The organism is Curtobacterium sp. MCLR17_059 (genome assembly GCF_003234665.1).
In the GTDB taxonomy this organism is placed as follows: domain Bacteria; phylum Actinomycetota; class Actinomycetes; order Actinomycetales; family Microbacteriaceae; genus Curtobacterium; species Curtobacterium flaccumfaciens.
Genome location: NZ_QKSU01000012.1, coordinates 56,527 through 112,064, shown reverse-complemented (window position 1 = coordinate 112,064; position 55,538 = coordinate 56,527). Strand labels below are relative to the sequence as shown.

General features: G+C 68.7%; 60 protein-coding genes (2 of these 60 only partly in view). 27 read left to right on the top strand and 33 right to left on the bottom strand.

What is annotated here, in order from left to right; all coding sequences use genetic code 11:
- The 8 genes from DEJ12_RS18125 to DEJ12_RS15425 form a co-directional block, all read left to right on the top strand.
- On the top strand, nt 1–64 hold the end of the coding sequence (locus DEJ12_RS18125; protein ID WP_164941184.1) for a hypothetical protein. 104 nt of this gene lie to the left of the window's left edge; 64 of the gene's 168 nt are visible here — the last part of the coding sequence; the start codon falls outside the window, past its left edge; it ends in the stop codon at nt 62–64.
- A gap of 13 nt (nt 65–77) precedes the next feature.
- Nucleotides 78–890: a TlyA family RNA methyltransferase gene (locus DEJ12_RS15455; protein WP_111030663.1), complete on the top strand. Its 813-nt coding sequence runs from the start codon at nt 78–80 to the stop codon at nt 888–890.
- Nucleotides 887–1,810 (top strand): NAD kinase, encoded by a 924-nt coding sequence (locus DEJ12_RS15450; protein ID WP_071245131.1) that lies wholly within the window; start codon nt 887–889, stop codon nt 1,808–1,810. The genes DEJ12_RS15455 and DEJ12_RS15450 overlap by 4 nt, the downstream gene beginning before the upstream one ends.
- Nucleotides 1,811–1,846: 36 nt before the next feature.
- Nucleotides 1,847–3,541: a DNA repair protein RecN gene (recN, locus tag DEJ12_RS15445; protein ID WP_111030662.1), complete on the top strand. Its 1,695-nt coding sequence runs from the start codon at nt 1,847–1,849 to the stop codon at nt 3,539–3,541.
- Between the two features lie 126 nt (nt 3,542–3,667).
- Nucleotides 3,668–5,383: a CTP synthase gene (locus DEJ12_RS15440; protein ID WP_110864214.1), complete on the top strand. Its 1,716-nt coding sequence runs from the start codon at nt 3,668–3,670 to the stop codon at nt 5,381–5,383.
- A 179-nt stretch (nt 5,384–5,562) separates the two neighbouring features.
- Nucleotides 5,563–6,138, top strand: coding sequence for an NUDIX hydrolase (locus DEJ12_RS15435; RefSeq protein WP_071245128.1), 576 nt, complete (start codon nt 5,563–5,565; stop codon nt 6,136–6,138).
- The gene (locus DEJ12_RS15430; RefSeq protein ID WP_111030661.1) at nt 6,135–6,734 is read left to right on the top strand and encodes a DUF1349 domain-containing protein; all 600 of its coding nucleotides are present in this window, start codon (nt 6,135–6,137) and stop codon (nt 6,732–6,734) included. Before DEJ12_RS15435 ends, DEJ12_RS15430 begins: the two co-directional genes overlap by 4 nt.
- A 36-nt stretch (nt 6,735–6,770) precedes the next feature.
- Complete coding sequence (locus DEJ12_RS15425) at nt 6,771–7,751, top strand: site-specific tyrosine recombinase XerD (RefSeq protein ID WP_111030660.1); 981 nt, start codon at nt 6,771–6,773, stop codon at nt 7,749–7,751.
- 12 nt (nt 7,752–7,763) lie between these two features.
- Here DEJ12_RS15425 and DEJ12_RS15420 read toward each other — a convergent pair whose 3' ends face one another.
- Nucleotides 7,764–8,210, bottom strand: coding sequence for a DUF2510 domain-containing protein (locus tag DEJ12_RS15420; RefSeq protein WP_111030659.1), 447 nt, complete (start codon nt 8,208–8,210; stop codon nt 7,764–7,766).
- 124 nt (nt 8,211–8,334) lie between these two features.
- On the opposite strand from DEJ12_RS15420, the gene DEJ12_RS15415 reads away from it, so the two are divergent.
- A complete protein-coding gene (locus DEJ12_RS15415; protein WP_220034801.1) occupies nt 8,335–8,793 on the top strand; it encodes an ASCH domain-containing protein in 459 nt (152 codons plus the stop codon).
- Between the two features lie 39 nt (nt 8,794–8,832).
- On the opposite strand, the gene DEJ12_RS15410 is transcribed toward DEJ12_RS15415, so the two are convergent.
- A complete protein-coding gene (locus DEJ12_RS15410) occupies nt 8,833–9,870 on the bottom strand; it encodes an LLM class flavin-dependent oxidoreductase (protein WP_111030657.1) in 1,038 nt (345 codons plus the stop codon).
- A gap of 50 nt (nt 9,871–9,920) precedes the next feature.
- Between DEJ12_RS15410 and DEJ12_RS15405 the strand changes: the two genes are divergently transcribed.
- The gene (locus DEJ12_RS15405; RefSeq protein ID WP_111030656.1) at nt 9,921–10,253 is read left to right on the top strand and encodes a TraR/DksA C4-type zinc finger protein; all 333 of its coding nucleotides are present in this window, start codon (nt 9,921–9,923) and stop codon (nt 10,251–10,253) included.
- Between the two features lie 130 nt (nt 10,254–10,383).
- Entirely contained in the window at nt 10,384–10,833 is a 450-nt protein-coding gene (locus tag DEJ12_RS15400) for a TIGR02611 family protein (protein ID WP_111030655.1), read from the top strand.
- A 132-nt stretch (nt 10,834–10,965) separates the two neighbouring features.
- On the opposite strand, the gene DEJ12_RS15395 is transcribed toward DEJ12_RS15400, so the two are convergent.
- Complete coding sequence (locus DEJ12_RS15395) at nt 10,966–12,219, bottom strand: MFS transporter (RefSeq protein ID WP_111030654.1); 1,254 nt, start codon at nt 12,217–12,219, stop codon at nt 10,966–10,968.
- Between the two features lie 103 nt (nt 12,220–12,322).
- Between DEJ12_RS15395 and DEJ12_RS15390 the strand changes: the two genes are divergently transcribed.
- Both DEJ12_RS15390 and DEJ12_RS15385 read left to right on the top strand, forming a co-directional pair.
- The gene (locus DEJ12_RS15390; protein WP_071245119.1) at nt 12,323–12,688 is read left to right on the top strand and encodes a helix-turn-helix transcriptional regulator; all 366 of its coding nucleotides are present in this window, start codon (nt 12,323–12,325) and stop codon (nt 12,686–12,688) included.
- The gene (locus DEJ12_RS15385) at nt 12,685–14,289 is read left to right on the top strand and encodes a methyltransferase (protein WP_258370567.1); all 1,605 of its coding nucleotides are present in this window, start codon (nt 12,685–12,687) and stop codon (nt 14,287–14,289) included. The genes DEJ12_RS15390 and DEJ12_RS15385 overlap by 4 nt, the downstream gene beginning before the upstream one ends.
- A gap of 3 nt (nt 14,290–14,292) precedes the next feature.
- Here DEJ12_RS15385 and DEJ12_RS15380 read toward each other — a convergent pair whose 3' ends face one another.
- Nucleotides 14,293–15,156, bottom strand: coding sequence for an NAD(P)-dependent oxidoreductase (locus DEJ12_RS15380; protein ID WP_071245140.1), 864 nt, complete (start codon nt 15,154–15,156; stop codon nt 14,293–14,295).
- A 119-nt stretch (nt 15,157–15,275) separates the two neighbouring features.
- Complete coding sequence (locus DEJ12_RS15375; protein WP_110864205.1) at nt 15,276–15,866, bottom strand: TetR/AcrR family transcriptional regulator; 591 nt, start codon at nt 15,864–15,866, stop codon at nt 15,276–15,278.
- 176 nt (nt 15,867–16,042) lie between these two features.
- Here DEJ12_RS15375 and DEJ12_RS15370 point away from each other — a divergent pair, with 176 nt between their 5' ends.
- On the top strand, nt 16,043–18,523 hold the full coding sequence (locus tag DEJ12_RS15370) for a glycoside hydrolase family 3 protein (protein ID WP_111030653.1): 2,481 nt from the start codon (nt 16,043–16,045) through the stop codon (nt 18,521–18,523).
- Between the two features lie 613 nt (nt 18,524–19,136).
- On the opposite strand, the gene DEJ12_RS15365 is transcribed toward DEJ12_RS15370, so the two are convergent.
- Nucleotides 19,137–20,150, bottom strand: a complete 1,014-nt coding sequence (locus tag DEJ12_RS15365) for an LLM class flavin-dependent oxidoreductase (protein WP_111030652.1) — start codon at nt 20,148–20,150, stop codon at nt 19,137–19,139.
- A 182-nt stretch (nt 20,151–20,332) separates the two neighbouring features.
- Here DEJ12_RS15365 and DEJ12_RS15360 point away from each other — a divergent pair, with 182 nt between their 5' ends.
- Together DEJ12_RS15360 and DEJ12_RS15355 are read left to right on the top strand one after the other, a co-directional pair.
- Nucleotides 20,333–22,903 (top strand): RNA helicase, encoded by a 2,571-nt coding sequence (locus DEJ12_RS15360; RefSeq protein WP_111030651.1) that lies wholly within the window; start codon nt 20,333–20,335, stop codon nt 22,901–22,903.
- Between the two features lie 64 nt (nt 22,904–22,967).
- Nucleotides 22,968–23,219 carry a DUF6458 family protein gene (locus DEJ12_RS15355; protein WP_027465939.1) on the top strand — a complete coding sequence of 84 codons (252 nt, stop codon included), beginning with the start codon at nt 22,968–22,970 and terminating at the stop codon, nt 23,217–23,219.
- A 13-nt stretch (nt 23,220–23,232) separates the two neighbouring features.
- Here DEJ12_RS15355 and DEJ12_RS15350 read toward each other — a convergent pair whose 3' ends face one another.
- The gene (locus tag DEJ12_RS15350) at nt 23,233–23,754 is read right to left on the bottom strand and encodes a ribonuclease H (RefSeq protein ID WP_111030650.1); all 522 of its coding nucleotides are present in this window, start codon (nt 23,752–23,754) and stop codon (nt 23,233–23,235) included.
- A gap of 94 nt (nt 23,755–23,848) precedes the next feature.
- A complete protein-coding gene (locus DEJ12_RS15345) occupies nt 23,849–24,679 on the bottom strand; it encodes a hypothetical protein (protein WP_146245572.1) in 831 nt (276 codons plus the stop codon).
- A gap of 118 nt (nt 24,680–24,797) precedes the next feature.
- Here DEJ12_RS15345 and DEJ12_RS15340 point away from each other — a divergent pair, with 118 nt between their 5' ends.
- Nucleotides 24,798–25,136 carry a hypothetical protein gene (locus DEJ12_RS15340; protein ID WP_111030648.1) on the top strand — a complete coding sequence of 113 codons (339 nt, stop codon included), beginning with the start codon at nt 24,798–24,800 and terminating at the stop codon, nt 25,134–25,136.
- On the opposite strand, the gene DEJ12_RS15335 is transcribed toward DEJ12_RS15340, so the two are convergent.
- From DEJ12_RS15335 to DEJ12_RS15325, 3 genes are all read right to left on the bottom strand, one after another.
- A complete protein-coding gene (locus DEJ12_RS15335) occupies nt 25,133–25,705 on the bottom strand; it encodes a hypothetical protein (RefSeq protein ID WP_111030647.1) in 573 nt (190 codons plus the stop codon). The genes DEJ12_RS15340 and DEJ12_RS15335 overlap by 4 nt on opposite strands.
- Nucleotides 25,706–25,761: 56 nt before the next feature.
- A complete protein-coding gene (locus tag DEJ12_RS15330; protein ID WP_111030646.1) occupies nt 25,762–26,580 on the bottom strand; it encodes an aldo/keto reductase in 819 nt (272 codons plus the stop codon).
- A 227-nt stretch (nt 26,581–26,807) separates the two neighbouring features.
- Nucleotides 26,808–28,013 carry an MFS transporter gene (locus tag DEJ12_RS15325; RefSeq protein WP_071405882.1) on the bottom strand — a complete coding sequence of 402 codons (1,206 nt, stop codon included), beginning with the start codon at nt 28,011–28,013 and terminating at the stop codon, nt 26,808–26,810.
- Nucleotides 28,014–28,368: 355 nt separating this feature from the next.
- On the opposite strand from DEJ12_RS15325, the gene nrdH reads away from it, so the two are divergent.
- From nrdH to DEJ12_RS15300, 5 genes are all read left to right on the top strand, one after another.
- Nucleotides 28,369–28,602: a glutaredoxin-like protein NrdH gene (gene nrdH / locus DEJ12_RS15320; protein WP_017886897.1), complete on the top strand. Its 234-nt coding sequence runs from the start codon at nt 28,369–28,371 to the stop codon at nt 28,600–28,602.
- Between the two features lie 111 nt (nt 28,603–28,713).
- On the top strand, nt 28,714–29,130 hold the full coding sequence (nrdI, locus tag DEJ12_RS15315) for a class Ib ribonucleoside-diphosphate reductase assembly flavoprotein NrdI (RefSeq protein ID WP_027465945.1): 417 nt from the start codon (nt 28,714–28,716) through the stop codon (nt 29,128–29,130).
- A 17-nt stretch (nt 29,131–29,147) separates the two neighbouring features.
- The gene (gene nrdE, locus DEJ12_RS15310; protein ID WP_111030645.1) at nt 29,148–31,253 is read left to right on the top strand and encodes a class 1b ribonucleoside-diphosphate reductase subunit alpha; all 2,106 of its coding nucleotides are present in this window, start codon (nt 29,148–29,150) and stop codon (nt 31,251–31,253) included.
- 90 nt (nt 31,254–31,343) lie between these two features.
- On the top strand, nt 31,344–32,318 hold the full coding sequence (gene nrdF, locus DEJ12_RS15305; RefSeq protein WP_017886894.1) for a class 1b ribonucleoside-diphosphate reductase subunit beta: 975 nt from the start codon (nt 31,344–31,346) through the stop codon (nt 32,316–32,318).
- A 399-nt stretch (nt 32,319–32,717) separates the two neighbouring features.
- Nucleotides 32,718–33,131 (top strand): hypothetical protein, encoded by a 414-nt coding sequence (locus tag DEJ12_RS15300; RefSeq protein WP_111030644.1) that lies wholly within the window; start codon nt 32,718–32,720, stop codon nt 33,129–33,131.
- A 774-nt stretch (nt 33,132–33,905) separates the two neighbouring features.
- On the opposite strand, the gene DEJ12_RS18120 is transcribed toward DEJ12_RS15300, so the two are convergent.
- The 6 genes from DEJ12_RS18120 to DEJ12_RS18115 form a co-directional block, all read right to left on the bottom strand.
- Nucleotides 33,906–34,061 (bottom strand): hypothetical protein, encoded by a 156-nt coding sequence (locus DEJ12_RS18120; RefSeq protein WP_173208362.1) that lies wholly within the window; start codon nt 34,059–34,061, stop codon nt 33,906–33,908.
- Nucleotides 34,062–34,258: 197 nt separating this feature from the next.
- On the bottom strand, nt 34,259–35,272 hold the full coding sequence (locus DEJ12_RS15295; protein WP_111030643.1) for an ImmA/IrrE family metallo-endopeptidase: 1,014 nt from the start codon (nt 35,270–35,272) through the stop codon (nt 34,259–34,261).
- On the bottom strand, nt 35,269–35,937 hold the full coding sequence (locus tag DEJ12_RS15290) for a hypothetical protein (RefSeq protein WP_111030642.1): 669 nt from the start codon (nt 35,935–35,937) through the stop codon (nt 35,269–35,271). Before DEJ12_RS15290 ends, DEJ12_RS15295 begins: the two co-directional genes overlap by 4 nt.
- Nucleotides 35,934–36,461, bottom strand: coding sequence for a sigma-70 family RNA polymerase sigma factor (locus DEJ12_RS15285; protein WP_181433103.1), 528 nt, complete (start codon nt 36,459–36,461; stop codon nt 35,934–35,936). The genes DEJ12_RS15290 and DEJ12_RS15285 overlap by 4 nt, the downstream gene beginning before the upstream one ends.
- A 441-nt stretch (nt 36,462–36,902) precedes the next feature.
- Entirely contained in the window at nt 36,903–37,328 is a 426-nt protein-coding gene (locus tag DEJ12_RS15280) for a hypothetical protein (RefSeq protein ID WP_111030640.1), read from the bottom strand.
- 30 nt (nt 37,329–37,358) lie between these two features.
- Nucleotides 37,359–37,520 (bottom strand): hypothetical protein, encoded by a 162-nt coding sequence (locus DEJ12_RS18115; RefSeq protein WP_181433102.1) that lies wholly within the window; start codon nt 37,518–37,520, stop codon nt 37,359–37,361.
- Nucleotides 37,521–37,806: 286 nt separating this feature from the next.
- Here DEJ12_RS18115 and DEJ12_RS15275 point away from each other — a divergent pair, with 286 nt between their 5' ends.
- The 3 genes from DEJ12_RS15275 to DEJ12_RS15265 are packed head-to-tail and all read left to right on the top strand — an operon-like array spanning nt 37,807 to nt 38,943.
- The gene (locus DEJ12_RS15275; protein ID WP_111030639.1) at nt 37,807–38,229 is read left to right on the top strand and encodes a hypothetical protein; all 423 of its coding nucleotides are present in this window, start codon (nt 37,807–37,809) and stop codon (nt 38,227–38,229) included.
- A gap of 43 nt (nt 38,230–38,272) precedes the next feature.
- Entirely contained in the window at nt 38,273–38,482 is a 210-nt protein-coding gene (locus DEJ12_RS15270; protein WP_111030638.1) for a hypothetical protein, read from the top strand.
- Nucleotides 38,479–38,943: a hypothetical protein gene (locus tag DEJ12_RS15265; RefSeq protein ID WP_111030637.1), complete on the top strand. Its 465-nt coding sequence runs from the start codon at nt 38,479–38,481 to the stop codon at nt 38,941–38,943. The genes DEJ12_RS15270 and DEJ12_RS15265 overlap by 4 nt, the downstream gene beginning before the upstream one ends.
- A 165-nt stretch (nt 38,944–39,108) precedes the next feature.
- On the opposite strand, the gene DEJ12_RS15260 is transcribed toward DEJ12_RS15265, so the two are convergent.
- The 11 genes from DEJ12_RS15260 to DEJ12_RS15215 all read right to left on the bottom strand — a co-directional run bounded on the left by DEJ12_RS15260 (nt 39,109) and on the right by DEJ12_RS15215 (nt 48,799).
- Nucleotides 39,109–39,981: a carboxypeptidase-like regulatory domain-containing protein gene (locus DEJ12_RS15260; protein WP_181433101.1), complete on the bottom strand. Its 873-nt coding sequence runs from the start codon at nt 39,979–39,981 to the stop codon at nt 39,109–39,111.
- A 232-nt stretch (nt 39,982–40,213) separates the two neighbouring features.
- A complete protein-coding gene (locus tag DEJ12_RS15255) occupies nt 40,214–41,449 on the bottom strand; it encodes an acyl-CoA dehydrogenase family protein (protein ID WP_111030635.1) in 1,236 nt (411 codons plus the stop codon).
- Between the two features lie 415 nt (nt 41,450–41,864).
- Nucleotides 41,865–42,290, bottom strand: coding sequence for a hypothetical protein (locus DEJ12_RS15250; RefSeq protein ID WP_111030634.1), 426 nt, complete (start codon nt 42,288–42,290; stop codon nt 41,865–41,867).
- 96 nt (nt 42,291–42,386) lie between these two features.
- The gene (locus tag DEJ12_RS18110; protein ID WP_258370568.1) at nt 42,387–43,205 is read right to left on the bottom strand and encodes a CPBP family intramembrane glutamic endopeptidase; all 819 of its coding nucleotides are present in this window, start codon (nt 43,203–43,205) and stop codon (nt 42,387–42,389) included.
- Between the two features lie 194 nt (nt 43,206–43,399).
- A complete protein-coding gene (locus DEJ12_RS18335) occupies nt 43,400–43,813 on the bottom strand; it encodes a DUF1648 domain-containing protein (RefSeq protein ID WP_375334586.1) in 414 nt (137 codons plus the stop codon).
- Between the two features lie 11 nt (nt 43,814–43,824).
- Nucleotides 43,825–44,787 (bottom strand): sporulation-delaying protein SdpB family protein, encoded by a 963-nt coding sequence (locus DEJ12_RS15240; RefSeq protein ID WP_111030632.1) that lies wholly within the window; start codon nt 44,785–44,787, stop codon nt 43,825–43,827.
- Nucleotides 44,778–45,209: an SdpA family antimicrobial peptide system protein gene (locus DEJ12_RS15235; RefSeq protein ID WP_181433098.1), complete on the bottom strand. Its 432-nt coding sequence runs from the start codon at nt 45,207–45,209 to the stop codon at nt 44,778–44,780. Before DEJ12_RS15235 ends, DEJ12_RS15240 begins: the two co-directional genes overlap by 10 nt.
- 122 nt (nt 45,210–45,331) lie before the next feature.
- A complete protein-coding gene (locus DEJ12_RS15230) occupies nt 45,332–45,880 on the bottom strand; it encodes a hypothetical protein (protein ID WP_111030630.1) in 549 nt (182 codons plus the stop codon).
- 27 nt (nt 45,881–45,907) lie between these two features.
- Nucleotides 45,908–46,462, bottom strand: a complete 555-nt coding sequence (locus DEJ12_RS15225) for a hypothetical protein (protein ID WP_111030629.1) — start codon at nt 46,460–46,462, stop codon at nt 45,908–45,910.
- A gap of 293 nt (nt 46,463–46,755) precedes the next feature.
- Entirely contained in the window at nt 46,756–47,805 is a 1,050-nt protein-coding gene (locus tag DEJ12_RS15220; RefSeq protein WP_111030628.1) for a methionine synthase, read from the bottom strand.
- Nucleotides 47,806–47,842: 37 nt separating this feature from the next.
- The gene (locus tag DEJ12_RS15215; RefSeq protein ID WP_111030627.1) at nt 47,843–48,799 is read right to left on the bottom strand and encodes a putative oxygenase MesX; all 957 of its coding nucleotides are present in this window, start codon (nt 48,797–48,799) and stop codon (nt 47,843–47,845) included.
- A 119-nt stretch (nt 48,800–48,918) separates the two neighbouring features.
- On the opposite strand from DEJ12_RS15215, the gene DEJ12_RS15210 reads away from it, so the two are divergent.
- On the top strand, nt 48,919–49,860 hold the full coding sequence (locus DEJ12_RS15210; RefSeq protein WP_111030626.1) for a LysR family transcriptional regulator: 942 nt from the start codon (nt 48,919–48,921) through the stop codon (nt 49,858–49,860).
- A 65-nt stretch (nt 49,861–49,925) separates the two neighbouring features.
- On the opposite strand, the gene DEJ12_RS15205 is transcribed toward DEJ12_RS15210, so the two are convergent.
- From DEJ12_RS15205 to DEJ12_RS15185, 5 genes are all read right to left on the bottom strand, one after another.
- Complete coding sequence (locus tag DEJ12_RS15205) at nt 49,926–51,257, bottom strand: family 20 glycosylhydrolase (RefSeq protein ID WP_146245570.1); 1,332 nt, start codon at nt 51,255–51,257, stop codon at nt 49,926–49,928.
- Between the two features lie 250 nt (nt 51,258–51,507).
- Nucleotides 51,508–52,032 carry a hypothetical protein gene (locus DEJ12_RS15200; RefSeq protein WP_111030624.1) on the bottom strand — a complete coding sequence of 175 codons (525 nt, stop codon included), beginning with the start codon at nt 52,030–52,032 and terminating at the stop codon, nt 51,508–51,510.
- A 50-nt stretch (nt 52,033–52,082) separates the two neighbouring features.
- Nucleotides 52,083–52,709: a hypothetical protein gene (locus tag DEJ12_RS15195; RefSeq protein ID WP_146245569.1), complete on the bottom strand. Its 627-nt coding sequence runs from the start codon at nt 52,707–52,709 to the stop codon at nt 52,083–52,085.
- Nucleotides 52,710–52,864: 155 nt separating this feature from the next.
- Complete coding sequence (locus DEJ12_RS15190; protein WP_111030622.1) at nt 52,865–53,350, bottom strand: hypothetical protein; 486 nt, start codon at nt 53,348–53,350, stop codon at nt 52,865–52,867.
- 261 nt (nt 53,351–53,611) lie between these two features.
- Entirely contained in the window at nt 53,612–54,073 is a 462-nt protein-coding gene (locus tag DEJ12_RS15185; protein WP_111030621.1) for a hypothetical protein, read from the bottom strand.
- A gap of 27 nt (nt 54,074–54,100) precedes the next feature.
- Between DEJ12_RS15185 and DEJ12_RS15180 the strand changes: the two genes are divergently transcribed.
- Nucleotides 54,101–55,538, top strand: the 5' portion of a protein-coding gene (locus DEJ12_RS15180; RefSeq protein ID WP_146245568.1) for an MFS transporter. The gene runs 47 nt beyond the window's last position; 1,438 of the gene's 1,485 nt are visible here — the first part of the coding sequence; its start codon is at nt 54,101–54,103; the stop codon falls past the right edge of the window.

Below are 55,538 nucleotides of genomic sequence, written 5' to 3'. Positions count from 1 at the left end.
CTTCTCCGCCCTGCACGACGAGCTGCGGACGCGGCTCGAGAGCGGCGGCTCCGCGAGTGCCTGAGCCGGACGGAGCCATGCACGACGCGACCCCGGTCCGCCTCGACGCCCTCCTCGCTGCACGCGGGCTCGCACGGTCGCGCACCGTCGCCAGCAAGCTGATCCAGGACGGCCGGGTGCTCGTGGGCGGCCGTGCCGTCCTGAAACCGTCGACGCCGACCGCATCCGACGCGGACATCGAGGTCGACGCCGCGGACGAGTGGGTCTCGCGCGCGGCCCGGAAGCTCGTCGGTGCACTCGACGCGTTCGACGTCGACCCCGCCGACCGGGTCGTGCTCGACGTGGGCGCGAGCACCGGCGGGTTCACCCAGGTGCTGCTCGCACGCGGCGCGCGCCGTGTCATCGCGCTCGACGTGGGGCACGGACAGCTGCACCCCACCATCGCGCTCGATGAACGCGTCGCCGTGGTCGAGGGGACGAACGCGCGCCACCTCACGCGCGCCGACTACCTGGCGCTCGACGGCACCGCTGCCGAGACGAGCCTGGTGGTGGGGGACCTGTCCTTCATCTCGCTCCGACTCGTGCTGCCGGCGCTGGCCGAAGCCGTCCCCGCGGACGAGTTCGTGCTCCTGGTGAAGCCCCAGTTCGAAGTGGGTCGTGGCGGTGTGCGCGAGGGCATCGTGCACGACGCCGGGCTCCGGAACGACGCGCTCATGAACGTGCTGTGGGCGGCGTGGGACCTGGGCCTCGGCACCAGTGGGCTCGCCGCGTCCCCGATCGTCGGGACACACGGCAACCACGAGTACCTGGCCCGCTTCCAGCGCGGTGTCGGGGGCAATCCGACAGAATGGAGAGTCCGGGCGACCGAACTCACGGAAGGGTCTTCATGAGTGACGAACGGCACATCCTGCTCGTGTCCCACACGGGTCGCCGTGACTCGATCGACGCTGCGGTCGAGGTCTGCGACCTCCTGCACGCAGCCGGCCTCACGCCCGTCATGCCCTTCGACGAGTACGCCGACATCCGTCGTGCCGAGGCGTCGGTCGGCAAGGTCGACATCCTCGGCGTCGACGTCCAGCCGAACCAGCTCGAGATCGTCATCGTGCTCGGTGGCGACGGCACGATCCTCCGCGCGGCGGAACTCGTGCGGAACACCGGCGCTCCGCTGATCGGGGTGAACCTCGGGCACGTCGGATTCCTGGCCGAGAGCGAGCGTGACGGCCTGTCCGAGACGGTCGAGCGCGCGCTGTCCGGCGAGTACAACGTCGAGGAACGCGTCACCCTGCAGGTCGACGTGGTCGTGGGCAACCAGATCGTCTACTCGAGCTGGGCGCTGAACGAGGCCACGATCGAGAAGGCCTCGCGGGAGCGGATGCTCGAGGTCGTCACCGAGGTCGACGGCCGCCCGCTGTCGTCGTTCGGCTGCGACGGCGTGGTCGTGTCGACCCCGACCGGCTCCACGGCGTACTCGTTCTCCGGCGGTGGCCCCATCGTGTGGCCGGATGTCGACGCGCTCCTCATGGTGCCGCTGAGTGCCCACGCCCTGTTCGCCCGTCCGATCGTCGTCGGGCCGGACTGCACGCTCGCGATCGAGGTCCTGCGGCGTACGAGCGGCGTCGGTGTCCTCTGGTGCGACGGCCGACGGACCCACGACCTGCCCCCGGGCGCCCGAGTCGAGGTCCGACGTTCGCCCGACCCGGTGCGGGTCGCCCGACTCAAGGACGCTCCGTTCACCGACCGCCTGGTCGCGAAGTTCCAGCTGCCCGTCGCCGGGTGGCGCGGCCCCCAGAGCGACGAGGACGACCGATGAGCCCGGAGAACACCCGATGAGCAGGGAGAACACCCGATGATCGAGGAGATCGCGATCCGCGACCTCGGTGTCATCGGTGAGACCACGCTCGAACTCGGGCCGGGCTTCACCGTCGTCACCGGAGAGACCGGTGCGGGCAAGACGATGATCGTCACCGCGCTCGGGCTGCTGCTCGGTGCGCGGGCCGACGCCGGTTCGGTGCGCCGCGGTGCGTCGAGCGCCGTCGTCGAAGGCCGCTGGCACGTCCCCGAGCAGGACGCCGTCGCCGAACGCGTCGAGGACGCCGGCGGCACCGTCGAGGACGGCGAACTCATCCTCACCCGCACGGTCTCCGCCGAGGGGCGCAGCCGCGCCACGGTGGGCGGTCGGAGTGCGCCCGTGGCGGTGCTCGGCGAGCTCGCCGACCAGCTCGTCACCGTGCACGGGCAGTCGGACCAGATCCGCCTGACCTCGGCAACGGCGCAGCGAGCTGCCCTCGACGGGTTCGGGGGAGCCTCGCTCGAGAAGGCCCTCGCCCGGTACGTCGCCGCGTACGACGCCTGGCAGCAGCACGCCGGTGACCTCGAGGTCCTGGTCCGCGACCGGGACGACCGTGTGGCCGAGGCCGAGCGGATCCGCGCGGCCTCCGACGAGATCGAGGCCGCCGACCCGCAGCCCGGCGAGGACGTCGAGCTGGCCGAACGCGCCGAACGGTTGGGCAACCTCGAGGAGCTCCGGTTGTCCGCTGCCCTGGCGCACGAGGCGTTGTCCAGCGAGTCCCTCGACGGCGTCTCCGACGTCGTCGGCCTGGTCGAGTCCGCACGCCGTGCCGTGGAGCGCGTCGTGTCGTCGGACAGTGCCCTGCAGCCGGTGCTCGAGCAGCTCACGGAGCTCGGGATCCAGGCGGCCGAGGCCTCGGCGAGCATCTCGAGCTACCTCGGTTCCCTGGAACCCGAGGCCGGGCACGACCTCGAACTCATCAACGAACGCCGAGCCCTGCTGGCCGGACTCACCCGCAAGTACGGCGAGACGGTGGACGACGTCATCGCCTACGGACAGCGCGCGAGCGACCGGCTGCTCGAGCTCGACGGCGACGACGACCGGATCGCGGCGTTGCAGCAGTCGGTCGAGCAGGACGAGCAGGCGCTCGAGTCCGCCGCCGCCGCGCTCACGGCGGCGCGCACCAAGGCGGCCACCGACCTGGCGAAGCGCGTGACCGCTGAGCTGAAGACCCTCGCGATGGGCGGTGCGACGCTGGTGGTCGAGGTCACCGACGCCGGCGAGTACCGCCGACACGGCCGTGACCAGGTGACGATCCTGCTCCAGCCGCACTCCGGCACCGACCCCCGGCCGATCGGCAAGGGGGCGTCCGGCGGTGAGCTGTCGCGCGTGATGCTCGCGATCGAGGTCGTCATGGCCGGCAGCACCACGGTGCCGACGTTCGTCTTCGACGAGGTCGACGCCGGTGTCGGCGGGGCGGCGGCGATCGAGATCGGCCGACGGCTGGCGAAGCTCGCCGAGCGCACGCAGGTCATCGTCGTCACGCACCTGGCCCAGGTCGCGGCCTTCGCGAACAACCACCTCAACGTCGTGAAGGACGCCAGCGGTGCCGTCACGTCGTCGAGCGTGCGCCGGCTCGAGGGCGAGGACCGGTTGCAGGAAATGGCACGGTTGCTCTCCGGACTCGGTGACAGCGCCAGCGGGATCGAGCACGCCCGCGAGCTGCTCGACGTGGCCGGCCAGCGAGCCTGACGACCACGCAGGCGGGTGCCGCCCGCCGACCCGGCCACGGCCCGAGGACCCAGCCACCCATCCGCGCAACGCCCACGGCGAACCGAGGTCGCGCCTCCCGGCAGTTCTGACGTACGATGGAATCCCGTGGCGGACACTCTCAGCGGCGGTACCAATTCTTCGAACTCGACCCCGAAGGTGACGAAGCAGATCTTCGTGACCGGCGGGGTCGTCTCGTCTCTCGGCAAGGGCCTGACGGCGGCCAGCCTCGGCAACCTGCTCACGGCTCGCGGCCTCAAGGTCGTCATGCAGAAGCTCGACCCGTACCTCAACGTGGACCCGGGCACCATGAACCCGTTCCAGCACGGCGAGGTCTTCGTGACCGACGACGGTGCGGAGACGGACCTCGACATCGGGCACTACGAGCGCTTCCTCGACATCAACCTGTCGCAGGCCGCGAACGTCACGACCGGTCAGGTGTACTCGACGGTGATCGCCAAGGAGCGTCGCGGCGAGTACCTCGGCGACACGGTGCAGGTCATCCCGCACATCACCGACGAGATCAAGCGCCGGATGCGCGAGCAGGCGCAGAACGACCCCCAGCCCGACGTCATCATCACCGAGGTCGGTGGCACCGTCGGCGACATCGAGTCGCAGCCGTTCATCGAGTCCGCCCGACAGGTGCGGCACGAGCTCGGCCGCAACAACGTGTTCTTCGTGCACGTCTCGCTGGTGCCGTTCATGAACGCCTCGGGTGAGCAGAAGACCAAGCCGACGCAGCACTCCGTCGCCGCGCTCCGGTCGATCGGCATCCAGCCCGACGCGCTCGTGCTGCGGTCGGACCGGCCGGTGTCGGAGTCGAACAAGCGCAAGATCGCGCTGATGTGCGACGTGGACGAGGACGCCGTGGTGAACGCCGTGGACGTCCCCTCGATCTACGACCTGCCGACGCTGCTGAACAACCAGGGCCTCGACCAGGTCATCGTCGAGGCGCTCAAACTCGACGCCGGTCCGGTCGACTGGACCGCGTGGACCCCGGTGCTGAAGGCCGTGCACGAGCCGAAGAAGGCCGTCACGATCGCCCTGGTCGGCAAGTACATCGACCTGCCGGACGCCTACCTGTCCGTCACCGAGGCGCTGCGTGCCGGCGGTTTCGCGCACGACGCCAAGGTGACGCTGAAGTGGGTCGTGTCCGACGACTGCACCACGCCCGAGGGCGCGGCGAAGCAGCTCGGCGACGTCGACGGCATCTGCATCCCCGGTGGGTTCGGCGTGCGCGGCATCGAGGGCAAGCTCGGCGCGCTGAAGTTCGCGCGTGAGCAGGGCATCCCGACGCTCGGCCTGTGCCTCGGCCTGCAGTGCATGGTCATCGAGTACGCCCGCCACGAGGTCGGTCTGACCGACGCGTCGAGCACCGAGTTCGACCCGGAGACCTCGACGCCGGTCATCGCGACGATGGCGGAGCAGGTCGACATCATCGCCGGCGGCGACCTGGGCGGCACGATGCGCCTGGGCCTGTACCCGGCGTCGTTCACCGAAGGGTCGCTGGCGGCGGAGCTGTACGGAGCGCCGGAGGCCTCCGAGCGCCACCGTCACCGCTACGAGGTGAACAACAAGTACCGCGAGCAGATCGCGGACGCCGGCCTCGTCTTCTCGGGCACCTCGCCCGACGGCACGCTGGTGGAGTACGTCGAGCTCCCGCGCGACGTGCACCCGTTCTACATCGCCACGCAGGCGCACCCGGAGCTCCGCTCGCGTCCGACCGATGCGCACCCGCTGTTCGCGGGGCTCGTCGCGGCCGCGATCGAGCGCCACGAGGCGTCCAGCCTGTTCGACCCGCAGACCGAGGAGCAGGTCGCGTAAGCGCCGGGTCACCACGATCGGACGGGAGGCGCGGTGCCAGCTGGCACCGCGCCTCCCGTCCGTCCGGGGTCGCGTCCACGGCACCTGGTTCCGGACACGGAACCGCGGAACGACGCGGTGCTGTGTCCGGAACCTGGTTCCGACGGGGGCGTCAGGGGGGCGCGTGCTTGGATGGGGACGTGACAGACGCACCGATCGCTGACGAGTCCGCCTCCTTCGAGGTCACCGAATCCACCGTCGTGTACGAGGGCGCCGTCTGGGACGTGCGCCGCGACACCGTCGCGTACAACGGCGACTCGATGGTCCGCGAGTACATCGACCACACTGGCGCCGTCGCCGTGTACGCCGAGGACGACGAGGGCCGCGTCCTGGTCATCCAGCAGTACCGGCACCCGGTGCGGCTGCGCGACTGGGAGCTGCCCGCCGGTCTGCTCGACATGGAGGGCGAGGACCACCTGACGGCCGCGAAGCGCGAGCTGGGCGAGGAGGCCGACCTCGAGGCCGACACGTGGGAGCCCCTGGTCCGGTACAACACGTCCTCGGGCGGCAGTGACGAGTTCATCCAGATCTACCGGGCGCGCGGTGTCCGGTCGACCGAGTCCGCATTCGAGCGTGAGGCGGAAGAGGCCGACATCGTGACGCGCTGGGTCCCGCGGGCGGAGCTGCTCGAGGGGATCCTGGGCGGTCGGCTCAACAACTCGGCCCTCGTCGTCGCGACGCTCGCCGTCGAGGCCATCGAACAGCGCGGCAAGTGAGCGGGTCCGCGGCCGACGGCCTGCGCGAGCTGGTCGCCACGGGGACGTGGACGCACGAGCCGGAGGCCGCCGAGTTCGACGGCGACGTGTTCCGCGTCACCGCGGTCGAGGGCAGTGACGCCTGGCGGACGACCTCGTACGGGTTCGTGCACGACTCCGAGCACGCGCTGCTGCAGCCGACGGACGGGCCGTTCTCGGTCGAAGCGTCGTTCGTGCTCGACTACGCCGAGCAGTTCGACCAGGCCGGGGTGTTCCTGCGCGTCGACGAACAGACCTGGATCAAGGCCGGCGTGGAGTTCTCGGACGGAGCGCCGCAGCTCGGCGCCGTCGTGACGCGTGGCTTCTCGGACTGGTCGGTGTCGCCCGTGCCGGAGTGGGCGGGCCGGGTGGTGACCGTCCGCGCGAGCCGCGATGGCGACGCCGTGACGATCCGGGCGTGGGCCGAGGGTGAGGAGCCCCGCCTCGTCCGGGTCGCGTACCTCGACCCGGACGCCGTCGTGTCCGCGGGGCTGCTGTGCGCCGGGCCGACGCGGGCCGGGCTGACCGTGACGTTCACCGGGTTCCGCGTGGGCACGCCGGACGAGGCGTTGCACTGACGGCAGGTGACCCGCGCCGGTTAGCCTGCTGAGGTGATGCCCCTCGACCGTGCCGCGGAGACATACCTGCGGCACGTCGCGATCGAGCGGGGACTCTCGCAGCACACGTTGTCGGCGTACCGGCGGGACCTCGCCGTGTTCACGTCGTGGTTGGCGGCCGCTCCGGTCGTCGAGTCGGACGGTGCGGACCGGGCCGGGGGGTCCTCGGTGCTGCAGGACGTGGCACGGTTGGCACGGGCGGACGTCTCGGGGTTCGTGACGCACCTGGCCACCCGACCGGAAGGTCCGCTCGCACCGCGGTCGATCGCGCGGATGCTCAGCTCGGTCCGGTCGTTCACCGCCTTCGCCGCGGGTGAGGGCTGGTTGCCGCTCGACCCCGGCACCGCCGTCCGACCGCCGAAGGCCCCGATGCGGCTGCCGAAGGCGATCCCCGTCGAGGACATGGAACGGCTGCTCGGGGCGGTGTCCGTCGACGCCGACGACCCCGTTCAGCTGCGGGACAAGGCCCTGCTCGAGCTGCTCTACGCCACCGGCGCGCGGATCTCCGAGGCGGTGGGGCTGTCGGTCGACGACGTGACGACGCTGTCGGACGCCGACGGCGAGCTCTCGGTCGTGAAGGTCACGGGCAAGGGCAACAAGCAGCGGATCGTGCCGCTCGGCAGCTTCGCCCGTGCCGCGATCGACGCCTACCTGGTGCGGGCACGGCCGGTGTTCGCGGCACGAGGGTCGTCGACGCCGGCGCTGTTCCTCGGCGCCCGTGGAGCGCGGCTGTCGCGGCAGAGTGCCTGGCTCGTGATCCAGGCCGCCGCTGCTGCCGCCGACCTGGAGGCGCACGTGTCACCGCACACGTTCCGGCACTCGTTCGCGACGCACCTGCTCGAGGGCGGTGCTGATGTGCGCGTGGTGCAGGAGCTGCTCGGACACGCGAGTGTCGCCACGACGCAGATCTACACGATGGTCACGGCGGACATGCTGCGGGACGTGTACCAGACGGCGCACCCGCGGGCGCGGCGGTAGGCAGGCCCGCCCTCAGAACAGGTGGAACTGGGCCGACGCGGCGATGGCGGTCGTCGTCACCGCGACGACGAGGGCGCTCGCCGAAGCGCTCCGCGCCAAGACCGCCCAGGCACCGACGGCCCCGGGACGCACGATGCCGATGACCCCGCACGCCACGGCGAGCAGTCCCGCCAGGCCCCAGGGGTTCGCGACGACCGAGACCACGGCGAGCAGCACCGCGAGCACCGTGAACACGCAGAGCCGACGGTCGCCGGCGGTGCCCGATGCCCACGCGTCCGTCCGGATCGCCGCGGTCTGCACCGAGAACGACGGCCCCACCGGCGCGACGACGATCGGCGTGACCGGGTCAGCAGCAGCCGCGGGGACCCGCGTGGCTGCGCCCCAGGTGCGACCGTCCCACCAGCGCAGACGACGGGCGTCCTGCGGGTCCGGGAACCAGCCTGCGGCCGGCAGCGTCACGGTTGCTCCTCGAGGTGCGGGGTGGATCGACGCTCCCGAGCCTAGGAGCGCGGTCGGCCTCGCCCCAGTCCCCAGCCGGGTGTCAGCACAAGGGGGGACCGGACCGGTGCACTACGGTCGGGGCGTGCCCTCGACGCTCGACGACTTCTGGACCGCGCGACGCAGCGAGCGTCCGAGCCTTCCGGAGGCCGTGCCGGAGGCGTGGTCCTTCGGCGCGACCCCGGAGCAGGCGGATGCGCTCCTGCAGCTCGTGCTCGACGGGGTCAAGGTCGGCACGGCGTCGTCGCTCTGGGACTACGAGGCGACCGGCGATCCGCTGCCCGCGGCCGACGAGGTGAGCATCGTGACCGACGGCTCGGGTGCGCCCCGTGCCGTCATCGAGACGACGGCGGTCCGGGTGGTTCCGTTCGACCAGGTCGACGCGGACCACGCCTGGGCCGAGGGGGAAGGCGACCGGACGCTCGAACACTGGCGGACCGTGCACGAGGCGTTCTGGCGCGCACACTCGGAGAACCCGCGCGGGTTCGCGCCGGACATGCCGGTGGTGTGCGAGCGGTTCCGGATGCTCTGGCCCGAGGGCTGAGCCCGAGCCCGAACGGCTGCGCCCGATCCCTATCCGGGGTCAGGCGGGGACCGGCTCCGCGTCGACCTCGGTGAACACGTCCTTCACGGCGGTGAGCAGCCGGGCGTTGAAGTCCACACCGAGCTGGTTCGGCACGGTGACGAGCACGGTGTCGGCAGCACGGACGGCCTGGTCGGCCGCGAGCTCCGCGACGAGCTGTTCGGGCTCACCGATGTAGGACCGGCCGAACCGGGCCAGCCCGCCGTCGAGGTGCCCGACCTGGTCCTGCCCCTCGACCTGCGCGCGCACGCCGAAGTAGTGGCGCGACTCGTCGTCGATGATCGGGATGATGCTCCGCGAGACCGAGACGCGCGGTTCGCGGTCCCAGCCCGACTCGGACCACACCCGGCGGAAGCGCTCGATCTGCTCGGCCTGCAGCTGGTCGAAGGGCACGCCGGTGTCCTCCGTCAGCAGGGTCGAGGACATCAGGTTCATGCCCTGCTCGGCGGTCCACTCGGCGGTGGCACGTGTGCCTGCGCCCCACCAGATCCGGTCGCCGAGCGAGTCGGAGAGCGGGGAGATCGGCAGGGGCCCGACCGAACCGGTCATCTGCGGGTTGGCGTTGGCCATCGGCTCGCCGGCGATCGCGCGGCGGAACACGTTCGTGTGCGCTCGGGCCATGTCGCCGCCGTTCTCGTCGGAGGCGTCGGGCACGTAGCCGAACTGCTGGTAGCCGGCCAGGGCGGTCTCGGGTGATCCCCGCGAGACACCGAGCTGCAGTCGGCCGCCGGAGATGAGGTCGGTGGCCGCGGCCTCTTCCGCCATGTAGAGCGGGTTCTCGTAGCGCATGTCGATGACGCCGGTGCCGATCTCGATCCGGCTGGTCTTCGCGGCGATGGCGGAGAGCAGCGGGAACGGCGCGGCCTGCTGCGGCGCGAAGTGGTGGACGCGGAAGTAGGCGCCGTCGACGCCGGCTTCCTCGGCTGCGACCGCGAGGTCGATCGCCTGCACCAGGGCCTCCCGCCCGCTGCGCACCTTCGACCCCGGCACGTCACGCCAGTGTCCGAACGACAGGAACCCGATCTTCGTCATGTCCATGCGAACGCATCCGGAGGCGGGGCCATTCCACCGCGACTACCGTGGCGGGGATGGAGGACCCCCGCCCCGCACTCGAGGCCGAACGCGCCCGCAACGAACGGCTGCTGCTCGAGGTCGAGCGGAGCATGCGTGACGTCAGTGACGCCCGGCAGGACGCCAACTCCGACGACGAGCACGATCCGGAGGGCGCGACCCTGGCCTGGGAACGCGGCTCGCTCGGTGCGGTCCGTGACGGCGCCCAACTGCGGATCCGCCAGGTGGACGCAGCGCTCGTACGACTCGACGACGGCACCTACGGGCGCTGCACGGTCGGCGGCGAGCCGATCCCGGAGGCACGGCTGGCCGCCGTCCCGTGGGCGGCGACGTGCGTCGCGCACGCGTGAGGGGCACGCGATCGGTGCCGCCTGACGGCCTGGAGGCGCGGGCTGTCCCCGCCACGCGCCTCCCGGCATGCGCACCGCGCGTCCACCCCGTGCGCCGCTGATTCCCAGCCGCGCGCCCTACGTTTTCGGCATGGACGGCGACCCGAACGACCGACCCGGCGAAGCCCGGGCCGACGGCGCGCCGCGCCAGCGCTTCCAGTGGTTGCACCGCCTGCGCACCTGGATCCACGCGCGGCCGCACGTGCACCTGCTCTACAAGGTGCTGGTCGGTCTGGTGGGCGGGCTGGTCGTCATCATCGGGCTGATCCTGGTGCCGCTGCCGGGCCCGGGGTGGCTCGTGGTGTTCATCGGCCTCACGGTGCTGGCAAGCGAGTTCCACTTCTTCCACAAGATCATCACGTGGCTCAAGGCGCAGCTGCACCGCTTCTGGGACTGGGCCAAGCGGCACGGGCCGAAGCGTCTGCGCGATGCTGCGGACCGGGGCAAGGCCGACGTCGACGCTGCGCACACCGGTGCGGCGCGGACCGTCGGGGTGCGTGCGCGCGCTCGCGGGACGAACTCGGCGCGACCGGGCCACTAGCGCCGCGGACGGGCGCTGGTGCTGTCGGCACCGTGCGGCGCTGGTCACCGCGTGCGAGGTTGATGGCTCCGTGCGGCGCTGCAGACTCGCACAGAGCAATCAACCTCGCACCGAATGCGCGTCGGACCGTGCCTACTCGGCCGCGACCCGGATCGAGCCGGTTGCGGTGCGCTCGATGACCTCGGCGGCGCGCTCCTCGACCTCGGCGGCGTCCTTCGACGACAGTTGCAGCACGAGGGCGACGACTGCGGCGAGCACGATGAAACCGCCGTACCCGGCGATGACCGGGACGAGACCGACCGAGGGCTCGAGCAGCCCGCCGATGACCGAGGGCACCCCGAACGCCAGGTAGCTGACGACGTAGATCGTGGAGAGCAGCCCGGCGCGGTGGGTCGGGGCAGCGGTGGCGAGCAGCATCCGCAGCGGCGCTTGGAACCCGGCGCCGAATCCGACACCGGCGATCGCGCTGCCGACGACCATGCCCGGCAGGGAGTGTGCGAACACGAACGACACGGTGACGATCGGGCCGAGTACGAGCGCGACGAGTCCGAGCAGGACCGCGCGACGGGTGTCCATGCGCTGGATCGCCAGGCCGGTCAGCGCGCCGACGCCGGTGACCACGGCGATGAGCACACCGGCGGCGAAGTGGTTGGTGATGCCGAACACCGTGCCGAGCGCCGAGGGCACGAGTGACAGGAACATGCCGCCGAGGGCCCAGCTGGCGACGAGCGACCCGGCGACGCCGCGGAACAGCCGGCGTGAGGACCGCGGCACGCTGATCGTCGGGCGCAGGGAGCGGAGTGCGCCGGGACGACGCTGCACCTGCTCGGGGACGACGAACAGTGCGAGCACGAGGAGCACGAGGAGTGCGCCGAACAGCAGGTAGACGAGCTGTTCCGGTGCCGGGCCCCACTGCACCAGCGCGCCGCTCGACATCGCGCCGGTGGCCAGGGCGATCGGCGGGATGACGCCGTTCAGCACGCCCGCCATGGTGGGGTGGCGTTCGAGGGAGTTGTCGATGAGGGCCGCGCCGAGGGCCCCGATGAGCAGCCCGACCGAGACACCCTGCACGATCCGGTCGACGATGAGCGCGACGACCCCGTCCGCCATCGCGAACAAGCCGAGCGACAGTGCGACACCCAGGCCGCCGACGACCAGTACGGGCTTTCGGCCGACGTGGTCGGACAGGCGACCCGCGACGAGCAGGCTCGCGAGCAGTCCGGCGACGTAGATGGCGAAGACCCCGGTGAGCATGAGCGGGGTGAGGTGCCACTCGGCTGCGTAGACCGGGTAGATCGGCGACGGCACGGCCGACGACGCGACCGAGACCAGGAGCATCGCCGCCAGGATCCAGAACCCGGCGACCGAACGAGCTGACTGGTGCATGCGCACCCCTTTCCATCTCCGTGCAGTACGACTGCATTCGTACCGCACTCGAACAGTACGACGCAAGTCGTACAGCAAGCCGAACGGTGGTAGCGTCCCGTCCATGCCCGCGCACGTCGATGCTCCTGAACGGCTGCCGCAGCCGTCCGTGGCCGAGATGGACCTCCCGGTCGTGATGGACGCCCTGAGCGATCCGATCCGGCTCGCGATCCTGCACCGCTACCTGGTCGACGCGGCCGGGGGTGAGCGCAGCTGCGGCTGGGTCGGCATCGACCGGCCGAAGTCCACGCTGACCCACCACTTCCGGGTCCTGCGCGAGGCCGGTCTGCTCGAGCAGCACCTGGAGGGCCTGACCCGCGTCAGCCGAGTCCGCGTCGAGGACGTGCAGCAGCGGTTCCCCGGGCTCCTCGACCTGGTGCTCGACTGGCAGGTCCCCGCGGCCCTGCTGCGCGAGGGGATCGCCTCGTGAGCGACGGTGCAACCGCCGGCGTGGGCACTGTGCACACGCTGCCGTCGATCGTCGCGGACCCCGCCGTCACCACGGCGCTCGCCGCGGACCTGACAGCGGCCGGCTTCACCGTCGACCGGCTCGACTCCCTGTGGGGTGCCGAGGCCGCCGCATCGCTGCACCGCGGTTCGCGGGTCGCCGCGCTCCGTGCGCTCGCCGCCCGCGAGACCACGCCGCTCGGCACCCTGGCGACGCTGTTCGTACTCGGCCTGCCGGTGGCGAGGGCGGAGGCCGCCGCGGCGTTCCCGACCGCCGGACTCGACGCCGTCATCGCCGCGGGCCTGCTGCGCAGTGAAGGCGAAGGCGACGGCAACGGCGACAGCGCCGACGCGCTCGTGCACCCCACCGTCGACCTGCGCCCCTACGCCTTCGTCGACGACCTCGGCGCCGGCAGCTGGTGGATCGTCTCCGACCTCGGCGAGCTCGCCCTCGGGCACGCGATCAGCGAGGAACACGTCCTCGGCATCGGCGGCGCCACCACGACGCTGAGCGGCCTGCAGGTGCCCGTGCCGGTCGAGCGGGTGCTCGACCTCGGCACCGGGTGCGGCATCCAGGCCATGCACGCGCGGCGCTTCGCCGACCACGTGGTCGCCACCGACATCTCGCGCCGTGCCCTCGACATCGCCCGGTTCAACGCCCAGTTGAACGGCATCGACGGCATCGACTTCCGGTTCGGCTCACTGTTCGAGCCGGTCGCGGGAGAGCGCTTCGACCGGATCGTGTCGAACCCGCCCTTCGTCATCACACCTCGTCGCGAGGGCGTGCCGTCGTACGAGTACCGCGACGGTGGCATGGTCGGCGACGCCCTGGTCGAGACGGTGCTCCGCGGCCTGTCCGACCACCTGGAGCCCGGCGGGACCGCCCAGCTCCTCGGCAACTGGGAGTACCACTGGGGCGTCGACGGCCTGGACCGCGTGCGCGCCTGGTTCGCCGACACCGACCTCGACGTGTGGGTGATCGAGCGCGAGCGGCAGGACCCGACGTCCTACGCGGAGACCTGGATCCGTGACGGCGGGACGAAGCCCGGCACGGCCGAGTTCGACACCCTGATGAGCGCCTGGCTCGACGACTTCGCGGACCGTCGCGTCACCGGCGTCGGCTTCGGCTACGTCGTGGTGCGTCGACGCCTGCCTGGAGGCCCGTCCGGCCTCCGCCGGTTCGAGCGGGTTCCCGAGACGCTCGGCTCCAACCCCGCGGGCCTCGGCGCGACGGTCGCCCGCGTCCTCGACGCAGCCGCCTGGCTCGCCGCGCATGACGATGCCGCGCTCGCCACCGCCCACCTGTCGGTGGCCGGTGACGTCACCGAGGAGCGGTACTACTGGCCGGGCAACGACGACCCCACCGTGATGACCCTGGTGCAGGGTGGCGGGCTCGGGCGCCGGGTGGACGCGGACACCGCACTCGCGGCGTTCGTGGGCGCCTGCGACGGCGACCTGTCCGTCGCCGCGATCATCGGCGCGCTCGCGCAGATCACCGGCGTGGACGAGCAGGCGCTCGCCGCCGACCTGCTGCCGGCGGCGCGCGACCTGGTGCTCGATGGGCTCCTCGTCCCCGCCGCCTGATGTTCAGGCGCGGTGGTCGCGCCAGCTGTGCTCGGGCGTGTAGCCGAGGAGTTCGCGGGCCTTCTCCGACGACAGCAGCGAGCTGACACCGTCGATGTCCGCACGGCGCTCGATGTCCGGCACGAAGCGCTCGACGAGCTCGATGGTCGGGGTGTCCATCACCGTGTCGGGGCTGGCGATGACGAACGCCTCGAACCCGGTGAGGTCGGCCTCGAGTGCCCGGCGGACGGCCTGGGCCCCGTCTCGGGAGTCGATGTACGACCACAGGTTGAACGTCTTCGCCTCGGGGGTGGCGTCCCACGGGAACGCCGGGTAGTCGGTCTCGTCCATCACGTTCGAGAAGCGCAGGCCGATCATCTTCAGCTCCGGGTCCCAGCGGGTGAAGTGGCGGGCCATCTCCTCTTCCACCGCCTTGCCGAGCGAGTACGACGACTGCGGGCGGACCGCGAACTCCTCGTCGACCGGCAGGTAGGGCGGGTGGTGCTCGCCCATCGGGATGCCGAGCAGGGTCTCGCTCGACGCCCACACGACGTTCTTGATCTTCGCGGCACGTGCGGCGTGGAAGACGTTGATCGACGAGGTCACGTTGTTCGTGATGAGGGCCACGTCGGGGACCTGCCCCGGGGCCGGCACCGCCGCGAGGTGCACGACGGCGTCCACGTGGTCGTACCGGTCGTCGATGCCGAGCAGCGCGTTCAGGACCTGGCCGTGGTCGGTCAGGTCGATCCGCACGAACGGGACACGCTCGGGCTTGTCGGGCGAGGGGACACGGTCGAGCAGGACCACGTCGTACCCGTGCGCATCGAGGTCGCGCACCACCGCTCGTCCGAGCTTGCCGCTGCCACCGGTCACCACTACACGCGTCATCGCGTCACTCCACATCGTCGTCGGAACACACCCTGGCGGGCATCGACCATCCTGCCCCGCCGCACCTGACGCGACCAGGCCCTGTCCGTACCCCGGAGCGTCGGGGGCGGGGGAGCCCGTCAGGCGGTGGGGGCGACCTGGGCGATCGCGAGGCGGGCGACGAGCTCGACGTGCTCGGCCATGTCGCGGGTGGGGTCGAAGAGCCACTGGATCTGCATGCCGTCGGACACCGCGAGCAGCACGCTGGTGAGCTCGTCGGGGTCGATGTCGGTGCGCAGCCGGCCGTCCTGCTGCATGGTCCGGAAGTCCGCGGACAGCACGCGGCGGCTGCGTTCGTAGCGCTCGCGGAAGTACTCGTGCGCCGGGTGCTCGGCGTCGGTGGCCGCGGCGGCGGACAGGTTGACGAACATCTGCACCAGGCCCGGGACCTCGGCGTTGTGCCGCACGATCGCCGCGAGCAGGGCTGCCGGGTCCGCGGCCTGCCAGTCGTGCGCGAGGTCGAGTTCGTCGCGGCGGCGGAGGATCTCGACCCAGAGCTCGTCCTTGGAGTCGAAGTAGTGCAGCAGGCCGGCCTGGGTCAGCTCCACGGCGTCGGCGATGTCCTTGATGCTCGTCCGCCTGAAGCCCTGCGACGCCACGAGGTCCAGCGCGACCGTGAGGATCTCCTCGCGCTTCGCGATGCCCTTTGCGTACGAACCCCGTCGTGCCATGGCCAGACTGTACCGCCCGCTGGAGACCCGAGAAAACCAAGCAACGGTTGGTTTTGGGTGGTACGGTGCAGGAGCTGCCAGCGCGGGCGGCGAACCCGGTGGATGGTGGGTGTGGGCGACGAGGCCCCGGCTGTCCAGGCGGCGCCCCGCGGCCCTGAACGAGAGGACCGACCACCGTGACCACCGTGAACGACGCGAGCACCGCCTCCAGTCCGTCGACGCCGCTGACCGAGCGCATCGATGCGCTCCTCGGCCAGCTGACCACCGATGAGAAGGTGCAGCTGCTCACCGGACGTGACTTCTGGACCACCTGGCCCATCGAGAAGATCGGGCTGCGCCGGATCCTGATGTCGGACGGACCGTCGGGCGTGCGCGGCGAGGTGTGGGACGAGCGCGACCCGTCCCTGAACCTGCCGTCGGCGACCGCGCTGAGTGCCTCGTGGGACCGCGCGATCGCGAAGCGCTACGGCGCCGCCGCCGCGGTGGAGGCCCGCCGCAAGGGCGTCGACGTCGTGCTCGGCCCGACCATCAACCTGCACCGGTCCCCGCTCGGTGGCCGGCACTTCGAGGCGTTCAGCGAGGACCCTGTGCTCACCGGGGACCTGGCCGCGTCGTACGTCGACGGCGTGCAGGAGAACGGTGTCGCCGCCACCCCGAAGCACTACATCGCGAACGACTACGAGACCGACCGCTTCACCGCGTCGACCGAGGTGTCGGACCGCGCGCTGCGCGAGCTGTACCTGCTGGCGTTCGAGAAGGCCGTGACCGAGGCGCACGCCTGGGCGATCATGTCGTCGTACAACGCGATCAACGGCGTGACGGCGTCGGAGAACGACCTGCTCGAGACCCCGCTCAACTCGGAGTGGGGCTTCGACGGCATCGTCGTGTCCGACTGGACCGGGGTGCGTTCCGTGGACTCGGCGAAGGCGTCGCAGGACGTCGCGATGCCCGGGCCGAACCCGTGGTGGAGCGAGGGCCCGCTGCTCGCCGCCGTGCAGTCCGGCGAGGTGCCGATGGCGGCGATCGACCGCAAGGTCCGCCGGATCCTGACCCTGGCCGCACGCGTCGGCGCGCTCGAGGGCTTCGAGCCCGTCGCCGCGTCGCCCGTGCACGTCGAGGACGGCATCGCGTTCGTGCGCGAGGCCGAGGCCGAGGGCACGGTCCTGGTCCGCAACACCGGTGTCCTGCCGCTCGACGCCCCCGCCGTGTCGCGCATCGCGGTGATCGGGCACAACGCCGACCAGGCCCGCACGCAGGGCGGTGGCTCGGCCACGGTCGTGCCGTCGCAGGTCGTGTCACCGCTGGACGGCATCCGTTCGGCGTTCCCCGGCGCGAGCGTGGACTACGCGATCGGCGCCGTCGTGCAGGAGGGCATCGCGGAGTTCCCGCTGTCCACCATCACGAACCCCGGCACCGGGGAGCCCGGAGCCCGGGTCGCCTTCGTCAAGGACGGCGAGGAGCTGTTCGTCGAGGACCGCCGCGCGACGGCACTGTTCTGGTTCGGCGGCGACGCCCCGACCCGTGAAGCCGACCGGCTCGACATCACCACCACCTACACGGCCGAGTCGACCGGGACCGTGCGGTTCGGCATCGGCGCGGCCGGACGGTCACGCATGTGGATCGACGGCGAACTGCTGCTCGACGAGGACGTGCCGTTCGAGGGCGACCAGCTCGGTGCTGCGTTCCTCAACCCGCCGGCGCGGTCGGTGCCGGTCGAGGTGACCACCGGCCAGCAGGTCGCGATCCGCATCGAGTACGACATCGTGCAGGACGAGACGCTCGGCGGCGTGCTGGCGTACCAGTTCGGCACCGAGCCGTCGGACGACGACCCCGCTGTGCTCATCGAGGCCGCGGTGGACGCCGCCCGTGGTGCGGACGTCGCCGTCGTCGTGGTCGGGACGAACTCCAAGGTCGAGTCCGAAGGCTACGACCGGTCCTCGCTGGCACTGCCCGGCCACCAGGACGACCTGGTGCGCGCGGTCGCCGCGGCGAACCCGAACACGGTCGTCGTCGTGAACGCCGGGTCGCCGGTCGAGATGCCGTGGCGGAACGACGTCGCCGCGGTGCTGCTGACCTGGTTCGGCGGGCAGGAGTACGGCAACGCCCTGGCCGACGTGCTGACGGGGGCGCAGGAGCCCGGCGGCCGCCTGCCCACGACGTGGCCGGTCGCGATGGCCGACGTCCCGGTGCTCGACGTCACCCCGGTGGACGGCAAGGTCGCGTACGACGAGAGTGTCCACGTCGGCTACCGGGCCTGGCTGCGGGCCGGCACCGAACCGGCGTACCCGTTCGGGCACGGCCTCGGTTACACCACGTGGTCGATCGATGGCGTCTCCGCGACCCCGACCGTGCGCGAGGGCGACGCCGTCATCGTCACGGCGACCGTCGCGAACACAGGCGACCGGGCCGGCAAGCACGTCGTGCAGGTCTACGCGTCCCGAGCGGAGTCGGCGGTTGACCGCCCGGTGCGCTGGTTGGTCGGGTTCGCCCCGGTCCGGCTCGCCGCGGGCGCCTCGACGGAGGTCTCGATCGAGGTCCCGGCGCGTGCCTTCGCCCACTGGGACGGCTCGTGGCAGTACGAGTCAGGGACCTTCACGTTGCACGTCGGCGCCTCGGTCGTCGACGACGCCGGAACCGCGTCCCTCGAACTGGAGTGACGAAGTCGTCCGGTTTCCGCGCAGCTCCCGACTCCGTTCAGTAACATCGTTCTGCGCGAGTCGGCTGGTTACCGTCCGCGCACGCACCGACTACGGGGTCGCTGGGTGAGCGACTCGGTCTCCTGATCCGGCCGTTGTTGCCCTGGCCTCCCCGGTGCGTCCCAGAATGCGTCCCCGCGTCCGCGCGGGGACGCATTCGTCGTTCCGGCCCCGATGCGCAGGCGAACCGGCGCGGGAACCAGGTTCCGGGCACAACACCACGGGATCGCGCGGTGCTGTGTCCGGAACCAGGTTCCGTGGCTCGTTCCGGCCCCGATGCGCACCGGTGAACCGGTTGCCGCACTTCGTCCCGGTTCGGAAAAACGAGTGACACTTGGTCAACTTCATACGTCCCGGGTGCGCGGAACGGTGTGACAAACCGCTCGGTAGGTGGAACGATGGGTGCACCATCTCGTGCGGATCAGGGACGAGATGGTCATCCGGCCGGGCTCTCGGGCCTCACCAACTCGATCAGAGCCCCGCCGGATGCCCTTGACTCTCGGTGGTGGTGCGGCGGCGGGACCGCAGGTGGTCGGGCCCGCGGCACCGGCGCTCTAGCCCGCGGCACCGGCCCTCAGGCCCGCAGCGCCGGGGCGATCTCCTCGGCAACGATGCGCAGGATCCGTTCGTGCGCCGCACGGTCGCCGTTCGCCGGCAGGGTGATGACCAGTTCGTCGGTGGCGGTGACCGCCGGGTCGGCGAGCAGGCTGTCGACGATGGCCGCCGGTTCGCCGGACACGACCTTGCTGAAGCGGAACGGCGGGGTACCCGAGAGCGGCCGGCCCTCGTCGTCCATCCCGGAGGCGTACCCGGTCAGGAACTCCTCGTGCACGGCGCGGTCGTGGTCGTCGAGGAGCGGCACCACGATCCGGCCCACGGCGACCTTGGACTCGCGCTGCGGGTGCAACTCGGCGAACCGCTCGCGGTAGGCGGCGATCTGGTCGGCCTGCGCCTGGGCGAACGGGGCGCCGGTGTCTTCGGTGTTCAGGGTCGAGCAGTGCAGCAGGAGGCCCTTCTCGGCCGTGCGGACCGCCGTGCCCATGCTGCCGCCGCCCCACCACACGCGGTCGCGCAGGCCCGGGCTGAGCGGCTGCAGGGTCAGGTCGGCCCCGGCGGGGATGCTCTCGTAGCCTTTGCCGGCGCTGCCGAGGGGCTCGCCCTGCAGCACCTCGAGCAGCCGTGCGGCGCGGGCCTCGGCCTCGTCTCGGAAGCTACGGTCGACCGTGCCGAACACCGGGTCGAGGATCGGACCGTACCCGGCGATGCCCGTGCTGATGCCGAGCTGGACCCGGCCACCACTGAGCAGGTCGACGGTGCTGGCGTCCTCGGCCAGGCGCACCGGGTCCTCGTAGCGCATGCCGAGCACGGCGGTGCCGAACGCGATGGTGCTGGTGCGCTGCGCGGCTGCCGCGAAGAAGGTCATCGGGCTCGTCAGGTACGGCTCGAAGTGCCGTCCGCGCACCCAGCCCGTCCCGTAGCCGAGCGACTCGGCGGTCTCGAACAGGCGCAGGCCGTCCTCCAGGGCGCCGGCGGCGCCGTCGATGCCGCCGTGGTTCGGGACGAAGGAGAGGAAGCCGAGTTCGCGCATGTCGCGAGTCTATGCGCACGTATCGAAATGCGCCTGAGTCGGCGACGGGGCGGACGGGAGGCCCGTGGCGGCGCCGCCACGGGCCTCTCCCCACCGGCACGGCCGGTCCGCCGCTGGCGCGTCGCCCCGGTACCGGCGGCGTGGGCCCAGTCCGTCATGGCCGTACCTGGGAGGATGGGCGCATGACCGACGTCACCGCCCTGCCCCCGCTCGTCGCCGCGATCCCGGCGGCGGTGGACGGCGTCGTCGACCCCGACGAGGTCTACGAGGCCTTCGCGGCCTGGGCCGCGGAGGGCGGCCGACCGCTGTACCCGGCGCAGGACGAAGCCGTCATCGAGCTCGTGTCCGGCGCGAACGTCGTGCTGAGCACGCCGACCGGCACCGGGAAGTCGCTCGTCGCGGCCGGCGCGCACTTCGCCGCGCTCGCCGAGGGCAAGCGGAGCTACTACACGGCACCGATCAAGGCGCTGGTGTCCGAGAAGTTCTTCCAGCTCGTCGAGCTGTTCGGTGCGCAGAACGTCGGCATGGTCACCGGCGACTCGAGCGTCAACGCCGACGCCCCGATCGTCTGCTGCACCGCCGAGATCCTGGCGAACCTGGCGCTACGGCAGGGACCGGACGCCGACGTCGACGTCGTCGTGATGGACGAGTTCCACTTCTACGGCGACCCCGACCGCGGCTGGGCGTGGCAGGTGCCGCTGCTCGTGCTCGAGCGTGCGCAGTTCCTGCTCATGTCGGCGACCCTCGGCGACGTCACGACCATCGCCGACGACCTGTCCCGCCGGACCGGTCGGCCCACCGCCCGCGTGACGGGTGTCTCGCGACCCGTGCCGCTCGAGTACCAGTACGTGATGACGCCCGTGCAGGAGACGGTCGAGCGGCTCCTCGAGGAGGGCAAGGCGCCGATCTACATCGTGCACTTCGCCCAGGCCGCCGCACTCGAGCGGGCGCAGTCGCTGATGTCGGCGAAGGTCGCCTCGCGCGAACGCCGCGACCAGATCGCCGACGCCATCGCCGGCTTCCGGTTCAGCGCCGGGTTCGGACAGACCCTGTCGCGCCTGATCCGGGCCGGCATCGGCGTGCACCACGCCGGCATGCTCCCGAAGTACCGACGACTCGTCGAGCAGCTCGCCCAGCGCGGCCTGCTGCCCGTCATCTGCGGCACCGACACCCTGGGTGTCGGGATCAACGTGCCGATCCGGTCCGTGCTGTTCACCGGGCTGACGAAGTTCGACGGCACGAAGATGCGCCAGCTGTCCGCGCGGGAGTTCCACCAGATCGCCGGCCGGGCCGGACGTGCCGGGTACGACACCGAGGGCGACGTCGTCGCCGAGGCACCCGAGCACGACATCGAGAACGCCCGCGCCGTCGCCAAGGCCGGCGACGACCCCAAGAAGAAGAACAAGATCAAGCGGAAGAAGGCGCCCGAGGGCTTCGTGTCCTGGGGGCAGGCATCGTTCGAGCGGCTGATCGCGGCCGAGCCGGAGCCGATGGTCTCGCGCATGCGGATCACGCACGCGATGGTGCTGTCCGTCGTCGCCCGTGGTGGCGATGCCTTCGCGGACGTCCGGTCGCTGGTCTACGACAACCACGAACCGCGCTCCCGGCAGCTCGCGATGGCCCGGCGGGCGCTCGTCATCGCCCGGACCCTCATCAACGCGCGGGTGATCGAGAAGGTCGACGGCGCCTACCGTCTGACCGTCGACATCGCGCCGAACTTCGCGCTCAACCAGCCGCTGTCACCGTTCGCGCTCGCCGCGTTCGAGTTGCTCGACCCTTCTTCTCCCACTTATGCACTGGACATGGTCTCGGTCGTCGAGGCCACCCTCGACGACCCGCGGGCGATCCTGTCGCAGCAGCAGTTCAAGGAGCGCGGCGAGGCCGTCGCCCGCATGAAGCAGGAGGGGATCGAGTACGAGGAGCGGATGGAGCTGCTCGAGGAGGTCACCTGGCCTCGCCCGCTGTCCGAGCTGTTGGAGGCGGCGTACGAGGCCTACGCCGCCGAACAGCCCTGGGTGCTCGACTTCCAGCTGTCCCCGAAGGCCGTCGTCCGCGACATGTACGAACGCGCGATGACCTTCGGCGACTTCGTGCGCTTCTACCAGCTCACCCGCTCCGAGGGGCTCGTGCTCCGCTACCTGTCCGACGCGTACCGGACCATGCGACAGACGATCGCCGAGGAACAGCGGACCCAGGAGCTCGACGACCTGATCGAGTGGCTGGGCGAGGTCGTGCGGCAGACCGACTCCTCACTCGTCGACGAGTGGGAGGCGCTGCTCAACGGCGACGTCCTGCTGGCGTCCGAGGAGCACGAGGAGATCGCGCCGCCGCAGCCCGCACGGCTCACCGGCAACCCGCGGGCGTTCCGGGTGCTCGTGCGCAACGCCCTGTTCCAGCGGGTGCTGCTCGCCGCGGCCGACGACATCGACGGGCTCGGGGAACTCGACGCGACCGCGGGCTTCGACCGGGCCGCGTGGGACAACGTGCTCGAGGAGTACTACGAGGAACACGACAGCATCGGCACCGACGCCGATGCGCGTTCGATGCAGTACCTGGTGCTCGACGAGAGCGGTGCCACCGCATCACCCCGGGTGTGGAAGGCGCGGCAGATCTTCGCCGACCCCGAGGGCGACAAGGACTTCGGGTTCTCGGCGACGATCGACCTGGACGCCTCGGACGAGGTCGGCGAGGCCGTCGTGCGGGTCACCGAGATCGGGCGGTTCGACGGTTGGGCCGAGGTGGACGTCGACTGATCGGCGCTGGGGTTGTCGGACGTGTACCGTCTCCGGCACCACCCCCACCCGAGAGGACTGCGTCATGCGCATCGGATCCAGCATCGCCCTGATCGTCATCGGCGCGATCGTCGCCTTCGCGCTGAACATCCAGCTCGCCGGTATCGACCTCCGCCTGATCGGCTACATCCTGATGGCAGCCGGTGTCGTGCTGCTCATCATCAGCCTCGCCGTGGCCTTCGGCGGTCGCCGCACCACGACCACCACGCGCTCGGGCGTCGACCCGGCGTCGGGGGAGCAGATCACCCGCCAGGATCGGCGCGACGGGACCTACTGACCCGCGCGAGGGGTCAGAAGAGGGTCGCGGGCGGGGTCGCGTCGGGCAGCGCGGACGGCTCGGGGACCTCGGCGCCGGGCCAGCCGGGACCGTGCGGCACGTCGGTGCCGTTCTGGAACGCGGTGGCGGCACCGCGGGCACGCACGTCGGCGGCCTCGTTCATCTCGTGACCGACGTGGCCGCGGACCCACTCGAACGTGACCTTGCGGCCCTGCAGTTCCGCGTCGAGTTCCTTGATGATCTCGACGTTGAGGACCGGCTTGCCGTCGGCCTTCCGCCAGCCCTTGCGCTTCCAGCCGGCGAGCCACTCGGTGCACGCCTTGATGGCGTACTGGCTGTCGCACAGGATGTGCAGCGGCTCGCCGGCGTCCTTCGTGGCGCGGAGCAGCTGCAGGACGGCGGTGAGCTCGCCGATGTTGTTCGTCGCGCGGGGCCAGCCGCCGGCCGCCCACCGGTCGTCGTCGACGTACCAGGCCCACCCGGCGGGGCCGGGGTTGCCGAGGGCTGAGCCGTCTGCGGCGGCGACGATCGTCACGATGGGACCTCCTGGTGGTGCCGAGTGCTCGCGAGTGCTGGTCAACCGTAACCGACCGTACGGACGGGCTCTGCGCGGCGGGGCGGCGACCGGATCAGCGCGCTGCGGGATCCAGGTTGAGATCGGTGTCCGTGATGAGCTGGTCGCCCGCTCCCGTCTGCAGCGACGGGTTCAGCCAGCGGAGTTGCGCGACGGTGATGCCCAAGCGTTCGGCGACCGTCACCTGCGCGTCGTCGCTCGACACCTGGTAGGACACCGGCACGCTGTCACGCTCGTGCACCCATCCGTTTGCCCCGGGCCGCGCTGCGCCCACGTCGACCTGAAGGTGCGGGTACGGGTCGGGGATCGTCCAGCGCAACGGAGCAACTGCAAGCACGGAGCCGATTCCGGTGCGTCCGGAATCGTCCCCGTCATCAGACGGCGCCGGCACGAGCGCGACGCTGTGCAGGAAGTCCGGAGTGGACCCAGCCTCGGACAGTCCGACCGAGTCCGGTGCACCGGTCTCCGGGTCCCAGATGACGACTCCGGCGCGGTACCCGCTGGCGTCGCCGCCACCGTCAGCGTCACCACCGCGGAACTCCAAGCTCATCCACTGCGGGTTCGTCGTGTGGTAGCCGGACAACTCGGCGTCGAAGGTGCCGCTCTCGTTCGCGACGACCCGAACGTGGATCCGGGTGTCACCGCTCGCCGAGACGACATCGGTCTCGGCGGCGACCGTGCCGGCCGCCAGGACCTGCGGCGTGCTGACCTGTTGTGCGGTCGGAGTCGGGTCCGCTCCCTGGTTTCGGTCCGTTCGGTCGAGTGACGCCTGTCGCGTCGGCGTCGGGATCGCGTCGTCGCCGCCGAACGCCGTGCACCCGGCGAGCAGCAGCCCCACCAGCGCCGAGCCGATCACCGCGGTCGTCGCGGTCCGTGTTCGTCCCATCGTTCCCCCTCGTCGGCAGCGTAGCGGGGGCCAGGGACGTCATCGAGTGCGGGGAGCGGACCGAGCCAGACTCGTTACACGGGGCCGAGGACTACCGTCCGCTGCAGGAGGAAACACCATGAGCGAGAGCATCCCGAACGCCCCCGGCCCCGAGCCGTCGGACGACCGCGCACGCAACGACGCGCTCCGCGACGCCGCGCACAGCGACGACGTCGACGGGGTCAGCGGACGCGAGCAGCGAGCAGCGGACACGTCGTACAGCCCGTCGAGTGAGCGCGAGATGGACGCGTCCCAGACGAAGCAGCGCGACGACGCCGACCTGCGTGCGGACGGCATCGACCCGTCCAAGGTCATCGCGGCCCCCGGGACGGGTGGCGCGGACGATGCCGGCGACGTCGAGCCCGAACCGGGTGACCTGCACCTGCCGTGGCAGTCCGAGGAGGACCGCCGGGGCTAGCTCGAAGCCCGGTCGAGTTCGCGCACGAGAGCCTCGCCGTCGGTGACGTCCCAGAACGCCATCGGCTGTGGTCCGAAGAAACCGTCGAGACCAGTGTTCGCGTAGACCTTCGCGTTCGTTCCCCACCCGAAGAGCATCGATCCCGGTCCGCCTCCCGTCGCGTCCCACTCGACGTCGCAGTGCTGCCGGTCACCGGTCCAGCTCACGGTGCGGTCGGTGCGGCCGATCGGGACCTCCCGCGTGCCGCGAGGGGTGATCACGAGGGCCCGGCGATCGGTCACGGCGTAGACGGTCGTCCGCTTGCGGTACCGCTTCACGAGGAACCGTCCGACGAGCAAGTGCAGGCCCATCAGCGTGAACAGCGACCCGACGACCAAGAAGAAGGGCGGCGCTCCGCTGGTCACGGCCGAGACGGTCCAGAACGCCACGAATCCGCACCAGAGCAGCGAGAACGGGATGAGGAAGCCGTCGCGGCCCGAGAGGAGCCTGGCCGGATCGCTCGTGCCGGCCCAGTACAGGTGCTCGTCGGGGCGCAGGTGTTCACGGGCGGTCTGTTGAGGATCGATCACCCCTCGACAGTACGGCCCGTCACTCGCTGTGGCTGAACAGTGCGTACCCCGCCCGGCTACGACACCGAGTCCGGGTGGGAGCCCGTCCGCTGCCCGGACTCGAGCGTCGCGATCGCTGCGAGCTCGTCGTCGGTCAGCACGAAGCCGTCGACGTCGAGGTTCGAGCGGATCCGCGACGGCGTGACCGACTTCGGCAGCACCACGACGCCCTGCTGCACGTTCCACCGCACGAGCACCTGCGCCACGCTCACGCCGTGCGCGTCCGCGATGTCGGTCAGTACCGGCTCGTCGATCAGGCGCCCGCGGCCGAGCGGCGACCACGCCCCGGTCACGATGTCGTGCTGCTCGTGGAACGCGATGAGTTCGCGCTGCGGCAGCCACGGGTGCCGTTCGACCTGGTTCAGCGCCGGTACCTCGCCGGTCTCGTCGATGAGCCGCTGCAGGTGCGGCACCTGGAAGTTCGAGACGCCGATGCTCCGCGCCCGCCCTGACTCACGCAGTTCCACCAGAGCGCGCCAGGTCTCGACGTACCGGTCGTTCGCGGCGGCCGGCCAGTGGATCAGGTAGAGGTCGACGGCGTCGAGCCCCAGCCGCTCGAGGCTGCCGTCGAATGCCCGCAGGGTCGCGTCGCGCCCCTGGTGGTCGTTCCACACCTTGGTCGTCACGAAGACGTCGTCACGGTCCAGCCCGGAGGCTCGGATCGCCGTGCCGACGCCGGTCTCGTTGCCGTACATCTCGGCGGTGTCGACGTGCCGGTAGCCGGCGTCCAGCGCGAGGCCGACCGCCGTCTCCGCTTCGGCATCGTCGACCTTGTAGACGCCGAAGCCGATCGCGGGGATCGAGCGGCCGTCGCGCAGGGGAACTGAGGTGACCATGCACCCATCCTGCCGGTGCCTGGCGGGCGCGCGCCGGGCCTCCAGGCCATCTGTGGAGAACACGACCCGCGCGCCGGACGCACGTTCCTTCCCATAGCGGCCGCGATGGCGAGTGGAATCGGGCGTACCTGGTCAGAACTTCCGACCAGGTACGCCCGATTCGACCAGGTACGCCCGAAACCGCCCACCGACACCCGCCGCCGCGCGCCCGCCGCCCGCCCACCCGCTCAAGTCGGCAGGTGCACCGGCTCGGTGTCGGGCAGGGGGCTGGCGTCACGGCCGCGCAGGTCGGGCAGCCAGCTGCGCATCGCCAGGGGGAGCAGCACGCCCAGGCCGGCCATCACGGCGCCGACGGTGAAGCCGCCGACGGGGCCGCTGCCGTCGATCAGGAAGCCGGCGATCGCCGAACCGCCGGCGGCGCCGATCAGCTGGCCGGTGCCCATCCAGCCGTAGGCCTCGGCCGTGTCGGAGAACTTGACGGTGGCGGAGACCGAACCGAACATCACCGCGAGGGCCGGCGCGATGCCCACGCCCGCGATGACCAGGGCCAGGCAGAGCCACCAGAAGCCCGTGCCACCGAGGGCCAGGGTGAGGCCGACGAAGACGACGGCCATGCGCGTCCACAGGGTGTTGCGGGAGATCGGCCGGTGGCCGAACGCCAGACCGCCGGCGAGCGAACCGACCGCGAACACCGCGAGGACGATGCCGGCGTTCGGGCTGCCCTCGCCGAAGACGCTGGTGACGCTCGCCTCGACCGCGGCGCAGGCCCCGATCAGCAGCAGACCGGTCAGCGTGGCGACGACGACGGCAGGGCGCTTCAGCACGACACCGAAGGCGCGCTTGGAACGGGGGATGCGGACTCGACCGAGCTCGGGGGAGGCGATGAACCACGCGCCGCCGACGACCAGGAAGACCATCGCGACGACGATCGCCTCGACCGTGCCGACCTGGGTGGCGACGAAGGTGGTGATGACCGGGCCGGCGACCCAGATGAGCTCCTGCGCGCTGGCGTCGAGGGAGAAGAGGGGCGTGAGCTGCGCCGACGTCACCATCTTCGGGTAGATGGTGCGCACCGCCGGCTGCACGGGCGGGACCGCCAGGCCGCCGAGGAACCCGACCACCACGTAGCCCCAGAGCGGCATGACCACGAACGCGATGACCACCATGCTGATCAGCGCGACGATGCTCGTCAGGATGAGGACGGGGCGCATGCCCCAGCTGCCCATCCACCGGCTCGTCAGGGGGCCGGCCAGTGCCTGCCCGATGCTCGTCGTCGCGAGCACCAGCCCGGCCGCGCCGTAGGAGTCGAACACGTGCTCGACGTGCAGCAGGTAGGCCAGCGACAGCATGCCGAACGGGAACCGTGCGGTGAGCTGTGCGGCGATGACACGACCCACGCCAGGGGTCTTCAGGAGGGGCCCGTACGTACTCACGAGACGAGTGTACGGACCGGCCGGACAGGGGTGTCCCCCGTCCTGGGGAGGGGCGGTTCGCGACACGCCGAGGCGTTGATTCCACATCTGTGGATCGGGACTGTCCACCGGTGTGGGGAAGTGTCGGTGGTCGGCCGCAGACTGGCGGAAACTCGGGCCTCCCGGGAATCCACAGACTGTGGAGGACGTTGTGGAGAACTACATGGCTGTAACACTTCCTCTAGTGGTCGGTGCTGCGGCTAGCCACTAGATGTAGTGTGGAGGCATCGCAGCGGCCCCTCCCGGACACGACTGCGGACAGACATCAGCACCACCTCCACAGCACAGCAGAAACCAGTAGGAACCAGGGGAGAACATGGCCGTCACCGTCTACACCAAGCCGTCCTGCGTCCAGTGCACCGCGACGTACCGGGCCCTCGACAACAAGGGCATCGAGTACGAAGTGCACGACGTCTCCACGGACGAAGCAGCGCTCGAGCACGTCAAGAGCCTCGGCTACATGCAGGCCCCCGTCGTCGTCACGGACGACGACCACTGGTCGGGCTTCCGCCCCGACAAGATCGCGACCCTCAGCGCCGAACTGGCGTAGTCGTTCTGCGGGCCCCGAAGGGGCCCGCAGGCAGGGCATCTCGGGAGGAGCGACTCGCCTCTCCTGGCCCGTCCGGTCCGCCTGTCCGCACCTTTCCACGAGGAGCGCACCATGAGCCGATTGGTCTACTTCTCGAGCGTGTCCGGGTACACCGCGCGCTTCGTCGAGAAGCTCGGCCGCGACGCGGACCGGATCCCGCTCTACCCGAGCGAACCGTTCCTGCACGTCGACGAGCCCTACGTCCTGGTCCTGCCCACCTACGGTGGCGGCAACGGCGAGGGTGCAGTCCCCAAGCAGGTCATCAAGTTCCTCAACGACGCCCACAACCGCTCGCTCATCCGCGGCGTGGTGGTGGGTGGCAACACGAACTTCGGCGAGGCGTACGGCCTCGCAGGGGACGTCATCGCGCAGAAGTGCAACGTCCCCCTTCTCTACAGATTCGAACTCTTCGGGACCCCTGACGACGTGTCGGCGGTCAACTCAGGATTGGATGCATTTTGGACGCAGCAGTTGCAGACGTCGATCTGACGTCGCCGCAGACGGGGATGGACTACCACTCCCTCAACGCGATGCTCAACCTCTACGACGCGGACGGGAACATCCAGTTCGACAAGGATCGTGAGGCCGCCAAGCAGTTCTTCCTGCAGCACGTCAACCAGAACACCGTCTTCTTCCACAACCTGAAGGAGCGGCTCGACTACCTGGTCGAGAACGAGTACTACGAAAAAGCCACGATCGACATGTACTCGCTGGACTTCATCCAGCGACTCAACGACCTGGCGTACTCGAAGAAGTTCCGGTTCCAGACGTTCCTCGGCGCGTTCAAGTACTACACGAGCTACACGCTCAAGACGTTCGACGGCAAGCGGTACCTGGAGCGCTTCGAGGACCGCGTCGTCATGACCGCCCTCGGCCTTGCTCAGGGCAACGAGCAGCTCGCCATCGACCTGGTCGAAGAGATCGTCGCCGGCCGCTTCCAGCCCGCGACCCCCACGTTCCTCAACACTGCGAAGGCACAGCGCGGCGAACTCGTCTCCTGCTTCCTGCTCCGCATCGAGGACAACATGGAGTCGATCTCGCGCGGCATCAACTCCTCGCTGCAGCTCTCGAAGCGCGGCGGCGGCGTGGCCCTGCTCCTCTCCAACATCCGCGAGGCCGGCGCCCCGATCAAGCAGATCGAGAACCAGTCCTCGGGCATCATCCCCGTGATGAAGCTGCTGGAAGACTCCTTCTCCTACGCGAACCAGCTCGGTGCGCGTCAGGGTGCCGGCGCGGTCTACCTCAGCGCCCACCACCCGGACATCATGAAGTTCCTCGACACCAAGCGCGAGAACGCCGACGAGAAGATCCGCATCAAGACGCTGTCCCTCGGCGTCGTCGTGCCGGACATCACGTTCGAGCTCGCGAAGAACAACGAGGACATGTACCTGTTCTCGCCGTACGACGTCGAGAAGGTCTACGGCGTCCCCTTCGGCGACGTCCCGATCTCCGAGAACTACCGCGCGATGGTCGACGACTCGCGCATCAAGAAGACGAAGATCAAGGCGCGTGACTTCTTCACGACCATCGCCGAGATCCAGTTCGAGTCGGGCTACCCGTACATCGTGTTCGAGGACACGGTGAACAAGGCCAACCCGATCAAGGGTCGGATCAACATGTCCAACCTGTGCTCGGAGATCCTGCAGGTCAACACCCCGACGACCTTCAACGAGGACCTGTCCTACAAGGAGATCGGTAAGGACATCTCCTGCAACCTCGGATCGCTGAACATCGCGCTGACGATGGACTCGCCCGACTTCGGCAAGACCATCGAGACGGCCATCCGCGGCCTGACCTCGGTCTCGCAGATGTCGCACATCACCTCGGTGCGTTCCGTCGAGGACGGCAACGACAAGTCGCACGCCATCGGCCTCGGCCAGATGAACCTGCACGGCTACCTTGCTCGTGAGCGCGTCTACTACGGCTCCGAAGAGGGCATCGACTTCACGAACATCTACTTCTACACGGTGCTGTTCCACGCCCTTCGTGCGTCGAACAAGATCGCGATCGAGACCGGCGAGACCTTCGACGGCTTCCGCGACTCGAAGTACGCGTCGGGTGAGTTCTTCGACAAGTACACCGACCAGGCGTGGACCCCCGCGACCGCTCGTGTTGCCTCGCTCTTCGACAACGCGAACATCACGATCCCGACGCAGGACGACTGGAAGGCGCTGAAGGCGTCCGTCCAGGAGCACGGCATCTACAACCAGAACCTGCAGGCCGTCCCGCCGACCGGTTCGATCTCGTACATCAACCACTCGACGTCGTCGATCCACCCGATCGCGTCGAAGATCGAGATCCGCAAGGAAGGCAAGCTCGGCCGCGTCTACTACCCGGCGCCGTTCATGACGAACGACAACCTGGACTACTACCAGGACGCGTACGAGATCGGTGCCGAGAAGATCATCGACACGTACGCCGCGGCGACGCAGCACGTGGACCAGGGCCTGTCCCTGACGCTGTTCTTCAAGGACACCGCCACCACGCGTGACATCAACAAGGCGCAGATCTACGCATGGCGCAAGGGCATCAAGACGATCTACTACATCCGTCTCCGCCAGCTCGCGCTGGAGGGCACGGAGGTCGAGGGCTGCGTCAGCTGCATGCTGTAGAGCTGCCGCTCTGCTCCCTGGAGGCGCGGTGCCAAACCGCACCGCGCCTCCAGTCCGTCACTTAGTCACCATCTCTGTAAGGAACACACGTTGGTCGAGAAGCTGAAGCTCATTGATCGGGTCCAGGCCATCAACTGGAACCGCATCCAGGACGACAAGGACGTCGAGGTCTGGAACCGTCTCGTCAACAACTTCTGGCTGCCCGAGAAGGTGCCGCTGTCGAACGACGTGCAGTCGTGGAACACGCTGACGCCGGCCGAGCAGACCCTGACCATGCGTGTGTTCACCGGTCTGACCCTGCTCGACACCATCCAGGGCACCGTCGGCGCCGTGTCGCTCATCCCCGACGCGATCACCCCGCACGAGGAAGCCGTCTACACGAACATCGCGTTCATGGAGTCGGTGCACGCCAAGTCCTACTCGTCGATCTTCTCGACCCTCGCGTCGACGCGTGAGATCGACGAGGCCTTCCGCTGGTCCGAGGAGAACCCGAACCTGCAGAAGAAGGCGTCCATCGTGATGGACTACTACCAGGGCGACAACCCGTTGAAGCGCAAGGTCGCCTCGACGCTGCTCGAGTCGTTCCTGTTCTACTCGGGCTTCTACCTGCCGATGCACTGGTCGTCGCGTGCCAAGCTCACGAACACCGCTGACCTGATCCGCCTGATCATCCGTGACGAAGCCGTCCACGGGTACTACATCGGCTACAAGTACCAGAAGGGCCTCGAGACCCTCACGCAGGCCGAGCGCGACGAGCTCAAGGACTACACGTTCTCGCTGCTGTTCGAGATGTACGAGAACGAGGTGCAGTACACGCAGGACCTCTACGACGAGGTCGGTCTGACCGAGGACGTCAAGAAGTTCTTGCACTACAACGCCAACAAGGCGCTGATGAACCTGGGCTACGAGCCGATGTTCCCGAAGAACATCACGGACGTGAACCCGGCCATCCTCTCCGCCCTGTCGCCGAACGCCGACGAGAACCACGACTTCTTCTCGGGCTCCGGCTCGTCGTACGTCATCGGCAAGGCCGTGAACACTGAGGACGAGGACTGGGACTTCTGATCCTGGTCTGACCTCTGGGGACGCCCCGCTGGCTTCGGCCGGTGGGGCGTTCTCAGTCGACGGACACCGTCGCCGATGTGGCCGGATAGCGGTCGCTCATCGAGATTCGTTTCGGACGAGCTATGTGAGACGCGAACGCCGTGATGAACGTGCGGTGGGAGGTCTTTTCCCCTGAGGGGCCGGCTTACGGGCAGCATCTCGCACCGCACCGCACCGCACCGCACCGCGCGGCGTTACTCGCTAGGTTGATTGAAGTTCGGTACTGCCGACGTGGCGAGCGGGAGGGATGACGATGGGTGCTGGGGTGCTCCCCTGGGTGCCGTGGGTTGGCGTCCCGCTGATTGTCGCAGCCATCGTGTATGCGGTCCTCTCGCAGCGGCGGAAAAGGTGAACGAGGTAGTGCAGTTCTCCCGGGCCACGAAGTATCTGCTGTCTGGGCTGCTGTCGTTCCTAATCATCGGCACCGCCGTCCTTGCCTTGTTTGCTGGCCCTTGGATGTTGATGCTGGTGGCGTTCCTGGTCTTGCTCTGGTGGCGGCTTTTCGCTCTGAAGGTCGTGTTCGCTTCGAGCCAGCTCGTCCTCATTGGTTTGGTCTCTGTACGACGAGTACCGCGGATGAGCGTGCTCCGGGTCGAGGAGGGGGCTGTCGTTGTCGTGATGAGCAAGCAGGGTCATGATCGCCGCATCACCATCCCGGTCGCTATGGGTGCCGCCAAGATCAATGACCACTCGCCTGATGCACGGGTGAAGCAACGCATCGACGCGGCCTACCGAAGATGGCTTGCGGCGCCAGTGACGTCCGCATCGGCCTGAACGCGACCCGCCCTCTCGACCACCGGAAGGCGTGCAACTAGCGAGTGCGCCTGGTGAAGGATCGGCTTGCGGGTCTCTTTCCTGCCCGTGAGTATTGCCCATTCAGCTCGAGCGACCGGTTCCTCCTCGCCGGCGCAGCCGGCGGGGAACCAGCATAGGAAGTGGACAGACGTGTGATGCGACGCTCAGCGCTTGACGGTGGAGCCTATTGGGCGGTCCATGTCGGAGAGGCCGGCGCAGCGCGTGGGATCGGTTTGGTCGCCAGCACGCGGCCGCTCAGGGGCAGGCGGGACAAGACGAGCCTGGTGCGGGCCGTCAGTCATATCCGGTCAGCGTCGGTGCCGCCGGGTGTGCTCCAACTGGGCTCAGGGTCACTGCTCTCGCTGTCGCGTAACTAGTGAGGTGGGTTGACACTCAGAGGTGATTCTTTATCCAGTCGTTGACGTTCTTCGACACTCCATGCGTCGCCCAGGACTGCCCGGTGACGGTGACGACGGCGACAGCGTCGTTGCTGTCGACGATCTCGCTGATGGCGTCGCGGAGCTGCTTCGCGGTGAGGTCGGTGTCGACGAACTAGCTGCTCTTCGCCGGGCGCGCCCAGCTCCGGTGCGACTTGAGGTATGTGATGAGGGCGTCATACTTCTGCCCGGTGGTGTTCAGGTCGTAGTTCACCCAGTGAACGGCCATGGTTGTTCTCCTGTTGATGCGATGCGATGCGATGCGTTGGTGGTGGGCGGGTGGGCTGCGAGAAGGTCGCAGCCCACCCGCCGCTGATTACTTTTCGTTCCGGACACCCTTGTGCTGGTTCGCGCTCCCGTTGAGGATGCGGCCCGTGCTGGTGTCACGCTTGAACCACTGACCGTTGTGCTGGAACTCGCTGCGTCCCTTGACGGCACCGTTGCGGTGCCCGTTGCCGGTGTTCTTTGCCACTGTTGTATTCACCTCCGCTCTGAGCGAGAGTCGGCGGTTCCGCCACGCTCACTCAGTAGTCGGAAGGAGAGGCGCCGACTTAAGCCCCTTGCGCGGATACTTCTGCGACATGTCGGCACGGCGGTGCGGCAAAGGGCAGGAGGACATCGAAGGAGTGGAACTGCAGAGAACGACGCCCCGCGCCATGCGGCGGCGGGCTACTGGCAGTCGATGCAGACGCCCGTGCCGTTGATGAGGTATGAGTTCTTCAAGACTCCGCATTCGGTGCATGCGCGGGCGCGGGCGGCGTTCCGGTCGCAGCGGCACTTGCCGCAGACCGGGCAGTGCGGTTCCCGACACGTCGCGCACGGCCACCCGCGCACGGATACCGGCCCCTGACAGCAGGAGATGGCGATGGTCGGCCGTTGGTCGTAGTCGCGTTCGCCGATCGGCTGGGCGATGCCACTGCTGCCGCTCCAGATGTTGGCGTCTGCGAAGACGGCGATGACGTACCGTCCGTCGCGGACAGCGTCGACCCAGAAGTCCGCTTGCGCTCCCCAAGGAGCACGCCAGCCGATGCGCCGTCGGAGGGGTGTGCCTGCGTGGAGTTCGAGGAGGGGGTTTCCAGGGTCGAGGATCTGGTTCCGCCAGGGGTAGACCGTCGGCCACCCGTGCTCTGGATCGGGGTGCACTGAGGCGTGCGCGACGGCGCCGTATTCGGGGTCGATCATCGCGATGGCACCGAGACCTCGGAGTTGCTCGGTGAGGGCGATGATGCAGACCGGTCGACTTGCGCGCGTGGTGCGATAAAGGTCGATGACGTCGGCGGCTTGCAGGGGCCGCTGTAGCGGCGGCAGTGTCGCCGCGGGAAGCAGCAGCGCCTGCGCGATGCGGTCGCAGAGCATCTCGAGCAGATGTTCCGGACGGTATTGGTTCGCAATCCAGTCGTAGAGGCCAGCGTTCGTGACGAGGATGTGCGCGAACTCGTGGGCGAGCGTGAATTGGTCGCGGTCGCTGTTCGAGGAAGCGGCGTAGAGCACCACCCCGTCTTCCAGGAACGACAAACCGTCACAGGTACCATCGGCCGCACGTTGGATGCCGAGATGTTCAACCTGCTCGACGATGAGGCCGAACTCGTCCTGCATGGTTGCGGCGGGGTCGGCTGCGAATCGTAGTCGTTGCTCATCGGGCACGGGCTGCAGTGCTTTCGCGACAGCCCCGGTTAGGTTCATCGTCCTTCTCTACTTTCGAGCGCGCTGATGAGCGCCTCGATTGAGGAGAGCGTGTCCTCGACGTCTGTCCGAGCTCCGCGGTGCACAGTGCTGAGGGCACGACGTTCTAGGGCACCCCGGGCCTCCGGAACGGCCATCTGACGTAGTCGCGCCCACCGTGTGACGAGCGAGGCGAATCTGGGGGAACGGCGGAGCTGCTGGACGAGGTCATCCTGCTCCGCAGGCGCGGACGCACTAATGAGCTGTTCCGCTGAGGTGTTCAGCAGTGCGGCGAGAGCGGCGATGACAACGGGAGGCACCTCAGCGGCGTTCGTGGTCTCCCACCGCATCACGTCCGCCGGAGTGAAAGTCCACCCACGTCGGTTGAGCTCGGTGGCGACGCCGCTGACGGTGCGCTGTCGACGTTGCCGCTGCGCGCTGAGGAGGCGACCGTCGAGGCGTTTCTCCGGTGACGGTACGAGGCCAAGGAGCTTCGCCGCCCGGTCGTCCTCAAGCGCTGGAGCGCCTGCATACCGGGCGAGGTTCTGAAGTTCGTCCACGATCGCGGCGAAGGGTCGTAGGTCGGCGGAAAGTTCGGGCAGCGGAACGGGCGCTGATCCGTCGTCGCGGTTCAGTCGACCGGTCGCCATCAGTCGGGTGACGAGGTCGTCGTTGTCGGTGGTCATCGTTTCGCTCCTTCCATTTGTTGCCGCAGCTTCTGTAGTGCTTTCGTGAGGATCTGGGAAATGCGGGCCGGGGTGACCCCGAGCGCTTGCGCGACGTCCTTCTGCGGCTCGTTCCGGATCGATACGCGGGCGATGACGTCCCGTTCCCTGTCGGTCAGCACGTCCCACGCGTCCCACACCTCGGCAACGGCCAGGCCCTCATCGAACGCATCCTCGACCTCTACGTACGCGTCAACGGGGTGCGGGAGATCCTCGAGCGCTTCCGGCGCGCCGGCATACCGCTTCGGATGCAGGCTCCGGATCGCGTCGATGGCGCGGCGCTTCGTCATCGTGATGACGAACGCCTCCGGATCCTCCACACCGGTGGGACGCTTGTGGAGCAGTTCCTCGACGACAGTGAGCACGACATCTTCTGCGTCGCGTTCAGCGCCGACCTTCGCCAGCTGCGCGGCTGCGATGCGGTGGAGCATGTCTTTGTGGGCACTGTAGAACGCCGCGATGCCTTCCGGTGTGGATAGGTCCATCGGTCCCCCCAACGTGTCAACGACTGCCATGCCGGCTGCGAGCTACATTCACATCATGGAGTCGTCGTTCGCGTGGGGGAAGTAAGTCCTCGAAACCGCCGGGCGTGTCGCGCGGAAGATGAGGGCCCCTGAGGTGCCGCCGGAGGCTGGTGACGGTGATGGCAGTCGGGGTCACGGCGCCGCCTGCCATCGTGGCGGAGCCCGACTGCCGTCCTGCTGCTTGGACGTCAGCTGCTTCGTTCCGTGATGCGGGGGTCGGCCGCACCGTGTCGACTAGCCTCTATCGCGCGTGGGCTCCGCAACGACCAGACGCCCGCTCCGAGCGGAACCGGCAAACCCTTCGAGTACCCAACACGAGTTCGGGTCATGGAGCCGCTCGCCGTCCGGAAAAGGATCCCGCCCTAGGGGGTTGACCCTTGTGCGAGCGGTTAGGCGCCCGCGCTAGTAGCTGTACTCCTGAAGCACACGTCGCACGATGGCGAGATCCTCGTCGTGGCGCTGCACGATGTTCGTCCTGCGCACCTCGAAGTAGCTCATCGGGATGATTACGAGCCTGATGCCGTGCGCCGGAATCAGTTCGCGACGACGGTCGTCATAACGCTTGCGCTGCAGGCCCCGGTGCATCCCCGAGACCGTCATCGTGTCCGGCTTGTCGAAGTGGCGCACCTGTTCAGTGTGCTGCTTTTCGTGGAACTCGACCACGAGCGCACGGTCGGGCCAGTACGCATCGACGGGCAGTGTCATCCGTCGCCCGGTCTTCGGCGACGGGTCTCCTTCGAGCCAGTCGAACCGGTGCTGCCGGAGGCCCGTGTCCCCGAGTGCCTCCTCGCACAGCCCGAGCACGTACTCCTCGTTCTGCTTTGCCATGCACTGACCGTAGCGGCACTGCTCTCGTGGCTACTTCGCCTTGCGCTGAGCCTTAAGTCGCGCCTTCAGCTTCGCGTTCTCTTCCTTCAGCCGCTTCTTCTGCTCGCGGAGCTTGCGCTTCTGCTCAGCATTCTTTGTGTCCTTCGCCTTCTCGCGCGGTGTGCGGTTAAGCGCGCCTTTGGTGCGGGGCATGTCCGGGTCCTCCCGACGGGTACTGGTGCTCGGAGCCTATCCGAGCACCACTCGACTAAGCGTGGCGCCCGCTTTGGAGCGCCACTGCGGGTTTGGCGCTCGCTCGTTGAGCCTTCACTGACGACGATGATTCAGCCTGGTTTCAACGGAACGCCGACCACCTGCGGTTGGGACGCCGCACCGTCGTCGGTGCGCTCGACTTCTACCGAAACCGCTGCAACGGGCGAAAGTGACCGCTCAACGATCGAGCATTGGGTCCGAACGTCGTCGGTGACATCATCGCGAGATGCACAATCTTTCCGACAGCTACATCGACTCCATGCCTACCGACCCGGACCTCTTGGTGGAGCTTGGACGCGTAGCTTGGGCCGCGGCGCGTCTACATGCCGGAGTGCGTGACGCTATCAACTGCCACCACGGGGTTCCCTCGGACGCGCCCTTCGAAACGACGCTGGGACAAGCGATAGCGGAGCTTGAACGGCTGGCTCAGGCATCATCACGGGCGGATCAAGTGGATTGGGTCGAACTCAGCGGCCGGCCCGCGTCACGGCGCCGGAACGCAGTGATCCACGCAGTCGCGTATACAGCCGAGGACGGGCGGCAAGCCATCGGGACCGTTGACCATTCAGCGCCGGGGCGCTTTCTCGTGCCCGAGCTCCGCAAGGTGACGCTGGCGCTCATCACGGCATCGATGACCCTGCCCGCCTGACCATCGTCATGCGAGACAATGTGTTCGCCGTTACGTTGAGCTGGTGACGCCGCCGAAGTATCCGCGCCCGTTTGCGTGGTTCATGGTGATCGCAGCCAGTCTTCTGCTCGCGCTCGGACTGCTGAACCTCATCATCAACACCACCCGCCCCGGGTCGTGGCTTCTGTTGATGGTGCTCATGCCGTGGCCGCTGTACGCGGGCTTGAAAAGCTTGCGTCTGTCGCCTACGAGCACGTGGAGTAGCCCGCTTTGATCATCATGAAGTCCAACGGGTCAGTCAGCAGTGTGCTGAACGACACGTTCCGCCCGCTCCCGGACCAGGTGCGACGCAGCCTCGGCCTTCTCGACAACGACGACCACTTCGCGTGGCTCGTCTTCTCCGCGCCGATCGACGACCAGACCTGGCGCGCCGGCCAGCAGTCGGTCATCGACGAGTACGGCGGCTCCTACCTGCAGGCCGGTGGCACCGCCGAGAGGATGAGCGTGGAGCTGCGCCGTCGCGAGGACGACGGGGAGTACCTGTTCTACATCGTCGGCCGTGACCACGACCTCACCGAACCGCTCACGGAGACCATCGACGTGCAGGCGGCGCACGAGCCTCGGCATCCTGCCGAGCTGTTCACGGCCGACCAGGCTGCGCCGGTGTTCATGCACTACGTCGAACACCAGACGGTCCCCGACGGCTCCACGCTCCGTCTCATCGCCGACATGTAGAAGGTGGCGACGCCACCGTCGCGTGTCCGCGACCGTGTGCCGGACAGGAGGCGCGGTGCCAGCTGGCACCGCGCCTCCTGTCCGTTGCTGCTCACGCGACCGCGTGCAGTCACGCAGCCAACCGCGTTCGGCCAGCCATGTGCTGGGGATGGTGCTGGGTCCGGATCACCCGAGGGCGCCGCCCCAGAAGTCGTGACCGCCGAACACGACGTTCACCGGGACGGCCTGCGCCCGGTCGGTCACGTACCGGTACGTGCCGCCCGGACATCCGAGCCACAGCACCTGCGCGGTCGTTGTGGTCGTCGCGACGGTCCGGAGCTCCACCACGTACTGCCCGGAGGGGATCTGGAACTGCGCCGTCTGCTCGCTGTCGAGCAGCGTCGAGAACCGGGTCGAGAACGACGCTCCGGTCGTCGCGTTCGTCACCGTGACGGTCGCACCGCTCAGCTGCGCCGACGGGCTGCGGGACGCCGAGGCCGCGTAGACGACCAGGTCGTAGTCGCTGTGTGCGTAGTGCCGTGACAAGGTGACTCGGGAAGCCGGGAGCGTTCCTCGCTGCTGGTACACCCGGGTCTTCCAGACGGCGGGCGACGCCGTTCCGCTGGCGTAGGCCTCGATGCGGTACTTCCCGGTGCTCAACCCCACGAACCGGTACTGGCCCGTGCTGTCCGAGGTCGTCCGGAACACCTGCGAGGTGTCCTCGTTCCAGGCGTACATCAGGCGACCGGCGGCGGGTCCCGTCGGGCCGACCACACCGCCCTGCACGGTGGCGCCGATCACGAGCGGCACGGTGACCGCGACTGTCGAGCCGCCGCGGACGGCGATGCCCGAGCGGAGTCCGGGGGCGTAGGTCTCCGTTCCGTGCGGTGGGAGCTGCCGCGTCGTCACCGTGACGGTGTCCGGTGCGGGGATGCCGGTGAACGTCGCGGTGCCGCCATCGTCGGTGGTGGAGTTCCCGACGACGACGTCGGTGCCAATCGCTGCGAGTTCGACGTCCGCCAGCCGGATCGCGGTGCCGTCCGGCGTTGCGAGCTGCACGGTGATCGTTCCGGATCCGGCCGCAGTCGCTGGCGGCGCGATGCCGACCAGCGCGCCTGCTGCCAGCGCAACGGCCAGTGTCATCCCCGTGAGCAGTCGCATCGCGTTCCCCGATCGTTGGCCAGCCGCGCGTTGCCAGGGACTGTACGCGCACGGCGGGCGGGCGGGCGGGCGGTGGGGCAGGCACATCGCAGCAGCGGTCACGCGGAAGCCGTCTCGGCTTCGACAGGCGTCACGAGGTCCGGGTCGCACCGATCGCCCAGACGCGGGGCGGTTCGGCACCGTTGACCGCGTGGTCACCGATGATCCGCGCCTTGAACACCCACGGGTTGTGGCTGCCAGCGGTGCGAGCGTTCCGCCAGTGCCGGTCGAGGTTCTTCGTCGTACTCACCCCGGACGCCGCGAGCGCGTCGAACAGGTGCGAGGTCGCCGTCGTCGCCAGCGTGGTCAGCGCCACCTGCGCCTGCGCGGTCGCGAGTTCGGCGCGGTTGTTGCGGCGCTCGTCCTCGGCTGTGTCGAGCCCGGCTCCCTCGTACGCACCCTGCAGGGCCGCGGCGGCCCGGTCGACGATGGCGGTGGCGGCGAACCCGGCCGCCGACACCTCGCCGACGACCTGGAGGATCTGCGGGTCTGCCGCGAACGTGTCGGCGTTGCCGTGGGAGAAGACGCGGGTGCGGTTGCGGACCTCGCGCGCGATCTCCCGCTCGGCTGCGAGGACGGACCCGGCGAGGACGCTCAACAGCACGCCCTGGTAGAACGCCGTCTGGTACTTGAACCGCTCGTCGAAGGGGATCACCGCGTCGGCCTGCACGACGGCGTCGTCGAAGGTGCTGGTGCCGGAGCCGGTGGTGCGCTGCCCGAACCCGTCCCAGTCGTCGGTGTGCGTGACCCCGGGCTGGTGCGCGTCGACGATCGCGATGACCCGCTCGCCGGTGTCCGTGCGCTCGGCGTAGGTGTCGATCCAGTCGGCGAAGATGCTGCCGGTCGAGTAGTACTTCTGCCCGGTGATCCGGAACGTCCCGTCCGGCTGCGGGGTCACCTTCGTGATCACGTCGCCGACCTGCACTGACCCGACCTCGGTCCACGAGTTGCCGGCGATCTCACCGCGGCCGAAGCGGTCCAGCCACCCCTCGCGTTCCCCGGTCCGTGCGACCAACCGATCCTCCACCAGTGCGAAGTGGCCGCGGAGCGCCTGGGGGATGTTGCTGTCAGCGGCGGCGAGTTCGGTCAGCAGGCGGAACAGCTGGGGCAGGGTCGCCCCGGCTCCGCCGTGGGCGACGGGGACGCGGACGGCGCCGAATCCTGCCGCGGCGAGTTCGCGGATCTCCTCGAACGGGAGGCGGTGGTCGCGTTCGCGCTCAGAGGCGCCGGCAGCGATGCGGTCGAAGATCGGACGGAAACGGGCGAGGAGCTCGTCGTCGGTGCCCCCGTCGATCGTGCTGTCGGCGGTCTGGTTGCTGATGGTCACGAGGACTCCTTCGTGCTCTGGGCTGCTACCTGTCGCGTTGTGTGGCGCCGGGTGGTGTCGATTCGTCCGGTGTGGGCGGACAGCCCGACCAGATGTGCGCCATCGCGAGACTGTGGCATCGCCGAACGCCCGCGAGAAGGGTTGTGTCGATGTGTGTCGGAGGGTGACTTCCCATGACACGTGACCGCGCTGCGACGAGGTGGGGGTTCGCAACAGCCTCATCGCGGTGCTGCGCGTGTGTGATGGCCGCGGAGCCCGTCGGACGAAGACGGGCACGCTCTTCCGAGAACCCCGCGTGTACCACGTTCACAAGAGCGCGCATCAATGACGGAGCACGCACCCGCCAGAGGACCGGCCGCTGCCTTGCTTGGTGTGGGCGAAAGCCGTGGTCTCGGCGCCGTTCACCCAGTGGCGTTCAGGCCGGCGGGGTCGTCCCTGCGCCTTCGGTGTCGTCCGCGCCCGCAAGACCTGTCCCGGCCTGATCGAGGTTCTCGTGGGGGTCACCCATGTCCCCGGTTGCAGCGCCGGTGTGGGACAGCCCGAAGTGTTTGCGGACGGCGTTCGCCTCGTCGGGGGACAGGGTACGTCCGGCTCCGAGGGACGGCGCGTCCTTGATCGCGTCCTTCGTGTACCCGACGTGCACGTCCGTGCCGTCGAACGTGGCGTCGTCGGCGGGGACGAGCGCCTGGTGTCGCCCGAGCAGGCCGGTTGCGACACAGACGTAGGCCGCGCTGCCGTCCTCGTCGGAGGGGAACACCTGCACGACCTTGCCGACTGACACGCCGTTGCGATCCCGGACAGTCGCACTCTCGACCTGGTGGATGACGTCCTTGGTGATCATGAACGTAGTCAACGCCCTCGAGGCTGACGCTTCGCAGACGCCGACTTTCAGGCCGGAGGGACCCGACCCTCGGGGTCCGAGGCTGCGGTGGTCCGCTCAGTCCCTCGGGCGTTCGCCCGGCGACTGGAACAGCTCGTTGTTGCGGACCTCGGGCCTGTCCAGTTGCGAGCCGTGTCGCTGGCGAAGTCGAGTTGCCCGCAACACGCACGCCGCGATCAAGAGCGCCATGACGACCCATCCGGTGATGGCGAGCGGCCCGACAAGGCGTTCGTCGAACGGCGGGAAGAGCATGGACTGGTACGAGGCGAAGCTGTTGAGTGCCGCATGGGCGAGCACGCAGGGCAGAAGCGATCCACTCGCAAGCCGAAGCCAGCCGATCAGCACGCCCGCGCCGACACAGCCGATCATCATCATGATGATCCCGAGGGGATTGCGTTCCTCGTAGTTCAGGCCGAGCAGGATCGCGGGAGCGTGCCAGAGACCCCAGATCGCGCCGCTCACGCACAGCGCCCATTCAGTGCCGAGCGGCAGCAGTTTCGGGAGGAGCCAGCCGCGCCAACCGACTTCTTCGCCGGTCGCAGCGATCGCGGTGATGGCAATCCCGATCGGGAGGTTCAGCAGTTGCAGCAGCGCCAGGAGCGCCATCGGCATCGGCGGTTGCTCGCCCGTGACTCGAACGATGAGTTCTTTCGCCACGGAGTGTTCGGGGTCGAGCTGCACCCACCCGAACAGCATCCCGAGGCCCCAGCTGCCGGAGATCAGCACAGCAGCTCCGGCGATGCCTGCGAGAGCGAAGCGCCAGCCTCGACGCGTGAAGAATCCTGTCAGCCCGAGCGCAACCAGGATCGCCTTCCCGCGGCGACGTTCGAGCGTGACCGCGACCAGCAGCGCTGCGAGGCCCGGTGTGAACATCATCGCCACGGTCGCGATGTACGCACCAGGGTTCCCGACGGGGTCCGAGAGGTCCGCGCTCGCCTCAATTGCTGGCCAGAGCAACACCCACGCCGCAACGTAGGCCAGGCACACGAACACGCTGACCACACCCCACCGGGTGCCCCGCGACCTCCCAGCTGCGGTCTCGCTCTCGTTCTTTCGCCCCCTGATCTCCCTCATGGTGCCTCCTTGTCGAGTCGTAGCAGCCAGTACGGAACGACTGCCCACGCCGGGCCCGCCAGGATTGCCCACCAAGCTTCTGGTGGCACGGTCGAGGCCGCGACTCCCGCGATGTTCAGCCAAGTGATAGCCACAGCGGCGATGAGTCCAGCGGTGACCGCGCAGGCGATCCGACCTTTCCGCCGATCTCGAGCGAAGGCAGATCCGACCGCAGCGACGAGAAAGAGGGTCTGCACGGAGGCGAGAAGGATCACCGTCCCCAACGGGGTCCCGTATCCGTCTGGGCTGCCGTCCGGACCGAAGGTCGTAGCGATCCGATCGGGGAGTCGGTTCCACCATGCACTCGTGACTGCGATCTCGATCAAGACGGGGACGGCCGCCGCGAGGGAGCCAAGAGACGCGCTACGCACGTGCTGCGCGCTCACCGGACCCCAGCGCCACCCACGCTAGGGCTGTGCACGGTGGCGTGGTGCCTTCTGCCGAGACGGGACCAGAACTGGTGCGTCTGCTCATGCGGCGTGTACGGCATCGCGGCGATGCCGACGATCGCAATCATGATCAGCCCGAAGCTCCAGAGCCCCATCGTGATGATGATCGCCCCGTGCAGCACCACGCACAGGACCAAGGCAATCGAACGACTTCGCGGGCCACACAGAATCAGCACACCGATCGCGATCTCCGATATCACCGCACCCCAGGTCACGCCCACCGTCACAGCGGGCAGCGTTGTTGCAGCTTGTAGGACAGGAGCAAGCGGTCCGCTCGCCCCGAAGAACGGGTCCCGAAGGACGTAGTACTCGGCTGTGCCGTTGACCCATTCGGGTGCAAACAGCTTGGCGATCGCGGCGTTGAAGTAGATCGCAGTGACCTGCACTCGCATGACCATGAGACCTGCGAGCGCCACTTGTCGGCGCCAGTTCGCGACTGTCTGCGGCGGACCGAGCAGCCAGCGACGTCGGTCGGCGAAACTGACGACGACAAGGAGCAGGGTGCACACCGCGGCCGCTTGGTCGCCCCCGTCGGGGAGCGAGATCGACCCAGCGATCGAGAACGCAACCCACGCGTGCAGGATCGCCATCACGGTCGGCGCAACCCCAGCCGCAACCCCGATGAGGATCATGACCATGGCGGATGTGACGAGCGCATCGGGCAAGGATCGTCCAAGGCAGTATGTCGAAGCGTTTCGAAGCCCATCACAAACCGGTCCGGCTCCGCTTCCCACCAGAGTCTGCATCAACGCGTCGTACGGCGTTGCCACGAGGATCGTGAGTTGAGCCAGCACGAGCGTCCCGCGAAAGCCGCTGAAGCGGAGCGTCTGAAGGTCAAAGCTGCGGAGGGTGCGCCGCAGCCGGGGCCCGCTCACCTCGGCGAAGATCAGTTGCACGACACCTCCACACGTGCAGCCTTCAGCACCCGGAAATTCGGGAGATCGAAGCTACGGAACTCGAACGGAGTCGCCTTCTCCTGAGCGAGGAGGAGATCTCCGCAGAGAGTCTTCCGCTTCGCCCCATTCCTCAGAGCCTGCGGTCGCTCTTCGGCCGCCTGTCGGATGCACTTCTGAGACGCAGACTTGTCCACGCACTTCTTCCAGTTCGCCACCTGCTGATGCAGCGCTGCTAGCTCAGGACCCTGCGCACGCTGAGCGCGCGAGACGCCGAACAGGTTCGTTGCTTTGCCTTGCGGCAGCGAAAGCGCCGAGTCGCCTGTCTGCGTGCGGTAGGCGACGTATTGCCGGCCCTTGGAAGATGCGGTGAAGAACTCCCAACGCTGTGGAGCGATTGTCAGCACTGCATCTCGCACCTTCACCGCGGCAGGATCACGACTCGACAACGCGTGTGGAGACAACGACTCCACAATGCTCAGTGCCGTCCAACTCATCAGCAGTACGGCCGTTGTCGCAAATGGCCAAAGCGCTCGTTTCGGGCCCATCAGCCCAGGGCGCGAGTCAGCTCCGCGGCAAAGAGCGCGCCGGAGTCACGGTCTGCTGACTTCGGCCCCCAGAACTTCACCGAGACCGAAACAGCCGCCCAGACCAGGACACCGACTGCGACGACCACCAGGCACTTGCCATCACCGGTGATCGTGGCGGGCTCCGAGGTTGCGATGCGTTCGGTTGCGGTTTCGAACGCGTGCAGTGCATCGAGCACTCGGTACGGGTCGCCGCTCTGCAGCGGGACGGTGATGTTGTCGCGGAACTGCGGGTAGGCGTTCTGGTACTCCACAGTCACGGCGGAGATCTGCGCAGCTGTCAGCTTCTGCTCGCCGCTTGGTACGTACTTTGCAAGCTCCGGGTGCTCGGCGATGATCCGCCCCTGCCCGGTGAAGAGCTCGATCACGTTCCGGTCAGAAAGCGCAGCCCGTTCGGCGGTGAGGTGTTGCGTCGTCGGTGTTGCTGCCTGGACCGGCGCAGCCGGCACTGTGGTTGCAGCGGAAACGGTGACCATCACGGCCGCAGCCGCGATCATGATCTTCGACATCGAAGGTTTTTCCTCTCGAGGTTCTTGTCAGTTGCTCGACGGCAAAGCAGCCGCCAGCTCGGCCGCGAACTGTTCCTCGGTCAGGGCGGAGCCGGATCGGCCCGCAACCCAGACAAGGACGCCCAACCACAGCGTTGCAGCGACAGCGACGGCGACCAGCAGGGCGCACTTGCCGTCGCCGGTGATGGTGGCGGATTCCGAGGTTGCGATGCGTTCGGTTGCGGTTTCGAACGCGTGCAGTGCATCGAGCACTCGGTACGGGTCGCCGCTCTGCAGCGGGACGGTGATGTTGTCGCGGAACTGCGGGTAGGCGTTCTGGTACTCCACAGTCACGGCGGAGATCTGCGCAGCTGTCAGCTTCTGCTCGCCGCTTGGTACGTACTTTGCAAGCTCCGGGTGCTCGGCGATGATCCGCCCCTGGCCCGTGAACAGCTCGATCACGTTGCGGTCAGAGAGCGCAGCCCGCTCGGCAGCGAGGTGCTGCGTTGTCGGTGACGTTGCGTGGGCCGGCAGCGCCGGCACTGTGGTTGCAGCGGAAACGGTGACCATCACGGCCGCAGCCGTAATCATGAACTTCGACATCGAAGCCCCCTTCTCGCGCGGCCCCTCCGCGCACGGGTATGAACGTACATGATGTGAAGTTTGAAGCGCAACATATCGAACGATTGGAAATGCGGCGCTCGCAGAACCCGCTAACGCTGTTCGGGTTCGGGTTCGGGTTCTGGTTCTGGTCGCGACACCAGTACCAACGCGCCCTGTCGAGCGGGCAGAAGACGCGCCTCCAGGCCGGACCGAAAGCCGCGCACGCGGCGGACGCAACACGAACGGCGGCTCTCCTCCTTCCGGAAGAGAGCCGCCGTGGTGTCTCGCGGCGATCAGTGGGCCGACGGGGCCGCCGTGCCGACGAGCTCGGCCCGCACGATGTCCGCACCAGCCGACAGCGCGCCGAGCTTGTCCAGCGCCGCACCCCGCGCCAGGGGAGCCATCCCGCAGTTGGAACTCGGGATGAGCTTGTCTGCATCGACGAACTCGAGCGCCCGACGCAGCACCTCCGCGACCTCCTCCGGAGTCTCCACGGTCTCGGTCGCGACGTCGATCGCCCCGAGCATGACCTTCTTGCCGCGGATCAGCTCGACGAGCTCGAGGGGAACGTGGGAGTGGATGCACTCGAGCGACACGATGTCGATCGAGGACTGCTGCAGCAGCGGGAAGGACTGCTCGTACTGCCGCCACTCCGCGCCGAGCGTCTCCTTCCACTTGTTGTTCGCCTCGATGCCGTAGCCGTAACAGATGTGCACGGCGGTCTCAGCGCGCAGGCCCTCGGCGGCACGCTCGAGCGCGGCCACGCCCCAGTCCTGCACCTCGTCGTGGAAGACCGTGAAGGCAGGCTCGTCGAACTGGATGATGTCGACGCCGGCGTCCTGCAGTTCGCGCGCCTCTTGGTTGAGGATCGTGGCGAACTCCCACGCCAGCTTCTCGCGGCTCTTGTAGTGCTGGTCGGAGAGGGTGTCGATCATCGTCATCGGGCCGGGGAGCGCCCACTTGATCGGCCGGTCCGTCTGGGCGCGCAGGAAGCGGGCGTCGTCCACGAACACGGGCGCACGACGGCTGACGGCACCGACGACGGTCGGGACGGCCGCGTCGTACCGGTCGCGGATGCGGACGGTCTCCTTGCGCTCCAGGTCGACGCCGTCCAGGTGCTCGATGAACGTCGTGACGAAGTGCTGGCGGGTCTGCTCGCCGTCGCTGACGATGTCGATGCCGCGGCGCTCCTGCTCGTGCACGGCGGAGCGCAGGGCGTCCTGCTTGCCCTCGGTCAGTGCTGCTCCCTGCAGCTCCCAGGGGGACCAGAGCCGTTCGGGCTCGGCGAGCCAGGACGGTTTCGGCAGGCTGCCGACGATCGAGGTGGGGAGGAGAGAACGCATGGGGGTGATGGTCCAGTCAGTCGAAGGGCAGAGGAAGTCAGCTCGCGAGGGCGGGGTCAGCCCACCGGGCGAGGAGTGCGTGGTGCGGCCGCACCAGGTGCTCCTCGGTCCACCGGCCCTGCGTGATCCCGAGGCGGCCGCGCTCCTCGCGGTCGTACGTCACCGGGGTGGGCGTGAAGTCGGCGTGGTCGAGGGTGGGGCGGTAGGTGCTCTCTGCCGGGGTGTTCGCGGCGTAGACCTCCGGGCGGTAGATCTTCTGGAAGGTCTCCATGGTGGCGATCGTGCCGATGAGCTGGAGGTCCGTGTAGTCGCCGGTCAGGTCGCCGCGCGTGTAGAACGCGAGCGGGGCAGCCGCCCCGGCGGGCTGGAAGTACCGGACCCGCATGCCCATCCGGCCGAAGTAGTCGTCGGTGAGCGAGGAGTGCTCGTGCTCGTACTCGGCGCCGAGCACCGGGTGGACGTACCCGTTCCGGCGGTAGGTCTGGCTCGTCGAGACGCTGATGCAGACGACGGGCTCGGCAGTGAACTGCGATCCGAACACGTCTGACTCCAGGAAGCGCTGGAAGAGCGCCCCGTGCAGCTGGCCGAAGTCGGACGGCAGCGACGGCGACGACGGCAGCAGCACCGAGAAGTCGTAGTCGCGCAGGTACGACGAGAAGTTGTTGCCGAGGATCCCCTGGTGGCGCTCGCCGGTGTGCTGGTCGAGGATCGTGACGTCGAGCATCTCGAGCAGCGGGAACTCCGCGTCCGACCCGCTGTCTGAGAGCTCGAGCGCCACCGAGACGATGTCGAGCTGCAGACGGTAGCGGTCGTGCGCCGCGGCCAGCTCGTTCGCGCGCCCGTCGATCATCGCCAGCGCAGCGCGGAGGTTCTGCTGACGGTGCTCGCCGCGCGCCAGGTTGGCGAAGTTCGTGGTCAGCCGGGAGCTGTCGGCGGGGGAGTAGTCCTCGTCGAACCGGGTCCGGGTGATGCTGAAGGTGAGGTCGTTCGCCATGGTCGGCAATCTGTTCGTCGAGCGCCCGCGGGCGCTGGGGAAGGGGTGCCTCGATCATGACGGGAAAGGCGAGCCATCAGGTAATACCGAGACGCTATGCACCGGTATAGCCTCGGCCTATGGCCCGTGTCTCGAACGACATCACCCTGCAGCAGCTCCGGTACTTCATCGAGGTCGCGACGGAGGGCTCGATCAGCGCAGCGGCCGACCTGCTCTACGTGTCGCAGCCGACGATGTCCGCGGCGATGAAGGACCTGGAGACGCGGATCGGGCGCCCGCTGTTCACCCGCTCGGCCAGAGGAGTCGTGCCCACCGTCGACGGCGTCGAGTTCCTCGGGTACGCCCGGCAGGTCGTCGAGCAGGTCTCCCTGCTCGAGCAGCGGTACGTCGGCGGCCAGCGGTCGCGTCGGCTGCTCGGGGTGTCCGCCCAGCACTACTCGTTCGCGGTGGAGGCCTTCGTCCGTATGGTCGAAGCGGCTGCTGCGGAAGAGTACGAGTTCTCGCTGCGCGAGACGCGCACCTGGGACATCATCGAAGACGTCCGCACGCTGCGCAGCGAGGTGGGCATCCTCTACCGCAACGACTTCAACAAGCAGGTGCTCGGCAAGCTGCTGCGGGACGCCGGCGTCGTGTTCACGCCGCTGTTCGTCGCGCAGCCGCACATCTTCGTGGCCAAGCGGAACCCGCTCGCGTCACGGGAGCGTGCGACCCTCGAGGACCTCGCCGACCTGCCTCGGCTGACCTTCGACCAGGGCGCGAACAACTCCTTCTACCTGGCCGAGGAGATCCTGTCGACGATGTCGAGCAAGCGGGAGATCCGGGTGTCGGACCGGGCGACGATCTTCAACCTCATGATCGGTCTGGGCGGGTACACGATCTCGACCGGGCTGATCAGCGACGACCTCGACCCCGAGATCGTCGCCATCCCACTCGACGTCGACGAGCGCATCGAGATCGGCTGGATCGCGCACGCCTCGGTTCCCCTCACCGTGCAGGCGCAGGCATACCTGGACGAGTTGCGTGCGGTGGTCACCAGCTACGGCGTCGAGCCGCTCGGGTAGGCAGGCGGCGGGTCCGGCGGGTCCGGCGGGTCCAGCGATCGGCCTGGAGGCCCGACATGCGTCCGTCAGGAGGCTGCGGTCTCGAGCATCGCCGTCACGTGCGGTGCGCTCCACCGCAGGAGCGCGTCAGATGGCGGGTCCTCGAGGTCCTCACCCCAGATCGCGACGGCCGCGCCCGACATCGGAGCCGCGAGCAGCGAACCGGAGTCGCCGTCCCACGTCCGGAGTGACCAGTTCTCGCGGAGATCGGCGACGGTGTACTCGCTGTCGGCCGGGTTGAGGTCGGTCGGCACCTCGTACAGGTAGTACGAGTTGTAGTTGAGCAGGTCGATCCCGGCCTGCTGCAGGTCGACCGCACTCGCCCGTCGCGCTCGCCGTTCGCGCCGCTCGGCTGCGTCCTCGGTGTCGCCGTCGAAGCTCCAGTAGGTGACGTGGATGCGCGGATCGAGTCGCCCGATCGCGACCCGATCGATCCCGTCGTTCCAGGCCCAGACCTCGCGGTTGCCGACCGTGGCCGCCATCGCGTTCATCCAGGCGACGCGCTGGCCGGCGGTGACGTCGTCGCCCCATTCGTCGCCGCCGATGTGCACGGTTCGGCTGGCAGGGAAGGTCCGCTGCACCTCTGCGTACAGCTTCTTCGCCAGGGCGAGACTCTCCGGCGCCGACGTGTCGAGTTCGTTCTCGCCCGAACGGATGCGGTCGACCCACTTCGTGCCGTGTTCCGCCTCGAGCAGGTCGAATGCCGCAGCCATGTGGCCCGGAGTATCGATCTCGGGCACGATCGCGACACTCCGCTTCGCTGCGTAGTCGGCGATCGAGCGTGCCTGCGCGGCGCTCAGGAACGGGCGATGGGTCACGCGGCTCGTGTACACGCCGTCGTCGAGATCAGCGTTCGCAGGGGTCTGGCCGAGCACCGTGCTCTCGATCCCGACGTTCTGGTCATCGGTGAGGTGCAGATGCAGGAAGCGGCCGCCGTCGTCGGCGAGGAGGTCGATGTACCGCTTGAGCAACGCCACGGGGTAGTAGGCGCGAGCGACGTCGAGCATCACGCCCGTCTCCGGACGCGCGCGGGTCGTCGGCTTGGTGGTGACGGTCGCGGTCGACGTGCGGCACTGCTTCGCCGAGTACGCACCGGCGCAGGCGAGGACGGAGTAGTTGCCGGCCGCGGTACGGGAAGGGGTCCCGCGCACTGCGGTGACCGAGGTGCTCGAATCAGCGGCGAGTGCCTTCACCGCGACCCGGCCGAGTGTGTACTTCTTCGTGCCGGCGGACATGTACAGCCAAGCGGAGGAAGCCGGCTTCCGCACGGCGGCAGTGTTCTTGACCTTGAGGGTGGTGCGCACGGCACTGCCGGTCGAGGTGACGGTGGTGGTCGCGGTGACCTTCGTGACCGTCACCGCCGAGGCTGGGGTGTCCGCTGATCCTGCCGTTGCACGGATGCCGACCAGAGCTGCCGCCGACACGGCGATCGCCAGACCGACCGCGAGCACGCGTCTGGCAGACGATCCGGGACCCACGTGCCCCTGTTGACGCACCACGACGTTCTCCCCCTCGAACACCCGTTGCCCTCGCTGGATCAGGATGCGCGCACGATCGTATCCGCACCGCGTCGAACGCACACCGCCCAGCGGCGTGCAGCGGGACTCCTCAGCGGACCTCCGCGCTCGACCACAGCGCACGCGCAAGACTCCGACCTCGGCGAAGAATCGGCTGCAGGCTGAGGACAGCCCCGACGACCAGCGTGCCGGCCTGTGCGAGGAGGAACGCCACGAGCGCCACCGGGATGAACGCGGTGACGATCCAGGCGGCGGCGAACCCCACGAGCATCACTGCGAGGACCCGCACCGCGGTGGAGTTCCGCGAACCGCGAAGGGCCAGCAGCCCGGCGGCTGCGAAGGCCAACGGGACGAGCGCCTGCAGGATGACCGCGATGGGGAGCAACAGCTGGCTGCTGGTCGCCGGCGACAGAGCGCTCACGAAGACGACGGTGGCGGCCGCGAAGACGAGGTGCACGGCGTCGCGAGCGAGCGCAGCACCGGCAGCGGCCACGACTCCTGCTGAGACCGAGATCGCAGCGACCATCAACACCGGCCCTCCTGCGATCAGATGCGTTCCGATGAAGCCGAGCAGGTTGTCGACCGCCAGCAGCGAGGCGCCGGTGGTGGCGACCATCAAGGCGGCGGTGGCAGCTCTGCGCACGGAGGGCCGGGTGCTTGACGCCCTCACCGCTCGTCTCCAGTGAGCGGGCGCACGGTGTCGCCGACCGCGCGGTACGCGGTCGCGCACTGCCGCTTGAGCCGGGGACCTATCGGGGACAGCGCCGCAATCCATCGTTCCTCATCTGCGATCCCGAGGATGCGGCTCCGGCCGAGGTCGTCGATCGCCGCGTGCACCTCGGCAGTGACCCCTGGGAAGAGCGCGCTGTACTGATCTGCCGATGTGCTGCGCTGCTTCGGATGCTGCACGTACCGCTGGCCCTCACTCGAGACGAACAGCACGCAGGTCGTCATGTAGTCCTGCTCGGGAGTGAGGGGCACGGGCACTCCGAGGTCGTTCGCAATGCGAGGTGTTCCCTTCGGAGGCTTCACGGCGGAGACGGTGGCGGGAGCTCCGATGACGTACCAGTGCTCACCCCTGGTCACCACTCGCCCGGCACCGAACGTGCCGTCCCAGTCCGCGAGGGTCTGCGGCACCGACACCGCATGCGCGTAGACACGGATGAAGGTTGGTGAGTCCCCGTCGAGACAGTCGAAGCCACGCATGCTGTCCCAGAATGCGAGGTCGTCATGCAGTGCATCCGCCCGCACGCACGGCACTGTTGCGCGGAGCTCATCGGCGATCATCTGCATCGAAGCCACGCCGAGTGCGGGTGCGGGTGTCTGCGTCGGTGACTCAGCCCGTCGCGTCCGATCGTCGGGGCCCGACGAGCACGCGGACAGAGCGGCTGCGGCGACGCAGATCGAGGCAACGGCCTCGATGCTGCGTCGCCGCGATCGTTGGGGCGTCACTGCCACTGCACGCCGGCCCAACCGGTGCCCGTGAGGCCCTTCATCTTCTTGGTGGCGGCCACGTTGCCCCAGGGGACGAACTTCGAGCGCCCGGTCCCGCAGTTCAGGGTCGTCCAGGTCGGAGCGTGCCGCGAGTTGAACGACTTCCCCCAGATGCAGGGATTCGAGTTGCCCTGGTGCTTGTACCACTTGTACTGCACCTGGGTCGAAGCCTTCGAGCCGATGACGCTGCAGCCGTTGAGCGACTGGGTCATCTTGGCGACGACGGCGAACGCTCGGTCCTTGCAGTTCCCCGAACGGGTGGACCGCCCGTCGTCGGCGGTGACGACTTCCCCGGTGGGATCGAAGCTCTCGTCCACGACGACGTTCGTCGGCAGCTCGACCGGCGTCGTGGTCTGAGCTTGGGCGGGTGCAGCGATCAAGAGTCCCGCCGCAACTGCGACGGTCGTGACTGCGGATGCGACCGAAAGGGTCTTCTTCATGTGTTTCCTCCCCAATTCGTCACCGTGATCACGGTGAACTCGCCCAGAATGCTGCATATCAATACGAAGCACAACCTTGCAGGTGCGATCCTCAAAGGACGCGCCCGGCGCGCTCCCGACGTGACCGGAAGACGGCCTGGAGGCGCGTGGCGGCGCCGCCACGCGCCTCCAGGCCGCCGTGTGGTGTCGACGGAAACCGGCCCGGTCGCAGGATCGGCCTGCGCCCTTGGCGGGAAGCGCTTCCGTTGTTGCGGTGCTTACTCAGCGCGTGCGCGCAGCGAGATCGCTGTAGGCCGCCGCGTACCAGCCGACGGTGCCGTCTCCGGCGGTCGGGCCGATCGTGATCGCCGCGCTCGACGTGACCACGTACAGGTCCTCGTCGTGTCCGCATTGGACGGAGCGTGACGTGAGTCGCTTGCCCGTCTCCGACCCGTTCGCACCGATGCGTCCGGCCCACACGGCCATCTGCACGGTTTCGTCACCCTGGCAGGTGATCGAGACGCGGATCCGCGCACGGTCTCCGGCTCCGTCGGTGCCGAGGGAGAGTCGGCTGGATGAATCGTTGGTGCCGGCACCGCTGCCGAGTCCGCCAGGTTGTCCGGCCCATCGGTCCTGCACGCGCTGCATCCAGTCGGAGTGGGCCTTGTCGTTCTCCTCCGGCGTCGGGCGATCAGAACAGGCCGTGAGCGACACGAGGGCCACGACGGCGACGCCGATGATCACCGTGCTGCGTCGAAGGCCTCGGCGGGCGTGGGGGAGCGGAGTGCGCATGTCGTGGCAAGTGTGGCGCAAGTGGGGAGGGGCTGCATCCTCGCGATCGTCCGCACTGCACGTGGGGTTCCCTTTCCACTCCCTCATGGGAAGGCGCGAGCAGGCGTCCTACTGTCGTCTCAACCCGAGGTGCCCGAACGCCGGCTGGGACGTCGGCGGCGGCTGCGGGGCTCGGCGGAGGTGAGGAGGACGGCGATGCCCCTGCGCGTCTTCTTCCCCCTCGTGTCCCTGACGTACGGGATCGGGAACTGGTTCACCTACCTGGCGCTGATCGTCTACGTGCAGACCCAGGCCGGATCGACCGCGAGTGCGGGGCTGTTCGTGGCACAGACGGTCCCGGCACTGCTTGTCGCCGGTCACATCGCTCGAGCTGTTCCGATCGAGAGCGTCCGCAGGGCGTGGATCGGCTGCCAGATCACCCTGGCCGTGATGACGGTCGGCGCGGCGTTCTTCGTCGAGCACCTGTGGGTGGTCTACGTGTACGCGGGGTCGAGCATGATCGTCCGTGCGGTTGCAAATCCGCTCCTGCTGTCGCTCGTGAGCTCGTCGGTCAGTGCTTCCGAGAGGCCGACGGTGCTCCGCTCGGTGAGTGCGACGTCGGCAGTCACCCTCGCCGTCGCGCCGGCCGTGGGGGGTTCACTGCTCCCGGTGATCGGGCCGACGTGGTTGCTGCTCTTGAATGCGCTGATGTTCGTCGGCGTCGGAGCAGCCATGTGGGCTCACGGCGGTGTCGGACGTGCGTTGCGAGCGGCTCGTGATCATGGCGGGAGGACGGCGACCGAGCTGCGCACGGGGAGCTGGTTCCGCTTGCCGGGGTTCGCCGCCCTCGTTCGCGTGGAAGGGTCCGATCTGTGGGCCTGGCGACAGCCCTACACACGGCTGTGGATGCTCCTCCTCATCGCAGGCGCGATCCTCAACATCATCGAGACACCCCTCGTGTTCGAGGTCGTGAAGCTCGGCGAAGCCGCGTACGGATGGATGCTCGCCGCCTACGGATGCGGCGGCCTCGTCGTGCTGCTCAGCAACCTGCGCCGTGGTCGCGCCCGGGACCTGGCGCACGGGAACGATCGTCTCCACACTTCGATCTCAGGAGTGGCGCTGGCCGCAGGCTTCCTCGCGGTTTCAGTTGTTGCGTTGGTGAGACCGTCGGAACTCGCCACGGTGGTGACAGCGGTCGGCGCCTTCTTCCTCCTCGGGTACGGAGCGAGCTGGCTCTCGGGGACGTCGCGGGCGTGGCTGAACTCGTCGTTCCAAGATCAGGGTGACTCCGTCACGAAAGCGATGTGGACCTGGGCTTCGCAGGTCACGCTCGCGATCAACCTCGTCGTCTACCTCGCGTTCTTCGTCATCTACGCGCTGGTCCCGACCGGAGCGTGGATGCTGGTGCCTGCCCTGGTCGCCTACGGCACGCTCCTGG

Bases quoted from the DNA above. Each gene is read 5' to 3' on its own strand.
- DEJ12_RS15295 (WP_111030643.1), bottom strand. From the start codon at position 35,272: ATGAACCTAACCGGGGCTGTCGCGAAAGCACTGCAGCCCGTGCCCGAT.
- DEJ12_RS15360 (WP_111030651.1), top strand. From the start codon at position 20,333: ATGACCGACGTCACCGCCCTGCCCCCGCTCGTCGCCGCGATCCCGGCG.
- DEJ12_RS15380 (WP_071245140.1), bottom strand. From the start codon at position 15,156: ATGACGCGTGTAGTGGTGACCGGTGGCAGCGGCAAGCTCGGACGAGCG.
- DEJ12_RS15220 (WP_111030628.1), bottom strand. From the start codon at position 47,805: ATGCGTTCTCTCCTCCCCACCTCGATCGTCGGCAGCCTGCCGAAACCG.
- DEJ12_RS15230 (WP_111030630.1), bottom strand. From the start codon at position 45,880: ATGTCGAAGATCATGATCGCGGCTGCGGCCGTGATGGTCACCGTTTCC.
- DEJ12_RS15400 (WP_111030655.1), top strand. From the start codon at position 10,384: ATGGACGGCGACCCGAACGACCGACCCGGCGAAGCCCGGGCCGACGGC.
- DEJ12_RS15340 (WP_111030648.1), top strand. From the start codon at position 24,798: ATGAGCGAGAGCATCCCGAACGCCCCCGGCCCCGAGCCGTCGGACGAC.
- DEJ12_RS15375 (WP_110864205.1), bottom strand. From the start codon at position 15,866: ATGGCACGACGGGGTTCGTACGCAAAGGGCATCGCGAAGCGCGAGGAG.
- DEJ12_RS15450 (WP_071245131.1), top strand. From the start codon at position 887: ATGAGTGACGAACGGCACATCCTGCTCGTGTCCCACACGGGTCGCCGT.
- DEJ12_RS15410 (WP_111030657.1), bottom strand. From the start codon at position 9,870: ATGGACATGACGAAGATCGGGTTCCTGTCGTTCGGACACTGGCGTGAC.
- DEJ12_RS15405 (WP_111030656.1), top strand. From the start codon at position 9,921: ATGGAGGACCCCCGCCCCGCACTCGAGGCCGAACGCGCCCGCAACGAA.
- nrdI (WP_027465945.1), top strand. From the start codon at position 28,714: ATGAGCCGATTGGTCTACTTCTCGAGCGTGTCCGGGTACACCGCGCGC.
- DEJ12_RS15190 (WP_111030622.1), bottom strand. From the start codon at position 53,350: ATGAAGAAGACCCTTTCGGTCGCATCCGCAGTCACGACCGTCGCAGTT.
- nrdH (WP_017886897.1), top strand. From the start codon at position 28,369: ATGGCCGTCACCGTCTACACCAAGCCGTCCTGCGTCCAGTGCACCGCG.
- DEJ12_RS15210 (WP_111030626.1), top strand. From the start codon at position 48,919: ATGGCCCGTGTCTCGAACGACATCACCCTGCAGCAGCTCCGGTACTTC.
- DEJ12_RS15355 (WP_027465939.1), top strand. From the start codon at position 22,968: ATGCGCATCGGATCCAGCATCGCCCTGATCGTCATCGGCGCGATCGTC.
- DEJ12_RS15195 (WP_146245569.1), bottom strand. From the start codon at position 52,709: ATGCAGATGATCGCCGATGAGCTCCGCGCAACAGTGCCGTGCGTGCGG.
- DEJ12_RS18115 (WP_181433102.1), bottom strand. From the start codon at position 37,520: ATGCCCCGCACCAAAGGCGCGCTTAACCGCACACCGCGCGAGAAGGCG.
- DEJ12_RS15290 (WP_111030642.1), bottom strand. From the start codon at position 35,937: ATGACCACCGACAACGACGACCTCGTCACCCGACTGATGGCGACCGGT.
- DEJ12_RS15365 (WP_111030652.1), bottom strand. From the start codon at position 20,150: ATGCGCGAACTCGGCTTCCTCTCCTTCGTCCCGAACCACGGCGGCATC.
- DEJ12_RS15330 (WP_111030646.1), bottom strand. From the start codon at position 26,580: ATGGTCACCTCAGTTCCCCTGCGCGACGGCCGCTCGATCCCCGCGATC.
- DEJ12_RS15215 (WP_111030627.1), bottom strand. From the start codon at position 48,799: ATGGCGAACGACCTCACCTTCAGCATCACCCGGACCCGGTTCGACGAG.
- DEJ12_RS18110 (WP_258370568.1), bottom strand. From the start codon at position 43,205: ATGATGTTCACACCGGGCCTCGCAGCGCTGCTGGTCGCGGTCACGCTC.
- DEJ12_RS15200 (WP_111030624.1), bottom strand. From the start codon at position 52,032: ATGGTCGCCACCACCGGCGCCTCGCTGCTGGCGGTCGACAACCTGCTC.
- DEJ12_RS15395 (WP_111030654.1), bottom strand. From the start codon at position 12,219: ATGCACCAGTCAGCTCGTTCGGTCGCCGGGTTCTGGATCCTGGCGGCG.
- DEJ12_RS15250 (WP_111030634.1), bottom strand. From the start codon at position 42,290: ATGATCACCAAGGACGTCATCCACCAGGTCGAGAGTGCGACTGTCCGG.
- DEJ12_RS15285 (WP_181433103.1), bottom strand. From the start codon at position 36,461: ATGGACCTATCCACACCGGAAGGCATCGCGGCGTTCTACAGTGCCCAC.
- DEJ12_RS15280 (WP_111030640.1), bottom strand. From the start codon at position 37,328: ATGGCAAAGCAGAACGAGGAGTACGTGCTCGGGCTGTGCGAGGAGGCA.
- DEJ12_RS15345 (WP_146245572.1), bottom strand. From the start codon at position 24,679: ATGGGACGAACACGGACCGCGACGACCGCGGTGATCGGCTCGGCGCTG.
- recN (WP_111030662.1), top strand. From the start codon at position 1,847: ATGATCGAGGAGATCGCGATCCGCGACCTCGGTGTCATCGGTGAGACC.
- DEJ12_RS15275 (WP_111030639.1), top strand. From the start codon at position 37,807: ATGCACAATCTTTCCGACAGCTACATCGACTCCATGCCTACCGACCCG.
- nrdE (WP_111030645.1), top strand. From the start codon at position 29,148: ATGGACTACCACTCCCTCAACGCGATGCTCAACCTCTACGACGCGGAC.
- DEJ12_RS15390 (WP_071245119.1), top strand. From the start codon at position 12,323: ATGCCCGCGCACGTCGATGCTCCTGAACGGCTGCCGCAGCCGTCCGTG.
- DEJ12_RS15425 (WP_111030660.1), top strand. From the start codon at position 6,771: ATGCCCCTCGACCGTGCCGCGGAGACATACCTGCGGCACGTCGCGATC.
- DEJ12_RS15225 (WP_111030629.1), bottom strand. From the start codon at position 46,462: ATGTCGAAGTTCATGATTACGGCTGCGGCCGTGATGGTCACCGTTTCC.
- DEJ12_RS15455 (WP_111030663.1), top strand. From the start codon at position 78: ATGCACGACGCGACCCCGGTCCGCCTCGACGCCCTCCTCGCTGCACGC.